Origin of the sequence: Ralstonia flaminis, assembly GCF_958415495.1 — a bacterium.
Classification (GTDB): domain Bacteria; phylum Pseudomonadota; class Gammaproteobacteria; order Burkholderiales; family Burkholderiaceae; genus Ralstonia; species Ralstonia flaminis.
Genome location: NZ_CATZLL010000006.1, coordinates 280944 through 337043, shown reverse-complemented (window position 1 = coordinate 337043; position 56100 = coordinate 280944). Strand labels below are relative to the sequence as shown.

At 63.9% G+C, this 56100-nt stretch carries 57 protein-coding genes and 1 other RNA gene (2 of these 58 running past the window's edge); 30 read left to right on the top strand and 28 right to left on the bottom strand.

Features of this window, described 5'->3' with window-relative positions:
• The 8 genes from glyS to R2N11_RS12235 form a co-directional block, all read left to right on the top strand.
• Positions 1–336 carry the 3' end of a glycine--tRNA ligase subunit beta gene (gene glyS / locus R2N11_RS12270; protein WP_316681236.1) on the top strand. Its footprint begins 1758 nt before the window's first position, so 336 of the gene's 2094 nt are visible here — the last part of the coding sequence; its start codon lies beyond the left edge, outside the window; its stop codon occupies positions 334–336.
• Positions 337–355: 19 nt separating this feature from the next.
• On the top strand, positions 356–934 hold the full coding sequence (gmhB, locus tag R2N11_RS12265) for a D-glycero-beta-D-manno-heptose 1,7-bisphosphate 7-phosphatase (RefSeq protein ID WP_199032667.1): 579 nt from the start codon (positions 356–358) through the stop codon (positions 932–934).
• Between the two features lie 10 nt (positions 935–944).
• Positions 945–1697: a lysophospholipid acyltransferase family protein gene (locus R2N11_RS12260; RefSeq protein WP_199032666.1), complete on the top strand. Its 753-nt coding sequence runs from the start codon at positions 945–947 to the stop codon at positions 1695–1697.
• A complete protein-coding gene (locus R2N11_RS12255; RefSeq protein WP_199032665.1) occupies positions 1694–2575 on the top strand; it encodes a M48 family metallopeptidase in 882 nt (293 codons plus the stop codon). The genes R2N11_RS12260 and R2N11_RS12255 overlap by 4 nt, the downstream gene beginning before the upstream one ends.
• Before the next feature lie 54 nt (positions 2576–2629).
• Positions 2630–3373, top strand: a complete 744-nt coding sequence (locus R2N11_RS12250) for a hypothetical protein (protein WP_199032664.1) — start codon at positions 2630–2632, stop codon at positions 3371–3373.
• Between the two features lie 91 nt (positions 3374–3464).
• Positions 3465–4604 (top strand): MGDG synthase family glycosyltransferase, encoded by a 1140-nt coding sequence (locus R2N11_RS12245; protein WP_316681235.1) that lies wholly within the window; start codon positions 3465–3467, stop codon positions 4602–4604.
• On the top strand, positions 4601–5092 hold the full coding sequence (locus tag R2N11_RS12240; protein WP_199032942.1) for a hypothetical protein: 492 nt from the start codon (positions 4601–4603) through the stop codon (positions 5090–5092). The genes R2N11_RS12245 and R2N11_RS12240 overlap by 4 nt, the downstream gene beginning before the upstream one ends.
• Positions 5093–5105: 13 nt before the next feature.
• A complete protein-coding gene (locus R2N11_RS12235) occupies positions 5106–5702 on the top strand; it encodes a dual specificity protein phosphatase family protein (RefSeq protein WP_316681234.1) in 597 nt (198 codons plus the stop codon).
• Between the two features lie 13 nt (positions 5703–5715).
• On the opposite strand, the gene R2N11_RS12230 is transcribed toward R2N11_RS12235, so the two are convergent.
• Positions 5716–6606: an NmrA/HSCARG family protein gene (locus tag R2N11_RS12230; RefSeq protein WP_316681233.1), complete on the bottom strand. Its 891-nt coding sequence runs from the start codon at positions 6604–6606 to the stop codon at positions 5716–5718.
• Positions 6607–6713: 107 nt separating this feature from the next.
• Here R2N11_RS12230 and R2N11_RS12225 point away from each other — a divergent pair, with 107 nt between their 5' ends.
• The 3 genes from R2N11_RS12225 (at position 6714) to R2N11_RS12215 (ending at position 8992) form a co-directional block, all read left to right on the top strand.
• The gene (locus R2N11_RS12225; protein ID WP_316681232.1) at positions 6714–7616 is read left to right on the top strand and encodes a LysR family transcriptional regulator; all 903 of its coding nucleotides are present in this window, start codon (positions 6714–6716) and stop codon (positions 7614–7616) included.
• Positions 7617–7695: 79 nt separating this feature from the next.
• A complete protein-coding gene (gloA, locus tag R2N11_RS12220; RefSeq protein ID WP_316681231.1) occupies positions 7696–8103 on the top strand; it encodes a lactoylglutathione lyase in 408 nt (135 codons plus the stop codon).
• Positions 8087–8992, top strand: coding sequence for a DMT family transporter (locus R2N11_RS12215; protein ID WP_316681230.1), 906 nt, complete (start codon positions 8087–8089; stop codon positions 8990–8992). The genes gloA and R2N11_RS12215 overlap by 17 nt, the downstream gene beginning before the upstream one ends.
• Here the strand turns inward: R2N11_RS12215 and rsmA are convergent.
• The 4 genes from rsmA to R2N11_RS12195 all read right to left on the bottom strand — a co-directional run bounded on the left by rsmA (position 8979) and on the right by R2N11_RS12195 (position 14935).
• Positions 8979–9824: a 16S rRNA (adenine(1518)-N(6)/adenine(1519)-N(6))-dimethyltransferase RsmA gene (gene rsmA / locus R2N11_RS12210; RefSeq protein ID WP_316681229.1), complete on the bottom strand. Its 846-nt coding sequence runs from the start codon at positions 9822–9824 to the stop codon at positions 8979–8981. The genes R2N11_RS12215 and rsmA overlap by 14 nt on opposite strands.
• A gap of 35 nt (positions 9825–9859) precedes the next feature.
• Positions 9860–10885 (bottom strand): 4-hydroxythreonine-4-phosphate dehydrogenase PdxA, encoded by a 1026-nt coding sequence (gene pdxA / locus R2N11_RS12205; RefSeq protein ID WP_316681228.1) that lies wholly within the window; start codon positions 10883–10885, stop codon positions 9860–9862.
• Positions 10886–10983: 98 nt separating this feature from the next.
• Positions 10984–12474: a peptidylprolyl isomerase gene (locus R2N11_RS12200; protein WP_199033234.1), complete on the bottom strand. Its 1491-nt coding sequence runs from the start codon at positions 12472–12474 to the stop codon at positions 10984–10986.
• A 7-nt stretch (positions 12475–12481) separates the two neighbouring features.
• Entirely contained in the window at positions 12482–14935 is a 2454-nt protein-coding gene (locus R2N11_RS12195) for an LPS-assembly protein LptD (RefSeq protein WP_316681227.1), read from the bottom strand.
• 175 nt (positions 14936–15110) lie between these two features.
• Here R2N11_RS12195 and R2N11_RS12190 point away from each other — a divergent pair, with 175 nt between their 5' ends.
• From R2N11_RS12190 to murU, 4 genes are read left to right on the top strand one after another with little or no spacing between them, the layout of a single operon-like run.
• Positions 15111–16184, top strand: a complete 1074-nt coding sequence (locus tag R2N11_RS12190; RefSeq protein ID WP_199029255.1) for an aminoglycoside phosphotransferase family protein — start codon at positions 15111–15113, stop codon at positions 16182–16184.
• A 6-nt stretch (positions 16185–16190) separates the two neighbouring features.
• Entirely contained in the window at positions 16191–16928 is a 738-nt protein-coding gene (locus tag R2N11_RS12185; protein WP_199029257.1) for an AzlC family ABC transporter permease, read from the top strand.
• Complete coding sequence (locus R2N11_RS12180; RefSeq protein ID WP_316681226.1) at positions 16925–17251, top strand: AzlD domain-containing protein; 327 nt, start codon at positions 16925–16927, stop codon at positions 17249–17251. The genes R2N11_RS12185 and R2N11_RS12180 overlap by 4 nt, the downstream gene beginning before the upstream one ends.
• 8 nt (positions 17252–17259) lie before the next feature.
• Positions 17260–17967 (top strand): N-acetylmuramate alpha-1-phosphate uridylyltransferase MurU, encoded by a 708-nt coding sequence (gene murU / locus R2N11_RS12175; protein WP_316681259.1) that lies wholly within the window; start codon positions 17260–17262, stop codon positions 17965–17967.
• Here murU and R2N11_RS12170 read toward each other — a convergent pair whose 3' ends face one another.
• The gene (locus tag R2N11_RS12170; protein WP_316681225.1) at positions 17968–20028 is read right to left on the bottom strand and encodes a putative bifunctional diguanylate cyclase/phosphodiesterase; all 2061 of its coding nucleotides are present in this window, start codon (positions 20026–20028) and stop codon (positions 17968–17970) included.
• Positions 20029–20247: 219 nt separating this feature from the next.
• Between R2N11_RS12170 and R2N11_RS12165 the strand changes: the two genes are divergently transcribed.
• From R2N11_RS12165 to R2N11_RS12115, 11 genes are all read left to right on the top strand, one after another.
• Positions 20248–21624, top strand: coding sequence for an aminopeptidase P N-terminal domain-containing protein (locus R2N11_RS12165; protein ID WP_316681224.1), 1377 nt, complete (start codon positions 20248–20250; stop codon positions 21622–21624).
• Complete coding sequence (locus R2N11_RS12160) at positions 21621–22847, top strand: UbiH/UbiF/VisC/COQ6 family ubiquinone biosynthesis hydroxylase (protein WP_199029265.1); 1227 nt, start codon at positions 21621–21623, stop codon at positions 22845–22847. The genes R2N11_RS12165 and R2N11_RS12160 overlap by 4 nt, the downstream gene beginning before the upstream one ends.
• Before the next feature lie 3 nt (positions 22848–22850).
• The gene (locus R2N11_RS12155) at positions 22851–24116 is read left to right on the top strand and encodes an NAD(P)/FAD-dependent oxidoreductase (RefSeq protein ID WP_316681223.1); all 1266 of its coding nucleotides are present in this window, start codon (positions 22851–22853) and stop codon (positions 24114–24116) included.
• Positions 24117–24312: 196 nt separating this feature from the next.
• Positions 24313–25383 carry a tRNA dihydrouridine synthase DusB gene (gene dusB / locus R2N11_RS12150; RefSeq protein ID WP_316681222.1) on the top strand — a complete coding sequence of 357 codons (1071 nt, stop codon included), beginning with the start codon at positions 24313–24315 and terminating at the stop codon, positions 25381–25383.
• On the top strand, positions 25380–25613 hold the full coding sequence (locus R2N11_RS12145) for a Fis family transcriptional regulator (protein ID WP_021196530.1): 234 nt from the start codon (positions 25380–25382) through the stop codon (positions 25611–25613). Before dusB ends, R2N11_RS12145 begins: the two co-directional genes overlap by 4 nt.
• A gap of 87 nt (positions 25614–25700) precedes the next feature.
• Entirely contained in the window at positions 25701–27275 is a 1575-nt protein-coding gene (gene purH, locus R2N11_RS12140; RefSeq protein ID WP_316681221.1) for a bifunctional phosphoribosylaminoimidazolecarboxamide formyltransferase/IMP cyclohydrolase, read from the top strand.
• A 195-nt stretch (positions 27276–27470) separates the two neighbouring features.
• Positions 27471–28016, top strand: coding sequence for a crossover junction endodeoxyribonuclease RuvC (ruvC, locus tag R2N11_RS12135; RefSeq protein ID WP_316681220.1), 546 nt, complete (start codon positions 27471–27473; stop codon positions 28014–28016).
• Between the two features lie 79 nt (positions 28017–28095).
• Positions 28096–29244 carry a glycerophosphodiester phosphodiesterase gene (locus R2N11_RS12130; protein WP_316681219.1) on the top strand — a complete coding sequence of 383 codons (1149 nt, stop codon included), beginning with the start codon at positions 28096–28098 and terminating at the stop codon, positions 29242–29244.
• 61 nt (positions 29245–29305) lie between these two features.
• Positions 29306–29887 (top strand): Holliday junction branch migration protein RuvA, encoded by a 582-nt coding sequence (ruvA, locus tag R2N11_RS12125; RefSeq protein ID WP_316681218.1) that lies wholly within the window; start codon positions 29306–29308, stop codon positions 29885–29887.
• A gap of 53 nt (positions 29888–29940) precedes the next feature.
• Complete coding sequence (gene ruvB / locus R2N11_RS12120) at positions 29941–31002, top strand: Holliday junction branch migration DNA helicase RuvB (RefSeq protein ID WP_316681258.1); 1062 nt, start codon at positions 29941–29943, stop codon at positions 31000–31002.
• Between the two features lie 20 nt (positions 31003–31022).
• Positions 31023–31733, top strand: a complete 711-nt coding sequence (locus tag R2N11_RS12115; RefSeq protein ID WP_199029277.1) for a queuosine precursor transporter — start codon at positions 31023–31025, stop codon at positions 31731–31733.
• A 339-nt stretch (positions 31734–32072) separates the two neighbouring features.
• Here the strand turns inward: R2N11_RS12115 and R2N11_RS12110 are convergent, their stop codons facing one another.
• The 3 genes from R2N11_RS12110 to tyrS are packed head-to-tail and all read right to left on the bottom strand — an operon-like array spanning position 32073 to position 34582.
• Positions 32073–32753: a histidine phosphatase family protein gene (locus R2N11_RS12110; protein ID WP_316681217.1), complete on the bottom strand. Its 681-nt coding sequence runs from the start codon at positions 32751–32753 to the stop codon at positions 32073–32075.
• 27 nt (positions 32754–32780) lie between these two features.
• Positions 32781–33314, bottom strand: a complete 534-nt coding sequence (dtd, locus tag R2N11_RS12105) for a D-aminoacyl-tRNA deacylase (RefSeq protein ID WP_199029281.1) — start codon at positions 33312–33314, stop codon at positions 32781–32783.
• On the bottom strand, positions 33311–34582 hold the full coding sequence (gene tyrS / locus R2N11_RS12100) for a tyrosine--tRNA ligase (protein WP_316681216.1): 1272 nt from the start codon (positions 34580–34582) through the stop codon (positions 33311–33313). The genes dtd and tyrS overlap by 4 nt, the downstream gene beginning before the upstream one ends.
• Positions 34583–34791: 209 nt before the next feature.
• Between tyrS and R2N11_RS12095 the strand changes: the two genes are divergently transcribed.
• Positions 34792–35952 (top strand): anhydro-N-acetylmuramic acid kinase, encoded by a 1161-nt coding sequence (locus tag R2N11_RS12095; protein ID WP_316681215.1) that lies wholly within the window; start codon positions 34792–34794, stop codon positions 35950–35952.
• A 67-nt stretch (positions 35953–36019) separates the two neighbouring features.
• Here R2N11_RS12095 and erpA read toward each other — a convergent pair whose 3' ends face one another.
• The 5 genes from erpA to rplM form a co-directional block, all read right to left on the bottom strand.
• The gene (gene erpA, locus R2N11_RS12090) at positions 36020–36394 is read right to left on the bottom strand and encodes an iron-sulfur cluster insertion protein ErpA (protein WP_021196519.1); all 375 of its coding nucleotides are present in this window, start codon (positions 36392–36394) and stop codon (positions 36020–36022) included.
• Positions 36395–36532: 138 nt separating this feature from the next.
• Positions 36533–36937 (bottom strand): bactofilin family protein, encoded by a 405-nt coding sequence (locus tag R2N11_RS12085; protein WP_021196518.1) that lies wholly within the window; start codon positions 36935–36937, stop codon positions 36533–36535.
• A gap of 41 nt (positions 36938–36978) precedes the next feature.
• Positions 36979–37749 carry a DUF6776 family protein gene (locus R2N11_RS12080; RefSeq protein WP_316681214.1) on the bottom strand — a complete coding sequence of 257 codons (771 nt, stop codon included), beginning with the start codon at positions 37747–37749 and terminating at the stop codon, positions 36979–36981.
• Between the two features lie 230 nt (positions 37750–37979).
• Positions 37980–38372 (bottom strand): 30S ribosomal protein S9, encoded by a 393-nt coding sequence (rpsI, locus tag R2N11_RS12075; protein ID WP_021196516.1) that lies wholly within the window; start codon positions 38370–38372, stop codon positions 37980–37982.
• Between the two features lie 12 nt (positions 38373–38384).
• Positions 38385–38813: a 50S ribosomal protein L13 gene (rplM, locus tag R2N11_RS12070; RefSeq protein WP_199029289.1), complete on the bottom strand. Its 429-nt coding sequence runs from the start codon at positions 38811–38813 to the stop codon at positions 38385–38387.
• 686 nt (positions 38814–39499) lie between these two features.
• Between rplM and R2N11_RS12065 the strand changes: the two genes are divergently transcribed.
• Positions 39500–39925 carry an OsmC family protein gene (locus R2N11_RS12065; protein WP_199029291.1) on the top strand — a complete coding sequence of 142 codons (426 nt, stop codon included), beginning with the start codon at positions 39500–39502 and terminating at the stop codon, positions 39923–39925.
• Positions 39926–39951: 26 nt separating this feature from the next.
• On the opposite strand, the gene rnpB is transcribed toward R2N11_RS12065, so the two are convergent.
• The 4 genes from rnpB to R2N11_RS12045 form a co-directional block, all read right to left on the bottom strand.
• Positions 39952–40293, bottom strand: an RNA gene (gene rnpB, locus R2N11_RS12060) — RNase P RNA component class A.
• A gap of 19 nt (positions 40294–40312) precedes the next feature.
• The gene (locus R2N11_RS12055) at positions 40313–41116 is read right to left on the bottom strand and encodes a DUF3025 domain-containing protein (RefSeq protein ID WP_430715440.1); all 804 of its coding nucleotides are present in this window, start codon (positions 41114–41116) and stop codon (positions 40313–40315) included.
• Between the two features lie 16 nt (positions 41117–41132).
• Complete coding sequence (pyrC, locus tag R2N11_RS12050; protein ID WP_021196513.1) at positions 41133–42167, bottom strand: dihydroorotase; 1035 nt, start codon at positions 42165–42167, stop codon at positions 41133–41135.
• A gap of 68 nt (positions 42168–42235) precedes the next feature.
• Positions 42236–43327 (bottom strand): tartrate dehydrogenase, encoded by a 1092-nt coding sequence (locus R2N11_RS12045; protein ID WP_199029295.1) that lies wholly within the window; start codon positions 43325–43327, stop codon positions 42236–42238.
• A 183-nt stretch (positions 43328–43510) separates the two neighbouring features.
• Here R2N11_RS12045 and R2N11_RS12040 point away from each other — a divergent pair, with 183 nt between their 5' ends.
• Positions 43511–44341 carry a class II glutamine amidotransferase gene (locus R2N11_RS12040; RefSeq protein WP_199029297.1) on the top strand — a complete coding sequence of 277 codons (831 nt, stop codon included), beginning with the start codon at positions 43511–43513 and terminating at the stop codon, positions 44339–44341.
• Positions 44342–44531: 190 nt separating this feature from the next.
• Here the strand turns inward: R2N11_RS12040 and R2N11_RS12035 are convergent, their stop codons facing one another.
• The 10 genes from R2N11_RS12035 to R2N11_RS11990 all read right to left on the bottom strand — a co-directional run bounded on the left by R2N11_RS12035 (position 44532) and on the right by R2N11_RS11990 (position 54917).
• On the bottom strand, positions 44532–45266 hold the full coding sequence (locus tag R2N11_RS12035; RefSeq protein ID WP_199029299.1) for an amino acid ABC transporter ATP-binding protein: 735 nt from the start codon (positions 45264–45266) through the stop codon (positions 44532–44534).
• Positions 45263–45946 carry a glutamate/aspartate ABC transporter permease GltK gene (gene gltK, locus R2N11_RS12030; RefSeq protein WP_199029301.1) on the bottom strand — a complete coding sequence of 228 codons (684 nt, stop codon included), beginning with the start codon at positions 45944–45946 and terminating at the stop codon, positions 45263–45265. Before gltK ends, R2N11_RS12035 begins: the two co-directional genes overlap by 4 nt.
• Before the next feature lie 18 nt (positions 45947–45964).
• A complete protein-coding gene (locus R2N11_RS12025; protein WP_199029303.1) occupies positions 45965–46693 on the bottom strand; it encodes an amino acid ABC transporter permease in 729 nt (242 codons plus the stop codon).
• A 99-nt stretch (positions 46694–46792) separates the two neighbouring features.
• Positions 46793–47689, bottom strand: a complete 897-nt coding sequence (locus R2N11_RS12020; protein WP_199029305.1) for a glutamate/aspartate ABC transporter substrate-binding protein — start codon at positions 47687–47689, stop codon at positions 46793–46795.
• 524 nt (positions 47690–48213) lie between these two features.
• Positions 48214–49515, bottom strand: a complete 1302-nt coding sequence (locus R2N11_RS12015) for a Glu/Leu/Phe/Val family dehydrogenase (RefSeq protein ID WP_316681213.1) — start codon at positions 49513–49515, stop codon at positions 48214–48216.
• Between the two features lie 163 nt (positions 49516–49678).
• Complete coding sequence (locus R2N11_RS12010; RefSeq protein WP_316681212.1) at positions 49679–50623, bottom strand: LysR substrate-binding domain-containing protein; 945 nt, start codon at positions 50621–50623, stop codon at positions 49679–49681.
• A 120-nt stretch (positions 50624–50743) separates the two neighbouring features.
• Positions 50744–52198: an amidohydrolase family protein gene (locus R2N11_RS12005; protein WP_316681211.1), complete on the bottom strand. Its 1455-nt coding sequence runs from the start codon at positions 52196–52198 to the stop codon at positions 50744–50746.
• The gene (locus R2N11_RS12000; protein ID WP_199029311.1) at positions 52195–52989 is read right to left on the bottom strand and encodes an ABC transporter permease; all 795 of its coding nucleotides are present in this window, start codon (positions 52987–52989) and stop codon (positions 52195–52197) included. Before R2N11_RS12000 ends, R2N11_RS12005 begins: the two co-directional genes overlap by 4 nt.
• Positions 52990–53003: 14 nt before the next feature.
• On the bottom strand, positions 53004–53804 hold the full coding sequence (locus R2N11_RS11995) for an ABC transporter ATP-binding protein (protein WP_199029335.1): 801 nt from the start codon (positions 53802–53804) through the stop codon (positions 53004–53006).
• A 129-nt stretch (positions 53805–53933) separates the two neighbouring features.
• A complete protein-coding gene (locus R2N11_RS11990) occupies positions 53934–54917 on the bottom strand; it encodes an ABC transporter substrate-binding protein (protein WP_316681210.1) in 984 nt (327 codons plus the stop codon).
• A 609-nt stretch (positions 54918–55526) separates the two neighbouring features.
• Here R2N11_RS11990 and R2N11_RS11985 point away from each other — a divergent pair.
• Positions 55527–56100, top strand: partial view of an isopenicillin N synthase family dioxygenase gene (locus R2N11_RS11985; protein ID WP_316681209.1) — the 5' portion only. It continues 434 nt past the right edge of the window; the window shows 574 of its 1008 coding nt (coding positions 1–574); the start codon lies at positions 55527–55529; its stop codon lies beyond the right edge, outside the window.

Genomic DNA, 56100 nt, shown 5'->3' with positions numbered 1-56100 from the left:
CTGGCCGCTGCCAACAAGCGCATCACCAACATCCTGAAAAAGACGGATGTGGCCATCGGTGCGGTGCAGCCGCTGTTGCTCAAGGAAGACGCCGAGCGCGCGCTGCATCAGGCCGTGGCCTTGTCCGAACCGCATGTGCACGACGCCTTTGCACGCGGCGACTTCACCACGGCACTGAAAACGCTGGCCGGCCTGCGCGAAGCGGTCGACACGTTCTTCGACGGCGTCATGGTGATGGCCGACGACACCGCGCTGCGCGACAACCGTCTCGCGCTGCTGGGCGAACTGCACGGCCTGATGAACCGCGTGGCGGACATCTCCAAGCTGGCCGCTTGAGCATTGTTCGGAGCCTGACATGCCTCACGTCCCCAAGCTGGTGGTTCTCGACCGCGATGGTGTCATCAACCTCGACAGCGACCAGTTCATCAAGTCGCCCGACGAGTGGATCCCCATTGACGGCAGCCTGGAGGCGATTGCCGAGCTGAACCAGGCTGGCTATCAGGTGGTGGTGGCGACAAACCAGTCGGGCATCGGGCGTGGTCTCTTTGAGGCGGCCGCGCTCAATGCCATGCACGAGAAGATGTACAAGGCGCTGGCCTCATTCGGTGGCCGTGTCGATGCCGTCTTCTTCTGCCCGCACACTGCCGCGGACGCCTGCGAATGCCGCAAGCCCAAGGCCGGCATGCTCCGCGAGATCGCGCGCCGCTTTGACGTGGACCTGACCGGCGTGCCGGTGGTTGGCGATTCGCTGCGCGATCTGCAGGCTGGCGTGGAAGTCGGTGCCCTGCCGCACCTCGTGCTGACCGGCAAAGGCACCAAGACGCGTGATGCCGGCAATCTGCCGCCTGGCACCCAGATCCACAACGACCTGCGCGCGTTTGCACGCGCACTGCTGTCGCCGCCCGCCCAGGGTACGCCTTCGCGTGCCCCTTGAATTCCCATCCATGAACTTTATCCGCTCGCTGCTGCTCCTGATTTTCCTGGTCGTCTGGACACCGATCTACGCGGTGGCCTGCTTCATCGTGTTTCCGTTCCTCAACCCACATCGCCGCTTCTGGATGGTGACGGGCTGGACCAAGTCCGTGATCTGGACGGCGCGCTTCGTGGTCGGCATCCGCTGGAAATACGAGGGCTGGGAACATATTGAAGAGGCCGTCGCCACCAACAAGCAGGTGGTCCTGCTCTCCAAGCATCAGTCGGCCTGGGAGACCATGGCGTTCGTTGCGACCATGCCGCGCCCGCTGTGCTTCGTGTTCAAGCGCGAACTGCTGTTCGTGCCGTTCTTCGGCTGGACGCTGGGCTTGCTGAAGATGGTGCACATCAACCGCAAGGACGGCGCCAACGCGTTCGCCTCGGTGGCGCGCCAGGGCAAGGAGCGCTTGGCCGATGGCGCGTGGGTCATCATGTTTCCGGAAGGCACGCGCACGCGCTCGGGCGATCCGAAGCCGCGCTACAAGAGCGGCGGTGCACGCTTTGCCGTCGATACCGGCGCTTGGGTCATCCCCATCGCCCACAATTCCGGGCGCGTGTGGCCGCGCAACTCATTCCTGAAGTATCCGGGTCTGATCACGCTGTCGGTCGGCCCTGCCATCCCGACTGCCGGCAAGACCAGCGACGAACTCAACCGCGAAGTCGAAGCGTGGATCGAAACAGAAATGCGTAGAATCGACGCCGATAGCTACCGCGAGCGTGCATGAAACTGCTGCGACCACCGACTTCGCCTACCACCGCCGACAGCGTTCAGCTCGAACTGCCGCTGCTCGCGCCTGAAGCCCCGTCGCTCTCGCACTCGCAGCCGGACGCCACCCTCCTCGCTCCCCCCGCAGTCGATCCCACCACCGTACAGCTCGGCCCCAACCAGCGCCGCCTGACCCTGGGCGAGCGTGCGCTGGTGTACAACCTCAAGCGTTCGTCGCGGCGCACCATCGGCTTTGTCATCGATGACCGTGGTTTGTCGATCACCGCGCCGCGCTGGGTCACGCTCGGCGAGATCGAACACGCCATCAGCGAAAAGCAGAAGTGGATCTTCGCCAAGCTGGCGGAATGGCGCACCAGCGCCGCGCGCCGCATGCTGCCGCCGATGGAATGGCAGGATGGCGCAACGTTGCCCTTCCTCGGCAAATCGATCACGCTCAAGCTGGAGTCGCCCATCGGCGCGCTGATGTTCGATGCCGATGCATGCATGCTGCATCTGGGGCTACCGCCTTCGGCGACCGAGCAGCAGATCAAGGATCGAGTACAAGGCTGGCTGCAGACGCAGGCGCGGCGCGTGTTCGGTGAGCGACTTGAGGTGTATGCGGAGCGCCTGGGCGTGCGGCATAGCGCGTACGCGCTGTCATCGGCTGCCACGCGCTGGGGCAGTTGCACGGCTGACGGCAAGATCCGCCTGAACTGGCGCCTCGTGCATTTCCCGATGAGTCTGATCGACTACGTGGTCGCGCATGAGCTTGCGCACCTCAAGGAGATGAACCACAGCCCGCGCTTCTGGGACACGGTGGAATCGATCTTCCCTGAGTTTCGCGAAGCGCGCGAGCAACTGCGTTCGCATCCGCCGGAATATCTGCCGGCGTTCTAAGGGCGCAGTCCTCTCGCCCTCCACAAACGGCGCGAACACGCAGCGCCGCCATCCATGATCTTTGCCCCCACTCTTTCCCTGCTGGGCTTCCTGCTGCTTGTCGTGCTGCCGCTGGTGGGTGTGGTGGGTACGGTCTTGATGATCGGTATCGTCATGGTCAGGCCGGCGAAGAAACGCCCTCCTCTGTCCAGAAAAGCGCGAACGCGGCTGCGGGCGTTGGTGGCTGTGCTTGCCGTGCTGGATCTATGGGCGGGTTATCTGTACTACGAATCCGTCGGCATCTCGCGCGACATCGCAGCAAAGGATGCGAACCGGGTCGCGCGGCAAAACTTCAATCTCGATCGCGACTTTCAGTATGGCGAACTGGTGATTCCGGCGGGCAGCCAGATCAACCGCTACGATCCGTTTGACAACGGCGAGAAGGATTTGCCCCTGGCATTGCGCGGCCTGCGCGCCGTTCGCTTTCCCCATCCGGTGCGGGTGGCGGGCGTCAATACTGAGGCGATGGATGTGTCCGGGAACGCAAAGCTCGTGTTGGCCGAAGACCAGGCCATCGGTCCGCTGTTCGCCTACAACCTGAAAGGGAAACTGTCACGCGAGGGCCAGCCGGCGTCCGTCGCTTGCAAACGCGGACAAGTTGCCCGCTTCGACGTCCCCTCAATCCCTTACGACATCGAGGCCGAATTCGCCAAGCCGGAACCGGATGGCCCTGAAGCACGGTTCAAGCCGAGCCAGTGGCAATTCCTGGGCTGCACGGACGACGCTTCGATCGACCTGCCGCCCATCGCGCCGCGCTGACACGTCTGTTTGCGTCATTCCACAGGGTGCCAAGGTTGGTGGAGAATACGCCACCCGGCAACCCGATGACGCCGGAACTCCTACGCCAACCATGAAGAAGATTCTGCTCCTGAGTGTCAGTGCCGGTGCCGGCCACATGCGCGCCGCTGAAGCCATTCGCGCCTTTGCCGATGCGCACCCCGCGGGCATCGAAGCCACGCACCTCGATGTGATGGACTTCGTGTCAGCCGGCTTTCGCAAGCTCTACACCGATTTCTACATCAAGCTGGTCAGCAACCAGCCGGCGCTGTGGGGCTATCTGTACCAGAAGACCGATGAGACAGCGCCCAGCGCGTTCTCCCAGAAGATCCGCCGCGCGGTCGAGCGGCTGAACAGCCGCCCGTTGCTGGCCGAGATCAAGCGACAGCGCCCCGACGCCATCATCTGCACGCACTTCCTGCCAGCGGAGCTGCTCTCCCGAGAACTGCGCAAAGAGCGCCTGGACGTGCCGGTCTGGGTGCAGGTGACGGACTTCGATCTGCACAGCATGTGGATCGTGCCGAACATGCGCGGTTACTTCGCGGCCAATGAAGAGATTGCGTGGCGCATGCGCGAGCGCGGGCTGGCGGCCGATGCCGTGCACGTGAGCGGCATTCCCGTGATGCCGGCGTTCGGCAAGCCGCTTGACCGCTCTGCATGTGCGGCAGAGTTCGGTATCGATCCGAAGCGCAAAACCTTCCTGATGATGTCGGGAGGCGCCGGCCTGGGCGGCCTCGATGCCCTGGCCGAGCGGCTGCTGGCGATGGAAGGTGACTTCCAGCTGATCGCGCTGGCGGGCAAGAACCAGACGATGCTGGAAGCGCTGCAACGTGTTGCCCAGCGCCATCCGGGGCGCCTGTTCCCGCAGGGCTTCACGCATCAGGTGGAGCGCCTGATGGCCTGCGCCGACCTGGTCATCACCAAGCCGGGCGGCCTGACCACCTCCGAATGCCTGGCCATGCAGTTGCCGATGATCGTCAACTCGCCCATCCCCGGCCAGGAAGAGCGCAATGCCGACTTCCTGCTGGAGCAAGGCGTCGCACTCAAGGCCATCGACGATGCCGCGCTTGAATTCCGCATTCAAGCGTTGCTCAAGGAGCCGGATCGACTGACGGCGATGCGGCACAAGATTGCGCCCCTGGGTCGTCCAAACGCGGGGCAGTTCGTGCTCGACCGGGTGCTGGACCTCACCGCACAAGCCCGCGCCGCATGAACGCCACCGACTTCATTCCACAACGCCGCACGCTGGCGTTGGTGGCCTGGGTGGTGCTGCTTGGCTTCTTCTTTGCGAACGTCGAGATCCAGATCGAAGGCAGCGCCGGCTGGGCCGCCAATCTGCCCACGTGGCGCATCGAAAAGCACTGGCTGCTCGATCTCTTCTGGGGCGGCCGCCCGATGACGGGCTACCACGCATGGGTGTTTCCGTTCGTGGCCCTGTTCTTCCACCTGCCGGTGGTCTTCAACGGCCAGTGGTCGTGGCGCATCGAGGCACGCATCATCGCCTGCATCATGGTCTTCTGGCTGGTGGAGGACTTCCTCTGGTTCGTGCTGAACCCCGCTTACGGCATCGCGAAGTTCACGCCTGCCAATGTGCCTTGGCATATCCACTGGGCGGCCTTTGCCCCAACCGACTACTGGACCATGAGCGCCGCGGCTGTCGTACTGTTCTTCCTCTCACGCACGCGCATCGTCGCGCGCTGACTTGCCCACCACCATGCGAATTCTCGCCCTTGCGGCCGCCGCGCTCCTGCTGACCAGCCACCTTCAACCGGCCCACGCAGACACCACGTCGCCCATCCAATCGTCGGCCAGCCGCCCGCTCCAGTGGGCGCAAAGCGTAGCGGACGCGCCGGTGAACAACCTGCACCGCATCACACTGTCGCTCTACCGCAGCGCGCAGCTTTCAAAGGGCGATGTCGCGCAGTTGCAGAAGCTCGGCATCAAGAAGGTCATCAGCTTCCGCGCCTTCCACTCAGACAGCGAGATCCTGGCGGGCAGCGGCATCACCATGCAACGCATTCCGATCAACACGTGGAACATCCGCGACGAAGACATGGTCACCGCGCTCAAGGCCCTGCACGAAGTCGAACGCGACGGCCCGGTGCTGATCCACTGCCAGCATGGTGCGGACCGCACGGGGCTGGTGTCGGCGCTGTATCGCGTGGTGTACCAGGGCTGGACGAAGGAGCAGGCACTGGATGAACTGCAGCACGGCGGATACGGCTTCCACTCGATCTGGCAGAACATCACGCGCTATCTGCAGCGCGTCGACATCCAGCGGCTGCGCCAGCAGGTCGACGCGCAGGGCTAGGCCTCTCGCCACATCAAGCCATGCTTGGCACGCGCGTGGCTGCGGCCAGCTCGCCAATGTATTGCGCCAGCGAGCGCGGCGGCCGACCGAGAATGGCGCGCAACGTCAGGCTATTGCCGCGCAGTCCGTGCTGCGCATAGTGTTTCTGGACATTCCCCAGCATCTGCAGCTGATGTGCGTCGAGCACCTGCGCTGCACGCGCGGACCATTGCTCAAATGAAATCTCCACCGCCTTGATCTCACGGCCCAGCGCATCGCTGATGAGCCGGGCGATTTCACCGCGCGTTGGCGCCTCGTCGCTGCACAGATCGAACGTGCCGTAGGCGAGGCGATCCGACGTCAGCGCAATGGCAGCCACTTCCGCCACGTCGCGATAGTCGACCCGCACCACGCGCGTCTGCGCCGGCAGCGGTTCGGCAAGGCGCCCCTGCGCGACGATGCCGTCCCAGCCGCGCGCCAAGTTCTGAAAGAAATTGGCCGGATGCAGGATCGTATAGGCCATGCCAGATGCGTACAGCGCGCTTTCCACCGGCACCTTGACGACATGATTCTCCAACGATGTGTCGGTCGGCTGGATCACCGACGAGAACACGAAACGCCGCACGCCTGCACGTTTCGCCACATCGATCATGTTCAGGCCCATCTGCGTTTCTTCCGCCGCAAAGGCCGGACCGATGTAGAACACGCCATCCACGCCCGCCACCGCCCGCTCCAGCGAAGCGACGTCGCGTAAGTCACCGATGGCGATCTCGGTGGCGCCACGCTGGCGTGCCTGCGCCGCGCCCCGCTCGTCCCGCACCAGACCGCGCACGCGCACGCCGCGCGCCACCAGTTCCGGCACGACCAGGCCAGCAAATTTCCCGGCCGCCCCTACCACCAATACCGTCTGCACCGACTTCGACATCACGCGCTCCTTGTTTAGCGAGAGAGATGCGTGCATCGTAGATTGCGTCATATCCTGAGAGAATATGGTTATTGACGAATACATCCTCCCGATAATCAGGAGAATTCATGGATCGCGCTGACGACATTGCCGTCTTCATCGCTGTGGTGGAGGCCGGCAGCCTGACCGCTGCTGCACGCCAGCTCGGGCGCTCGCTACAAGCGGTCAGCCGCGCGTTGGCATTGCTGGAGCAGAGCATCGGCATCGCGCTGATCCGGCGTACCACACGCCGTTGCAGCCCGACCGAGGCCGGTATGACGTTCTACCGTCGGGTGAAGCCCGCGTTTGCTGAAATCCACGAGGCCTGGGCCGAAGCCGCCGAACTGCGCGACGAACCGTCTGGCGTGCTGCGCATCAGCGCGCCGGTACTGTTCGCACCAACCTACATCGTGCCCATCGTCGCGAAATTCATGGCGCGCCATCCTCGCGTGGAAGTCGACCTGGCGCTCACGGACGCCTTTGCCGATCTGATTGGGCGAGATCTGGACCTGGCGGTGCGCATCGGTGACCTGCCTGACTCGGACCTGAAGGCGCGGCGCCTGGGCGTGTTGCGGCGTGTGGTGTTTGGCACACCCGACTACTTCGCTCGACACGGTTATCCACAGCACCCGTCAGACCTTGCACAGCACGCATGCGTGGTACGGCCCGTCCCCGGACAAGAGAGCACCTGGCCGTTCCTGATCGACGGCAAGCTGCACCGTGTGAAGGTGGGTGGACGCTTTCGCGCAGATGCCAGCACTTCCGCCATCGAGGGTGTGGCGCAGGGGCTGGGCATCGGCTTCGGGCCGCTATGGCAAGTGCGTCACCTGCTGGATGCGGGGCGCATCGAGATCGTGCTGGTGCCGTTCGAGCCGCCGCCAACGCCCGTCCAACTCGTCTGGCACCCGACACGCACACCGCTGGCACGCACGCGCCTGTTTGCTGATTTTCTGGTCGATGCGCTGAAGGATCAATTTGGCCTGACAGCTTGAGAGCTTTCCGGCCATCAGCGCGTTTGCCCAGGGCGCCCTAAAATAACGCCTCTTTGCAGTTCTCCAGGTAGGAACCCCCATGCGAATGCTCCACACCATGCTGCGCGTCGGCGACATGCAGCGCTCGATCGACTTCTACACCAAGGTGCTCGGCATGCAACTGCTGCGCACCAGCGACAACCCGGAGTACAAGTACTCGCTGGCCTTCGTCGGCTACGGCCCGGAAGCCGGCAACACCGTCATCGAACTGACCTACAACTACGGCGTGAGCGAATACGATCTCGGCTCCGCGTTCGGCCACCTCGCCATCGAAGTTGAGAACGCTGCGCAGGCCTGCGACCAGATCCGCAATGCAGGCGGCAAGGTCACGCGTGAGGCCGGCCCGGTCAAGGGCGGCAGCACCGTCATCGCGTTTGTGGAAGATCCGGACGGCTACAAGATCGAGCTGATCCAGGCACGCTCGATGCCCGATGGCAACCGCCACTGACGCGGTCCGCCGCCCATTGGACAGCACCGCCATCGGCCTGATGGTGGTGTTGTGCATGTGCTGGGGCTTCCAGCAGGTGGCCATCAAGGTCGCAACGCACGACGTCGGCCCGGTCATGCAGGCCGGCGTGCGTTCGACCATCGCCTCGGTGCTGGTGCTGGCGTTTGCGCTGTGGCGCGGCACATGCCTGTCGGTGCGCGATGGCACACTGCCCGGCGGGCTGATGGCGGGCCTCCTGTTCGGCGCCGAGTTCCTGTGCATCTTCATCGGCCTGGGCTACACCACAGCCTCGCGCATGGCGGTGTTTCTGTACACTGCGCCGATCTTTACCGCGCTCGGGCTACATTTCTTCGTGGCGGGCGAACACCTGCGGCCGCGCCAGTGGATCGGCATCGGGATTGCATTTGCCGGGATCGTGCTCGCGTTTGCCGACGGCATGCTGCACCCAGCAGCCGGCCCATCGACGTCGTTTGGCGATGCGTTGGGTGTGGTGGCGGGCGCGCTATGGGGAGCAACGACCATCGTCGTGCGCGCGAGCAAGCTGTCGAATGCGCCGGCGGCAAAGACGCTGCTGTACCAGTTGGCCGTCTCCGCGGTATTGCTGATGGTGATGGCCGCGGGCACCGGCCAAGCCTTCACGGCCAACCTGACGCCAACCGCGCTGGCCAGCCTTGCCTATCAGTCCGTGCTGATTGCGTTTTTCAGCTACCTGACGTGGTTCTGGTTGCTGCGCCGCTACCTGGCGTCGCGGTTATCGGTGTTCTCGTTCCTGACGCCGCTGTTTGGTGTGGCCTTTGGTGTACTGCTGCTGCACGAGCCGGTCGGCCTGCGCTTTGCGCTGGCCGCGGCGCTGGTGCTCTCGGGCATCCTGCTCGTCAATCTTCGGTAAGGTCTGTCGCGCTGCTGGCGATGCGGTTGGCCGGCAGCGCGTTCGCCACCGCCACAAAGTCCGCTATCGGCACTTCTTCTGCGCGACGACCCAGGTCGAAGCCCAGTGCCTCAAAATCGATCACGTCACGCAGCGCGCCCAGCGTGTTGCGCAGCACCTTGCGCCGCTGCGAAAACGCCATCGTCACCACCGTACCGAGCGCACGCATATCCACCGGCGCGTAGGGCGATTTGTCCGCCGGCCACGGAATCATCCGCACCACGGCGGAATCCACTTTCGGCGGCGGGTTGAACGAGCCCGGCGGCACATCCAGCACCGGCTCCATGTAGTACCGCACCTGCAACATCACCGACAGCCGGCTGAACGCCTTGCTGCCCGGTTCGGCCACCATGCGGTCGACCACCTCTTTCTGCAGCATGAAGTGCTGATCGCGCACGCGGTCGGCAAACGTAGCCAGGTGAAACAGCAGCGGGCTAGAGATGTTGTACGGCAGGTTGCCGACAATGCGCAGCGGCCGGTCAGCCTCATGCAACGCACCAAAGTCGAAAGCCAGCGCGTCGCCCGCATGCACGATCAGCCGATCACCAAAGCGCCGCTGCAGGCGCGCCACGAGGTCACGGTCCAACTCGACCACTTGCAATGTACGCACACGCTCCATGAGCGGCACGGTGAGCGCGCCCAGGCCGGGGCCAATTTCGACAAGCACGTCGTCGGGCTTCGGATCAATGGCCGCAACGATGGCGTGGATCACGCCGTCATCGACCAGGAAGTTCTGGCCAAAGCGCTTGCGGGCCTGATGCCCCTGGTGAACGCCGGTCGTGGATCGTGCCATCGCGAAACTCGAAATCAAAAAGGTGAAAGCGGAAATCAGGAACGTGCTGCCCGAGAGGCATGCCGAGCCATGGCGATGGCGGTGTCGATCGCCTCGAGCATGCTGCCGAACTCGGCGCGGCCCGTGCCGGCCAGTGTCAATGCGGTGCCGTGGTCAACCGACGTGCGCACGAACGGCAAGCCCAGTGTGATGTTCACACCGTGGCCAAAGGTGCCGTACTTGAGCGGCGCCAAACCCTGGTCGTGATACATCGCCAGCACGCAATCGGCATCGGCCAGCAGGCGCGGCTGGAACAGCGTGTCGGCCGGATACGGGCCACGGGCATGGATGCCACGATCCAGCGCGCGGGCAATGGCAGGCTCGATCACCTCGATTTCTTCGCGGCCGAGGTGGCCGGACTCGCCGGCATGCGGGTTCAACCCGGTCACGAGAATGCGCGGTGCGCTCAGCCCGAAGCGGGCGCGCAGGTCACGCTGCACGATGTCCAGCGTCTCGTCGAGCACGGCAGGCGTGATGGCATCCGGCACCTCGCGCAACGGCAGATGCGTGGTCGCCAGGGCCACGCGCAGCATCGCGTTGTTGTGCGCGGGCTGCGGACCGGCCAGCATCATCACCACACGCGGTGTGTGGCTGCGTTCGGCCAGGTATTCGGTATGGCCGGTGAAGGGCACACCGGCATCGTTGATGGTGCTCTTCTGCACCGGCGCCGTGACCATCGCGTCGTAGCGTGCACCATCCGCCGTGTCGTGCAGGCAGCCGTCGATGGCAGCGTCAAGCAGATCGAGCACGTAGCGCCCATTGGCCGCGTCAAGCACGCCCGCGCGCACCGGTGCGCCGAGCGGGCGCTCCACGATGGTCAGCGCCGTGGACGCCACGCGCCAGAAGTCGCCCTGGCCAATGGCATCGGCACGGGCTTGCAGCAACGCGGCATCACCGATCACGTGCCACTGCACATCGGCATAGCGCGACGATGTCTGCCGCGCCAGATGCAGCAGCGCTGCCACGGTAATGTCGGGACCGATGCCGGCGGGCTCGCCAGTCGTGATTGCAATGTTCAGCATGCGACGCTTGTCAGAAGCAGTGTCGAAGTCAGTCTAGAAATGCCACGGCCGCCCGCAGGCGGCCGTGAGCGATGCGGTTACCCCGCAGCGTAACAGGCTTATTGCTGTTGGCGATTCACGCGGTATTCCACGTGTGCGCCATCGCGCAACTCGCGCAGCCAATCCTCATACGCCGCTTGGACCTTCTGCTCGCGGATCACCGAGCGCGCATAGTCACGCTGACGGTCCACCGGCACTTCGGCTTCGCGGCGGCCTTCCACCTGGATCAGGTGCACGCCAAACTGGCTCTGCACCGGCTGCGAGACCTCACCCGGCTTGAGCAGGTTCATCGCCTGTTCGAACTCCGGCACCAGTTGACCCGGCGACACCCAGCCCAGCTCACCACCTGCGCTGGCCGAACCATCCTGCGAGAATCGGCGTGCCGCATCGGCAAAGTCATAGCCGTGGACGATACGGTCACGCAAGCCAGCCAGTTGGCGACGTGCGTCGTCGGCCGACATGGTCGCACCGGTCTTGATCAGGATGTGGCGGACCTGCGTCTGCTGCACCTTGGTGGCAATGGCGGTGGTCGGGGCACGCTTCTCCACCAGCTTGATCACGTGGTAACCCGCCGGGCTTTCGATCACCTGGCTCGCCACCTGGCCGGCTTTCAGGTCGACCACGGCGTTGGCGAACACCGCCGGCAAGCGACCGATCGGGCGCAGGCCCAATTCGCCGCCCTGGGCTGCATCTTGCGCACCTGAATTTTCACGCGCCAGCTTGGCGAAATCGGCACCGCCCTGCGCTTGCTTGAGCAGGCTTTCGGCCTTGCTGCGCGCAGCGGCCTTCTGGTCAGCCGTGGCATCTTCGGCCACCGGCACGAGAATCTGCGAGACGTTGTATTCCTGCTCGCCAGCGGCGGTGGCACCGCCACCTTGCTGCGCCAGATAGTTGTCGATCTCACCGTCGTAGACCTGCACCTTGGAATCCACCTCGCGCTCGCGCAGGCGGGCCAGCAGAATCTCCTGGCGGAGGTCATCGCGGTACTTGTCGTACGCCATGCCCGACTCCGTCAGCTTGCTCTTGAGCTGCGGTACCGACAGGTTGTTGCGCTGGGCCACGCTTTCCACGGCACGGTCCACATCGGCATCGGACACGCGGATACCGCTTTCCTTGGCGGTTTGCGCCTGCACGCGCTCCAAAATCAGCTGCTCAAGCACCTCGCCCAGCAGATCGGCACGCGGAGGCAATTGACGATTCTGCGCGCGGAATGTGCGCTCAACCAGATCAGCACGATTGAGCAGTTCGCGACGGGTGATGACGTCGGTGTTGACCACAGCCACCACCTCGTCGACAAGCTGGCTGCGCGGCGTGCCGGCAACGGTCGGCCCGGGCAGCGTGCCCTGCAGCAGCGGCTGGCTGGGCGACGAATCAGGCTTGGAGAAGATGCCCTTCAACGGTGCGCCCTTTTGCTGCGGCTGCTGCGCATAAACAGCAGGCACCAGCACGGCACCCACGGCCAGCGCAACCAGCGCCTTTGTCATTGCGCCCAGGCGGCGGGCAGGTGCCACACCCGTGGCAAGGCGGTCAGCGTTCGATTGGAAAGCCATCATGTCGTTATTCATATTGATCCAGCACGGACGGCGTAATCGGCTGCGCGGTCACCGGCTGATAGCCGGGCACGTTCAGACGAATCACGTCGATCGGATTGTTCCCCACCTTCGACAGGCCCTTGAACTCGATCTGGGCAAAGATGTGTGTCGTATAGCCCGAGACCGCGTTGCTGTAACGCTGCACGGCCAAGCGGCCAACCCAGCAATCGGCCACGTATTCGAGACCAAGCAGCATATCCGATGGCTTGCGCGCATCCATGTCGTAACCGATGCGGCCCAGACCATACAGGCGTCGCGTGATCGGCCACTGCGCCGAGATATCCGCCTGTTCCAGCGGCAACTGGCCGGTGTTGACATCGGCGCGGTAGTAGCGGTAGCCGAGGTTGATCACCTTGTTAGCTTCCGGCTTCCAGCTGAACGCCACGGTCGAACGCATGATGCGGTCGATGTCCTGATTGTACTGAAGGTTCGTATCGAAAAAGATGCCGCGGAACATCTGGATCGTGGTCGCGCCCAGCAAGTCCGAGTAGCGGCGCACTGCGGTGGGGGCAGCACCTGCCAACGTCACACGTTGGCCCTCGAAGTCGATACGCTGCGCGATCGTGGCACGCAGCCGTTCGATACCCGACTCTGCCTCGACAAAGCGCGTGGTCACGCCCGCCGTCAGCTTATTGTTGTCCGCAATGCGGTCATAACCGGTGTACGGGTTCTCGGTGAAGATCTGGCCGAGGTTGAAGTCCGACTGGCCGGTATCAAACAGCGGGATCTGCGACTGATCGCGGTACGGCGTGTACACGTAGAACAGGCGCGGCTCCAAGGTCTGGATATAGCTCACGCCGAACAGCTTGGAGACCAGCGTCGCATCCCGCTCGAAGGTCATGCCGGAATCGAGTGAGAACGTCGGCAGCGTACGGTTGATCTGCGTATCCTGCGTGTCGCCTGCCGGACGATCCAGGCGATACGACGTAGCGTTCAAGATGAACTTGGGCGTGACATACCAGCCTGGGCGGACGATCGGATAACTGATCGTCGGCTGCATGAACAAGCGCTCGCCCTGCACAGTATCGGGTGTCGGGATCGAGAACCGCGTGTAGTTGGTCTGAAAGTTGACGTCGAACCCGCCGAGGTCGTATCGGTTGTACGTCAGGCTCAACTCCGGCACGCGTTCGTATGGCGGCGACAGCGGTGTGGTGGCTGTCGACAAGGTCTGGAACTTCTGTACGCGCGCCAAAGCGACCCAGTCACCGATCGAATACGTGACGCCGCCTTCCTGAATGTACTGCCGCTGCGTTGCGGTGACGATGCTGCGACCAAGGTCGTCCGGATAGGTGTTGTCGGAGACCTTGTTGTAGTTGATATAGGCGCTCAGACCGGGAGCCAAACGCTGCGTATGCACTGCCGAAATCGACCAGCGGTTGCGCCCCGCCTCACGGTCATCCGGCAGGAATTCACCACGTAGAACACCGCTGTACGACGGATCAAGATAGCGATACTCCGCCCCCAGTTGCAAACCGCGCTGGCTCAGCAGACGCGGGTACAGCGTCAGATCGCGGTTGGGCGCGATGTTGAAGTAGTACGGCAGCGTGATGTCGGCCCCGCTGCGGCTGTTGTAGCCGAACACCGGTGCGAGGAAACCACTGCGCCGGTCGTCGTTGAGCGGGAAATCCATCACAGGCGCCGCAAACACAGGCACACCGAAGAAGTGCAGGACGCCATTGCGGCCGGTGCCAACCTGGCGATCGCTGTCGATGTCGATGCGGCTTGCGCTGAAGTACCAGTCGACGTTGTCTGGCGAACACGTGGTGTACGTGCCGTGCGTGATGCGGGTGTTGTCCTTGTCGATGAAATCGATGCGATCTGCGTTGCCGCGACCGCCCGTCGTGTGGAACTCATACGACGGTGTGCTCATGGTGCCTTCGTTGGCGGTCACCTTGAGCTTGGCGTCCGGTCCGGTGACCAGCGTACCGCCCTTGAACAGCCGCACATTGCCGGTGGCGGTGGCGACGTCGGTATCCTGGTTGTAGTCGAGCGTGTCGCCCTTCACCACCGTGCCGTTGCGGCGCAACTCACCGTGGCCGCGCAGATGCACGTCTTCATTGGTGCGGCCGTCCATCTTGTCGGCCGCGGTGAACGTGGGGACGGTGTTGTCCTGACGCTGGACCGGCTCGGCCATCTTGGGCACCAGCGGGCTGCCGCCGGGCGTTGCCGGGCCTGAGATGGCCAGCGCCGTCACGGAAGACTCAGACGACGTTGCCACAGGCGCCGATTGCGCGGCGTCCTGGCTCTGCGCTGCGGACGTCGCCGCCCAGACCCCAGCCACGGCGAACACCAGCGGCCGCAGTGCCAGCGCGCTGCGCCGGTTTGCGGCCCCGCGTTCAGCCCTGTCGGCGCCCCGCTCGTCGGGCTTGGCAACAGCAGTGCGCTGCCGGGTCTTCCTGGCTCGGTTCGGTTCGGTCATGCAAGTCGGAAACTGGGCACGCGCCGGGCAAGTGGGCGCCGGGCGCGCAGGCACATCATCGGTCGGTGTTTTGCCGCTCCGGGCCGGCCAGACGGGGCTGGCGCTCGCTCGCGACGAAACTCGGTCGGGTATTATACGGGGCTTCTTTCCTGCCTCATTCCAGCATTCCCTCAGCATGGCTTCGACCCCTGGCGCCGCCACCGGCGCAACCGACGCGCGTCTCGACCAACTGCGCGACTGGCTCAGCACTTTGCCCGCTGCCCACGGGCTGCACATCGATACGCTGCGCCCTGCCTCGGCCGATGCCAGCTTCCGTCGTTACTTCCGAGTAGATGGCGCAGTCAATAGCCAACCTGGCACCCTCATCTTGATGGATGCCCCTCCACCGCAGGAAGACTGCCGCCCGTTCGTCCACGTGGCCGGCCTGCTGAACGGCGCCGGCGTGCACGCGCCGCAGGTGCTGGAACAGGACATCGCCCACGGCTTCCTGCTACTGACCGACCTCGGCCCGCAAACCTATCTGCAATCGCTGCGCGAGCGCAATTTCGATCTCACCTACGCCAATACGCTGTTTCGCCCGGCGATCCACACCCTGGTGCGCTGGCAATCGGCCTCGCGCGAAGGCGAACTGCCGCCGTACGACGAAGCGCTGCTGCGCCGCGAGCTGTCGTTGTTCCCCGACTGGTACATCGACCGCCACCTGCAGCGCCCGCTCGACGCGGCCCAGCGTGAATCGCTCGACAAGGTCTTCAAGCTGCTGGTCGACAGTGCCCTGGCCCAACCGCGCGTGTACGTGCACCGTGATTACATGCCGCGCAACCTGATGATCAACGCGGCCGACCCGTCGCGGCCGGGTGTGCTGGACTTCCAGGACGCGGTCTATGGCCCGATCACGTACGACGCTGCCTCGCTGCTGCGCGATGCCTTCCTGTCGTGGGAAGAAGAAGAGGAGCTCGACTGGGCCGTGCGCTACTGGGAAGCCGCCCGCAAAGCCGGCCTGCCGGTGGATGAGGACTTCGGCGAGTTCTACCGTGCACTCGAATGGATGGGCGCGCAGCGTCACCTGAAGGTGGCCGGCATCTTCGCGCGCCTGTGCTACCGCGATGGCAAGACCGGCTACGTGGAAGACACCCCCCGCTTCATCGCCTACCTGCGCCGCGTGTGCGGCCGCTACAACGCGCTGGCCCCGCTCGCCCGTCTGCTCGATCAGCTCGAAGATCGCGCCCAGCAGATCGGCTACACGTTCTGATTGCCAATGGCCTCTCCACGCGCTGCTGAATTCCGCGCCGGCGTTCTCGCACTCGCCCCGATGCTGCTGGGCGTGGTGCCGTTCGGCCTGATCTACGGCGTGCTGGCCACGTCTGCCGGCATGCCCGCGTGGCTTGCAGTGGCGATGAGCGCCATCGTGTTCGGGGGCGCCTCGCAGATGATCCTGGTGCAGCTATGGGCCGGCGGCGCGCCGGCGCTGGTCATTGCGGCGACCGTGTCGATGGTGAATCTGCGGCATGCGCTGTACTCGGCCAGCATTGCCCCCGCGCTGGCGCATCTGCCGCGCCGCTGGAAATGGCTGATCGCCTATCTGCTGACAGACGAGGCTTTCGCCGCCATGAACCGCCGCGTCGTCAATGCACGTTCCAACGCAAACTCGGGTACGGAAGAGACAACCTACCGCCACTGGTACTTTCTTGGCGCCGGTGTGGCGCTGTGGACGAGCTGGCAGGCATCGACCATCGTCGGCGTGATGCTCGGTGCGCAGGTGCCGACCACCTGGCCGCTCGATTTCTTCCTGCCGCTCACGTTCATCGCCATCGTGGTGCCGTCGCTGCGCACGCGCGCCCAACTGGCCGCTGCGCTCACCGGGGCTGCACTGGCAGTGGCATGGACGGGCTGGCCGCACAAGCTGGGGCTGATGGGCGCAGCGTGCGTCGGCATTGCCATCGGCGCAATTGTCGAGCGATTGCTCACCCGACCGAAGACGGAGGCCGCAGCATGAAGGCACTCATCCTCTTCGGCGTGCTGCTGATTTCCGGCGCTGCCACCTACCTGATCCGCCTGTCGTTCATCGCGCTGGAAGGGCGCATGAACCTGCCGATGTGGTTCCGCAGCGCCCTGCCGTACGTGCCAGCCGCCATGCTGACCGCGCTGATCGCACCTGACCTGCTGATGCGCGACGGCGCGCTGGCGGTGTCGGTCGACAACCCGCGCCTGATCGCCGGCATCGTCGCCATCGTCATCGCACGCCTCACCAAGAGCGCGATGTGGACCATCGTCGGCGGCATGGCTGTGCTGCTGATTCTCTTGAAGGTGATGGCTTGAGTTCCACGATAAAGGCCATGATTTTTGCGGCGGGCCGCGGTGATCGCATGCGGCCGCTGACCGACCACACGCCCAAGCCCCTGCTGAAGGTTGGCGGCAAACCGTTGATCGTCTGGCAGATCGAGCGTCTGGCGGCAGCGGGTGTGCGCGACATCGTCATCAACCATGCCTGGCTGGGTGCGCAGATTGAAGCCGCGCTCGGCGACGGCAGCGCCTGGGGCGTACGCCTTACCTATTCGCCGGAGAGCGAAGCGCTGGAGACTGCAGGCGGTGTCGCCCAGGCCATGCCGTTGCTGCATGCCGGTGACGGCCACAGCGTGTTCATCGCCATCAGCGGCGACGTGTTCTGCGACTACGACTACGCCGCGCTGCGCGAGCGCGCGAGCGCCATGGCTGCGCAGCATGCGCCGGGCATGCACCTCGTGATGGTGCCGAACCCGCCCTACCATCTGCGTGGGGACTTTGCCCTGGCTGATGATGGCGTGCTGCACGCCGACGGCACGCAACGGCTCACGTTCGGCAACATCGGCCTGTACGACACACGCCTGTTTGCAGGCATCGCGCCCGGCACGCGCCTGGCGATGACACCGCTATACCACCAGGCCATTGCAGAAGGCCGCGCCACCGGCGAACGCTTCGATGGCCGCTGGGAAAACGTCGGCACCCCAGCCCAACTGGCTGCGCTGGACGCCGAACTGCGGTCGCAGACAGCCTAGTCAGCCCGACGCCGACGCGCTTAATGATTCGGCCGTCATCGGGCGGCCCAGCAGATAGCCCTGCAGCGAATCACACCCAAGCCGCGTGAGAAACGCCTGCTGCTCGGCCGTCTCTACCCCCTCGGCGACGATACGCAGGTTCAGCGTCTGGCCCAGCGCCACGATGGCCGACACGATGGCCGCGTCCTCCGTGTCGTGCGCCAGGTCGCGCACAAAGCCGCGGTCGATCTTCAGCTCGCTGGCCGGCAAGCGCTTGAGGTACAGCAGGCTGGAATACCCGGTGCCGAAATCGTCGATGGAGATGCGCACGCCCATGGCGTCGAGCTGCTGCAGGATGCGCAGGCTGGCATCAGCATCGCGCATGGCGGTCGACTCGGTAATCTCCAGCATCAAGCAGTGCGGTTCGAGCGCGTGGCGCGCCAGCGCATCTCGCACCGTGTCGATGAGCGCCGCGTGGGCAAACTGCAGCGCAGAGAGATTGACGGCGACACTCCACGTGGTATGCCCTTCGCTGCGCCACTGCGCCATCTGGCGGCAGGCTTCGTTCAGCACCCAGGCGCCGAGCGGCACGATCAGGCCGGTCTTTTCGGCCAGCGGGATGAAGTCATTGGCCGGCAACAATCCGCGCACCGAATGCTGCCAGCGCACCAACGCCTCCACGCCAGCAATGGGGCCGTCGGGTGCATGAAACTTCGGCTGGTAGTGCAGCACGAGCTCGTTGCGTTCGATCGCCAGGCGCAGGTCCTGCACAAGCTGCAATTGCTTGTGCACGTTGGCGTTCATCGACGGCTCAAAAAAGCAGTAGGCGTTCCGGCCCAGGCCCTTGGCGTGGTACATGGCCGCATCGGCATTGGTGAGCAGATCATGCTGGTTGCCGCCGTCACCAGGGTACATGGCGATGCCGATGCTGGTCGACACACGTAGCTCATGCCCGCCCGCCATGAAGGGCTCGCGTACCACATCCAGCAGTGCATCTGCCAGCGACCCGGCGTCTTGCGGATCATCCACATAGGCGAGCACGACAAACTCGTCACCGCCCACGCGTGCCACGGTGTCCTGCTGGCGCACACGCGTAACGACGCGCTGTGCCACATCAATCAGCAGCAGATCCCCAACGTGGTGGCCGTAGACATCGTTGATGGCCTTGAATCCATCCAGATCCATGAACATCAGCGCAAAGCGGCGCTTCTCGCGATCGGCCGTGCGGATCGCCTGGTTCAGGCGGTCTTCCAGCAGCATGCGGTTGGAAAGCTTGGTCAAATTGTCATGCAGCGCCAGATAGGCCAGTTCCTGGTTGGCCTGGGCAAGCGAAGTGGCCAGCACGGCGGTACGCGCTTCCATGCGCATGTCCAGCACGGAAGTGGTCAGCGCAATGGCCAGCACTGCCAGCGTCACGATGATGATGACCAACGCCAGCCACTCGGCGCTCACCCCGGTGTGGGCTGCACCGCATACGCTGGCGTAGGGGAATGCGGCGGCGGCCATGCCGGTGTAGTGCATGCCGACAATGGCGACGCCCATCACCACCGCTGCGCCAGCACGCAATGCCCGCACCCGATGCGATTGGCGACGCAGGCGGAACGCGATCCACAGCGCCGCGCCCGATGCCAGCACGGCAATCACCACCGACAGTGCAAATGTGGCTGGGTCGTAATGGATGCCCGGCATCATGCGCAACGCCGCCATACCGGTGTAGTGCATGCCGGCCACGCCGGCGCCCATCAGCAGCGCGCCGCCAACCAGGCGCCGCCACGGCAGCTCGCTCCGGCTGACCAGCCACAGCGCAAACGCTGACGCCGCAATCGCAATGGCAAGCGAGGCCAGCGTGATCCACACGTCATAGCCAAGGGGAATCGGCAAGCTGAACGCCAGCATGCCGATGAAGTGCATTGCCCATACACCCACCCCCATGGCTGACGCCCCACCTATCAGCCACCAGAATGCCGCGCGGCCCTGTGCGGTTACCACGCGTCCGGCCATATCCAGCGCCGTATAAGACGCCAGGATGGCCACGAGGAGGGAAAGGAGGACAAGCAGGGGGTTGTAGCTGCTGACGAGCATCAGTTCTCCTGGGCAGGCCGATGCAATACGGCCGTTCCATAGCGGGCAGACGTCGCAACCGGGGGGTGCAACTCACAGACGTCTATCGACCATGCTGGCCCCAGACTTTAGAGGACGGCCCCGCACGTCACAATTTTCTTTGCAATTGAGGTGGCACCGGATGGCACAACAAGGGCGGCGTTACAATCGACGCATCCTTTTGCTGCCGGAATCCACGTCATGTCCGCCACTGAACTCGCCTTCCTCCAGACCTATCGCCAGCGCCGCGAGCGCGTCGCGCAGTGGCTGCGCGCGGCGGGTGGCGGTGTGGCCATCGTGCCGACCGCGCCGGAAGCCATGCGCAACCGCGACAGCGATTACCCCTATCGGCACGACAGCTATTTCTACTACCTGACCGGCTTCACGGAGCCCGAAGCGGTGCTCGCCATCATCGCACCGGCTGGTGAGGGCCCCACGCGCAGCGTGCTGCTCTGCCGCCCCAAGCATGAAGAGCGCGAGATCTGGGACGGTTTCCGCTTCGGCCCCGAAGCGGCCAAGGAAGCCTTCGGCCTGGACGCCGCGCATTCGGTCGAAGACATCGACGCAACCGTGCCGGGGCTACTCGCCAACGCCGCAGCCGTGGCCTACCCGCTGGCCGAAAGCGGCACGTTCGACCGCCGCATGCGCCGCTGGCTCGACGCCGTGCGCATGCAAGGCCGCGCAGGCGTGTCGTCGCCGCATCAGGCGCTCGACGTGCGCGCCATTCTGGATGAACTGCGCCTGTTCAAGGACCCGGGTGAACTCGACATCATGCGCCGCGCCGGGCGCATCTCAGCCGGGGCACACGTGCGCGCCATGCAAGCCTCGCGCGCCGGCCTGCGTGAATACCACCTCGAAGCCGAGCTGCTCTATGAATTCCGCCGCCACGGCGCACAGAGCGTCGCCTACAACTCCATCGTCGCCACCGGCCCGAACGCGTGCGTGCTGCACTACCGCGCTGGCAATGCGGAACTGCGCGACGGCGATCTCTGCCTGATCGACGCTGGCTGCGAGTTGGACGGCTACGCGTCGGACATCACGCGCACTTTCCCCGTCAACGGCCGCTTCACCGGCCCGCAGCGCGAACTGTATGAACTCGTGGTCGCCGCACAGGAAGCCGCCATTGCCGAGACGCGCCCCGGCGTGCCGTACAACGTGCCGCACGACGCCGCCACGCGCGTGCTGGCGCAGGGCATGCTCGATACCGGTCTGTTGGATGCAAACCAAGTCGGCACCCTCGACGACGTGCTCGCCGGCGGCCAGTACCGCCAGTTCTACATGCACCGTACCGGCCACTGGCTCGGCATGGATGTGCATGACGTAGGCGAATACCGTACGCCTGGCGCCGCACCTGCGCAGGGTGAACGCCCGTGGCGACCGCTGGAGCCGGGCATGGTGCTGACCGTCGAGCCCGGCATCTACGTGCGCCCCGCCGCGGGTGTGCCCGAGCAGTACTGGCACATCGGCATCCGCATCGAAGACGATGCCATCGTCACGCCCAACGGCTGCGAGATCATCACGCGCGACGTACCAGTGGCCGCGGATGAAATCGAAGCGGTGATGCGAGGCCAGCAATGACGGACGCATCCGCGACCGCGCCGGACTTCGATGTTGCCATCGTCGGCGCCGGGCCGGTGGGGCTGGCGCTGGCCAACTGGCTGCTGCGCGATACCGACTGGCGCATCGCCCTGTTCGATGCGCGCGACGCCGAAGCGGCGGCGCGTGACCCGCGCGCGCTGGCACTGTCGCACGGCTCACGCGTGCTGCTGCAGGAAATTGGCGGCTGGCCAGCACGCGCCACGCCCATTACGCATATCCATGTCTCGCAGCGCGGCCACTTTGGGCAAGCCCATATCCGCCGCGAAGACTACGACGTCCCCGCGCTTGGTCACGTCGTGCAATACGGCGACCTGAGCACCGCGCTCAACACCGCGTTGGCCACGCAGATGCAGCGTTACCCGAACCGCCTCACACGCTATGACCACACGCCGGTCGAGCGCGTAGAGCAACTGCCGCGCGCCGACGGCACCATCGCTCCGGCACGTGTGCGGGCATTGCGCGAAGGGCGCCATCCACTTGCCATCGAAACCGAAGTCGTCGTGCAAGCCGAAGGCGGCCTGTTTGACGATGCGCGCAAGCAGGCCGGCGGACTCTCGCACGCACGCCGGCGCGACTACGGCCAGACCGCCATCGTCGCGCATGTCCGCTGCTCGGCGCCGCTGGAAGGCTGGGCCTGGGAACGCTTCACCAACGAGGGCCCGCTCGCGCTACTACCGCAGGACGACGCCCAGGGCCCGGGCTACGCGCTGGTCTGGTGCTGCTCGCCCGACGAGGCGCGCCGCCGCGCCGGTTTGCCGGAAGACACCTTCCTCACAGAATTGAGCACCGCCTTTGGCGACCGCATGGGCCACTTCACACAGGTCGGCCCGCGCCACACCTTCGCGCTCGGCCTGCATGCCCAGCGCATCCCCGTCGACCGCCGCGTCGCCGCCATCGGCAACGCCGCGCAGACCATTCACCCGGTCGCCGGCCAGGGCTTCAACCTAGGGCTGCGCGATGCGTTCGAGATGGCACGTGCGCTGCGCGATGGGGCAACGCCCGCCGCACTGGCGCGCTTTGCCCGCGAACGCGCATTCGACCGCGCCGTGACCATCGGCCTGACCGATCTGCTGCCGCGCGCGTTTGCGGTGCCGGGCCGGCCGTTTGGCCACCTGCGCGGCGCGGCGCTCACGCTGCTGGAATGCCTGCCGCCGCTCAAGCACGGGCTGGCACGGCAGATGATGTTCGGGCAGCGGGGCTAGCGCGTGAACCCACCCCGTGCCGGAGATCGCCCACACGCAACCGTGGTGGGCGCCGGCATTGTCGGTACTGCATGCGCGTTGCAGCTGCAGCGCGACGGCTACCAAGTCACCTTGCTGGATCAGGCCGGCGTGGGCGAAGGTTGCTCATTCGGCAACGCAGGTTGCCTGAGCGTGGCCTCGGTTGTGCCGATGGCGCTGCCGGGCATGCTCAAGCAGGTACCGAAATGGCTGGCCGACCCGATGGGGCCGCTGACCGTACGCTGGCCATACCTGCCACGCGCACTGCCCTGGCTATTGCAATGGGTACGCGCGGGCAACGAGGCACAAGCCCGCGCGACAGCAGCGCCACTGGCGAACCTCTTTGGCGCGACCTTTCCCGGCTATCGCGGCCTGCTCGACGCCGCGCAATATGACGGGCTGATCCGCCAGTCGGGCCATCTGTATGTATGGCGCACGCTGGCGCGTTCGTCGGGCGACCGGCTGGCGCAGTCGATTCGCGACACGACGGGCGTGCGCTCGCAAGCGCTGAGCGCAGGCGAGACCCGCGAACTGGAACCCTCGCTGGCGCCCGACATTCAATCGGGCCTGCTGCTGCCCGACAACGGCTTCACGTGCAATCCGGAACGGCTGGTCAAAACGCTGGCGGCCAACTTTGTGGCGGCGGGCGGCACGGTCCTGCGGCGCAAAGTGCTGGATTTCGAGTTTGGCGAGCATGGCCCCACGCGGCTGTACACGGATTGCGGCACGCTGTCCGTTTCCACGCTCATCCTCTGTGCGGGAGCCTGGTCGATGCGGCTGGGCGCCAGGCTCACGCGCATTCGTGTCCCGCTGGATACCGAGCGCGGCTATCACACTACGCTGTCTGCGCCCACCGTACAGCCCTCGCGACCGATCATGGATTGCGAACGCAAGTTCATCGCCACGCCCGTGGAAGGCGGCCTGCGGATTGCGGGCACAGTGGAGATCGGCGGGCTGGATGCCCCGCCCGACTACCGGCGCGCCAACATCCTGAAGCGACAGGGCCAGCAGCTCTTCCCCGGCCTCGCGTTTGCCGAGGACAGCGCCTGGATGGGCCATCGGCCATCCCTGCCGGACAGCCTGCCCTTGATTGATCGCTCGGAGCGATACCGCAACGTTTTCTTCGCCTTTGGCCACGGCCATCTCGGCATGACTGGTGCCCCCGGCACGGCACGGCTGATCGCCGATCTGGTGGCCGGACGCGCCCCGTTCATCGACGCTGGCCCCTATAGCCTGCAGCGGTTCCGGTAACGATTGCCACGACAGCGACGCCCGTGCCAACCGGACCGCCGCATAGTTTGTGCACAACATTTAGGCAATTCGGCCGTTTGGCGGTAAAATCCCGACCTCGCATTTTCACCCCCGTCGCTCCGCCCAACGTGTCCACCGACCCGGGCGGAAGGGGCTGTTTTTTCGTTTCTCCATCCCTAGCCACGCATCGCGCACCGTGCAGATCGGACCGCATACCCTCCGCAACAACCTGTTCGTCGCCCCCATGGCGGGTGTGACGGACCGCCCGTTCCGCCAGCTCTGCAAGCGGCTTGGCGCGGGCTATGCGGTGTCCGAGATGGTCGCGTCCAACGCGCAGCTCTGGAAAAGCGAAAAAACCATGCGGCGCGCCAACCACACGGGCGAAGTCGAACCGATCTCCGTGCAGATTGCTGGCGCCGAACCGATGATGATGGCCGAAGCCGCGCGCTACAACGTCGACCGCGGCGCGCAGATCATCGACATCAACATGGGCTGCCCGGCCAAGAAGGTGTGCAATGTGGCCGCCGGCTCCGCCCTGCTGCAGAACGAGCCGCTGGTCCAGCGCATCGTCGAGGCGGTGGTCGGTGCCGTGGGAGACCGCGTGCCGGTCACGCTCAAGATCCGCACCGGCTGGGACCGCGAACACCGCAACGCGCTCAGCGTGGCGCGCATCGCGCAAGATGCCGGCATCAGCATGCTGACCGTGCACGGCCGCACCCGTGCGGACCTGTACCACGGCGATGCGGAGTACGACACCATCGCCGCGGTCAAGGCATCGGTGCGGATTCCGGTGGTGGCCAACGGCGATATCACCACGCCGGCCAAGGCCAAGCACGTGCTGGCGGTGACCGGCGCCGATGCCATCATGATCGGCCGCGCGGCGCAGGGGCGCCCGTGGCTGTTCCGCGAGATCGAACACTTCCTGCAATCCGGCACGCTGCTGCCGGCGCCGGAGGTGGAAGAAATTCGCGGCATCATGAACACGCACCTGGAAGAGCACTACGCGTTCTACGGCGAATACACCGGCGTGCGCACCGCACGCAAGCACATCGCCTGGTACACGCGCGGGTTGGCGGGGGCCAACCTGTTCCGCCACCGCATGAACACGATCGAAGACACTGCGGCACAGCTTGCTGCCGTCAACGCGTTCTTCGACGAACAGCGCGCGCTGTCCGACCGTCTGGTCTACGAAGACCAGCACACCGCCGACAGCGAGCGCCCCACGACGGGCAACAACGACAACAACAAGGAACCGCTTGCCGCATGAGCCGCAACCCGATCGAACGCTGCATCCGCGACAGCCTGGATACGTACTACCGCGACCTGGATGGCGAAAACCCGTCCAACGTCTACGACATGGTGCTGCAGGCCATTGAACGGCCGCTGTTGGAAACCGTGATGGAATGGGCCTCCAACAACCAGTCGCAGGCCGCCGATTACCTCGGCATCAACCGCAACACGCTGCGCAAAAAGTTGCAACAGCACGGGTTGCTGTGACCTGGCTGAGATAGCGTTCAGGCTTCGAACCGATTTCCTTTCTGACGGCATCGCAAGGTGCCACTTTCGCCCAACGGCGTTCCCACCATGATCCAGCAAGCCCTGCTTTCCGTTTCCGACAAGACCGGCATCGTCGACTTTGCCCGCGCCCTGCACGCGCGCGGCGTCAAGCTCCTCTCCACCGGCGGCACCGCCAAGCTGCTGGCCGAATCGGGCCTGCCCGTGACGGAAGTGGCGGACTACACCGGCTTTCCGGAAATGCTCGATGGCCGCGTCAAGACGCTGCACCCGAAGGTGCACGGCGGCATCCTGGCCCGCCGCGACCTGCCCGAGCACATGGCCGCGCTGGCTGAACACAGCATCCCGACCATCGACCTGCTGGTGGTGAACCTGTACCCGTTCCAGCAGACGGTGGCCAAGGACGAATGCACGCTGGCTGACGCCATCGAGAACATCGACATCGGCGGCCCGACCATGCTGCGTTCCGCTGCCAAGAACCACCGCGACGTGACCGTCATCGTTGACCCGGCCGACTACGCCACCGTACTGGCCGAGATGCAGGCCAACAACAACACGGTCGGTTACGAAACCAACTTCATGCTGGCCAAGAAGGTGTTCGCGCACACCGCACAGTACGACGGCGCCATCACCAACTACCTGACCAGCCTGGGCGCCGACAAGTCGCACAGCACGCGCAGCGCCTATCCGCAAACGCTGAACCTGGCTTTCGACAAGGTGCAGGAAATGCGCTACGGCGAGAACCCGCACCAGTCGGCCGCCTTCTACCGTGACCTCAAGGCCACGGACGGCGCGCTGGCTGCGTACAAGCAACTGCAGGGCAAAGAGCTGTCGTACAACAACATCGCCGACGCCGATGCCGCGTGGGAATGCGTGAAGTCGTTCGACCCGGCCAAGGGCGCCGCGTGCGTGATCATCAAGCACGCCAACCCGTGCGGTGTGGCCATCGGTGGCACCGCGCAAGAAGCGTACGAAAAGGCCTTCAAGACGGATTCGACCTCGGCCTTCGGCGGCATCATCGCCTTCAACGTGCCGCTGGACGAAGCAGCCGCGCAAATCGTTGCCAAGCAGTTTGTGGAAGTGCTGATCGCCCCGGGCTTCTCGGAAGGCGCGCGTGCCGTGTTCGCGGCCAAGCAGAACGTGCGCGTGCTGGAGATCCCGCTCGGCAAGGGCGTGAACGCGTACGACTTCAAGCGCGTTGGCGGCGGTCTGCTGGTGCAGAGCCCGGACGCCAAGAACGTGCAGCCGAGCGAGCTGCGCGTGGTGACCAAGCGCCACCCGACCCCGAAGGAAATGGACGACCTGATGTTCGCCTGGCGCGTCGCCAAGTTCGTCAAGTCGAACGCCATCGTGTTCTGCGGCGGCGGCATGACGCTGGGCGTGGGCGCCGGCCAGATGAGCCGTGTGGACTCCGCCCGCATCGCCAGCATCAAGGCGCAGAACGCAGGCCTCACGCTGGCCGGTTCGGCCGTGGCGTCGGATGCGTTCTTCCCGTTCCGTGATGGTCTGGACGTGGTGGTCGATGCCGGCGCCTCGTGCGTGATCCAGCCGGGCGGCTCGGTGCGCGACGATGAAGTGATCGCCGCTGCCGACGAGCGCAACGTGGCGATGATCTTTACGGGCACGCGTCACTTCCGCCACTAAGAAACGCGCTTAAACCGATTCTGGCGGCCCAGCGCCGCCTTGCCGTACCGATATGTACTGTCTGCGGCGGCGCTGAACCACCAGAACCGCTTCGCTTCGGTTTAAGCACGTTTCTCTCAAGAATGACCGATCAACGGGGCAAGGCGTAAACTGGCGCCTTGCCCCGTTTTTCTTTGGCTCCTCACTCACGCTTGCATGCGCATCCTCGGCATCGACCCCGGCCTTCGCACAACCGGCTTTGGCGTACTTGAACGGCACGGCCATATGCTCGTCTACGTGGCCTCGGGCACGATCAAGAGCAACGGCAATGCCGACCTGCCCAGCCGGCTGAAGACGCTGTACGACGGCGTATCGGAACTGGTGAGCACGTACCGGCCCGACTGCGCGTCCATCGAGAAGGTGTTCGTCAACGTCAACCCGCAGTCGACGCTGTTGCTGGGCCAGGCACGCGGCGCGGTGATCTGCGGGTTGATGAGCGGCAACCTGCCGGTGTTCGAATACACCGCGCTGCAACTCAAGCAGGCCGTGGTCGGCTACGGCCGCGCCAACAAAGACCAGGTGCAGGAGATGGTCGTGCGCCTGCTCAACCTCGAAGGCAAACCCGGCTCGGATGCCTCCGACGCACTCGGCGTGGCGATCTGCCACGCACACGGCGGCGAGACCCTTGCCGCCATGGCCGGGCTGGCGCCGCAGCTTGCGCAAAAGGGCCTGCGCGTACGGCGCGGCCGTCTGGTCGGCTGACAGGATTCTCAAAGCCTGCGGGTAGCTCCCTCGCGGCCCCGCGACTACCATGCGGTGAGTCCGTTTCCGGGAGCCCCCGATGCTGCGTCGCCTTACCCTGTTGAGCCCGCTTGCCCTGACTGCAGTCGTTGCGTTGTCCGCCTGCCGGATGGAATACAACCACGGTGGCAACAATGGCGGTGGCGGTGGCGACACCACGCCCATCACCACCATTCAGGTCATCGGCCACCGGGGCGCCTCCGCACTGCGGCCCGAACACACACTGGCGTCGTACCAGAAGGCCATCGACGATGGCGCCGACGTCATCGAACCGGATCTCGTCTCGACCAAGGACGGCGTGCTGGTGGCGCGGCATGAGAACGAGATCTCCGGCACCACCAACGTGGCCGACGTCGCTGCGTTTGCTGGCCGCAAGACTACCAAGACGATCGACGGCCAGAGCGTGACCGGCTGGTTCACGGAAGACTTCACGCTCAGCGAATTGAAGACGCTACGCGCGCGGGAACGCATTCCCAGCATCCGCCCGAGCAACACAACCTACAACGACCAGTTCGCCATCCCCACGCTCGACGAGATCGTTGCGCTGGCGAGGGACCAATCCACCAGGCTTGGCCGCAACATCGCCATCTATCCGGAAACCAAGCACCCGACGTACTTCCAGTCGATCGGCCTGCCGCTGGAAGACAAGCTGATCGACGGCCTGCGCCGCGATGCCTTCACGGCCAGCCGCACCACGGTCTATATCCAGTCGCTCGAAGTCGCCAACCTCAAGGCCATCCGCAACAGGATCGGCGGCAGCCAGCCCAACTGGCGGCTCGTGCAACTGATGGGCACATCCGGCCGACAACCCTACGACTTTGTCGTCGCCAAGGACAGCCGCAGCTTCGGCGACATGATGACCCGCCAAGGCATGCGCGACATTGCCGCGTATGCCAACGGCGTGGGCCCGGACAAGAGCAGCATCATGGGGCTGGATGCCAACGGCAAGCTGACCGCCCCGACCGACCTGATCCGCAACGCGCACAACGCTGGTCTGGTCGTTCACCCGTACACCTTCCGGCCAGAGAACACCTTCCTGCCGCCATCCTTGCGCAGTGGTGCGGACAACACGCGCAACGTGAACGGCTCGATCCAGGAAATCCAGGCCTTCCTGCGTGCAGGGGTCGATGGCTTCTTCACCGACGATCCGGCCATCGGGCGACAGGCCGTATCGACATTCAAGCGCTAAGGCATTTGCGCGACCCGGCATCGGCTACACTGCGTCCCGTTTTGGAGGAGGAACCCCACCCATGATCGGACGCATTGCCGGGACGCTGATCGAAAAGAACCCGCCGCACCTGCTGGTCGATTGCCACGGCGTCGGCTATGAGATCGACGTGCCGATGAGCACGTTCTACAACCTGCCCGCCACCGGCGAGAAGGTCGTGCTGCTCGTCCAGCAGATCGTGCGCGAGGATGCGCACCTGCTCTATGGTTTCGGCACCGCCGCCGAACGCGAGACCTTCCGCCAGCTCATCAAGATCTCGGGCATCGGTGCGCGGATTGCACTGGCGGTGCTATCAGGCATGTCGGTGGCTGAACTTGCACAAGCCGTGACGCTGCAGGAGGCCGGGCGGCTGACACGCATCCCGGGCATCGGCAAGAAGACCGCTGAGCGCCTGCTGCTCGAACTCAAGGGCAAGCTTGGCGCGGACCTGGGTACGGTTACAGGCGGCCCCGCCGTGTCGGACGATGCGGTGGACGTGCTCAACGCCCTGCTGGCGCTGGGGTATTCCGACAAGGAAGCCGCGCTGGCCATCAAGCAAGTGCCGGCCGGCACGGGCGTGTCCGAAGGCATCAAGCTGGCGCTCAAAGCCCTCTCAAAAGGCTGAAGCCCGGGCGGTAGCGAGGCGGTAGAATGGCCCGTCCGCGCCGCCCTCCCGTCATGATCGAAACCGACAAGCTCGCCGCCAAGGCTGTTTCTGCTGAACGCCTGATTTCCGCCACGCCCGCCTCCCCCAACGAGGAGGCCTTCGAGCGCGCGTTGCGCCCCAAACTGCTCGACGAATACGTCGGCCAGGAAAAGGTGCGCGGCCAGCTCGACATCTTCATGACGGCGGCCAAGAACCGCAGCGAGGCGCTCGACCACGTGCTGCTGTTCGGCCCGCCGGGCCTGGGCAAGACAACGCTGGCGCACATCATTGCGCGCGAGATGGGCGTCAACCTGCGCCAGACCTCCGGCCCCGTGCTGGAGCGCCCAGGCGACCTGGCCGCGCTGCTCACCAACCTCGAAGCCAACGACGTCCTCTTCATTGACGAGATCCACCGACTCTCGCCCGTGGTGGAGGAAATCCTGTACCCGGCGCTGGAGGACTACCAGATCGACATCATGATCGGCGAGGGCCCGGCGGCGCGCTCGGTCAAGCTCGATCTGCAGCCGTTCACGCTGGTGGGTGCCACCACGCGTGCCGGCATGCTGACCAACCCGCTGCGCGACCGCTTCGGCATCGTCGCGCGGCTGGAGTTCTATACGCCCGCCGAGCTGGCGAAGATCGTCACGCGCTCGTCGGGCCTGCTGAACGCGCACATCGTGGACGAAGGTGCGCTGGAGATCGCCAAGCGCTCACGCGGCACGCCCCGTATCGCCAACCGCCTGCTGCGCCGCGTGCGCGACTACGCCGAGGTGAAGGCCGATGGCGTGATCACCCGTGAGGTGGCCGACGCCGCGCTGGCGATGCTCGATGTGGATGCGGTCGGCTTTGACCTGATGGACCGCAAGCTGCTCGAAGCGATCCTGCACAAGTTCAACGGCGGGCCTGTTGGCATCGACAACCTAGCCGCCGCCATTGGCGAAGAGCGCGACACGATTGAAGACGTGCTCGAGCCCTACCTGATCCAGCAGGGCTACCTGCAGCGCACGCCGCGTGGGCGCATGGCCACCGCCTCGGCGTACCAGCACTTTGGGCTGGGCGCCCCCAAGGGCGACCTCTGGGACGGCAACAACTAACAGCCTGCCTCATACCCGCCATGACCACCCCAAGTCCTCAGCGCAACTTCCGCTACTACGACTTCGTCATGGCCGCCTTCGTGACGGTGCTGCTGTGCTCGAACCTGATCGGCGCGGCCAAGGCGGCGCAAGTCACGCTGCCGATCATCGGGCCCGTCACGTTTGGCGCGGGCGTGCTGTTCTTCCCCATCTCGTACATCTTCGGCGACATCCTCACCGAGGTGTACGGCTACGGCCGCGACCGGCGCGTGGTGTGGGCCGGCTTTGCTGCGCTGATCTTCGCGTCGTTCATGGCACTGGTGGTACTGGCCTTGCCCGTGGCGCCGTTCATGGCCGACTACCAGAAGAGCCTGAATGACGTGTTCGGCAACACCCCGCGCATCGTCGCCGGGTCGCTCATCGCGTTCTGGTGCGGCAGCTTCACCAACAGCTACACGCTGGCGAAGATGAAGATCTGGAGCAACGGGAAATGGCTGTGGACGCGCATCGTGGGCTCCACGATGGCGGGTGAGGCGGTCGACTCTTCGCTGTTCTACGTGATCGCCTTCTACGGCATCTGGCCCCACGAGCAGGTACTGCGCGTGGCCATCGCGCAATACATCCTCAAGACCGGCTGGGAAATCGTGGCCATGCCGCTCACCTACCGCGTCGTCGCCTTCCTCAAGCGCGCCGAAAACGAGGACTACTACGACCGCGACACCAACTTCACACCGTTCCGGCTGAAGGTGTAGCGCGTCACACGCTCAAACCCACGCTTGCGGTTCAAAGCCCGAAAGCCCGGTATTCAGTGTTTTGAACGCACCGCGCCGGGTTCGGGACTCGGCGATCGAGGTTCTGAACTCGGATGTCTCGGGTTCCAGACGCCGTCGTTGAGGTTCAGAACCCCACATGCGGCGATCTAAACGCTACGCTCAAGGCTCTGAACGCGATGTTTGCGGTTCTGAACTCGGGTCGGTCGCGTTCCGGACGCCGCGTTCGGGGTTCTGCACTCCACCGTTGCGGTTCTGAACCCGATGTTTGAGGTCCCACACTCCACGCTCCGGGTTCTGAACCCAGCCGGCAGCGCAGCGCTAGGGCACGCGGCGGTCGACTTCGTCGAGCACCAGCAAATCCAGGTGCACGACATCCCCCCACTGCAGCACGGTCAGTTGATGACCATCGGATGAGAGCCGGTTGATGCTGGCGTTGCGCAACTCGTGCTGGCGCGGCTCGGTGAGTGTCATGGCGTTGGCGTGACGGTAGAGACAATCCAGCACGCCGCCGTGGCTGACCAGCGCGATGCGCTCGCCGGGGTGGCGGCGAATCAGGCGCAGGGCGGTTTCCACGGCACGCTCGTGGAAACCAGTAAGCGTCTCGCCACCGGGGGGCGCAAAGTCAGGCACACGTTCTTGCCAGGCAGCAAACTCGGCGGGATGTTTTTCGGCGACCTCGGCGTAGGTCAGGCCTTCGAACTCACCGTAGCACCGCTCACGCAAGCCGGCGTCATCGCGCACGGTCACACCAACTTCATCCGCCAGCGCCTGCGCGGTCTGCTTAGCACGCGAGAGATCGCTCGCATACACGGCATCAAACCGCTCGCGCGCAAGCGCGCGGCCCAGCTGCGTGGCCTGCTCCAGCCCCTGCGTGTTCAGCGGCACGTCGAGCTGGCCCTGCAGACGGCGCTCACGGTTCCAGTCGGTCTCGCCGTGGCGGACCAGCACGATGTGGGTGATCTGCGGCAACGGCATGGGGATGGCAGCGGCGCGTGGCATCACGGGTTCCAGAGCAAGTCAGAAAGGTCAGACAGATTGGGCGGCAGATTTGCCGGCTGATTTGGCAGCTTCAGGCTCGGCCTTCTTGCTGACAGGTGCGGCTTGCGGCGCCACCTGCAGCCAGAACGTGACCGGGCCATCGTTGACGAGCGACACCTGCATATCCGCGCCAAACTCGCCGGTGGCGACGATGGGATGCTGTGCCCGCGCCCGCGCCACGAAATGCTCATACAGGCGGCGGCCATCTTCTGGTGCTGCCGCCGGCGTAAAGCTCGGGCGCGTGCCGGACTTGGTATCGGCCGCCAGCGTGAACTGCGACACCACGAGCAAGCCGCCTGCCTGCCCGTTGCCATCCATGTTGCGCACCGGCAGGTTCATCTTGCCCTGTGCATCGGAGAACACGCGATAGTTCAGCAGCTTCTCCAGCAAGCGATCGGCTTCGGCGGCAGTGTCACCGCGTTCGGCACACACGAGCGCGAGCAGCCCCGGGCCGATCTCGCCGACCACGCGGCCGTCCACCCGCACCGCCGCCTGCGAGACGCGCTGGATCAGTCCAATCACGCCAGCACCACGCGCGCAAAACGACGCTTGCCGACCTGCACGACAAACGTGCCGGCTTCGATCTTCAAACCCTTGTCGCTGATGACGGTGCCGTCGATCTTCACGCCGCCCTGCTCGATGTTGCGGTTGGCTTCCGACGTGGACGGGCACAAGCCGGCCTGCTTGAGCAACTGGGCGATGCCCAGTGGCGCGCCCGACAGCTCGATCTGCGGAATGTCGTCCGGCACACCGCCGCGTGCGCGGTGGTTGAAGTCTTCCAATGCGCGCTCGGCATCGGCCTGGCTGTGAAAACGCGCGACGATCTCCTGCGCCAGCAGCACCTTGCAATCGCGCGGGTTGCGGCCCAGCGCGATCTCTTGCTTCATCAGGTCGATCTCGGCCAGCGGGCGGAACGACAGCAGCGTGTAGTACGTCCACATGAGGTCGTCGGAAATGCTCATCAGCTTGCCGAACATGTCGCTCGGCGCCTCGCTGATACCAACGTAATTGCCCTTGGACTTGGACATCTTCTCCACACCGTCCAGGCCGACCAGCAGCGGCATGGTCAAGATGCACTGCGGCTCCTGGCCGTATTCCTTCTGCAGCTCGCGGCCGACCAGCAGGTTGAATTTCTGATCGGTGCCGCCCAGTTCCAGGTCGGACTTGAGCGCGACCGAGTCGTAGCCCTGCATCAGCGGGTAGAGAAATTCGTGCACCGAGATGGGCACGCCGGCCTTATAGCGCTTGGTGAAGTCGTCGCGCTCCATCATGCGGGCCACGGTGTAGCGCGAAGCCAGCTGGATCATGCCGCGCGCGCCCAGCGGGTCGCACCATTCGCTGTTGTAGCGGATCTCGGTCTTGTTCGGGTCCAGCACCATGCTGGCCTGACGGTAGTAGGTCTGCGCGTTGGCTTCGATCTGCTCGCGCGTGAGCGGCGGGCGCGTCGCGTTGCGGCCGGACGGGTCACCGATCGTCGAGGTGAAATCGCCAATCAGGAAGATCACCTGATGGCCCAGGTCCTGCAGCTGGCGCATCTTGTTGAGCACCACCGTATGGCCGATGTGGATGTCCGGTGCGGTCGGGTCCAGGCCCAACTTGATACGCAGCGGCACGCCGGTGGCGGCGCTCTTGGCCAGCTTCTGCTCCCATTCGGCAGCAACCAGCAGTTCGTCGCAGCCGCGCAGCGACACTTCCATCGCGTGCGCCACCTCCGGTGTGATCGGATACTTCGGCGTGGCCGGCACGGCGTGTTCAGAAGCAGGAACGGTGGAGGCGTCAGATGCGGTCATGGCAAAAAGAAAGGTCACCGCGCCCACCGAGAAACTCAGCGGCGCGGACGAGAAACAACAATCGGGAAACCAGTGCGTGCGCGATGGCCGACATCCGTGCAGAAAGCGTCAGCCGCGCAATCCCGCGATTTTACCGTGATGCGCACTCCCGCCCAACGGATGCCTTCCGGCCGGCCTCCTCAGCCCCCCCGCCCCGTGCCCCCGCTGGTATGCTCACGCGCATGACAAGCGCCTCCCATTCCCACAGCGAGCTCTACATCGGCCTGATGTCCGGCACCAGCCTGGACGGCGTCGATGGTGTACTGGTTGATTTCTCCGGTGCCCACCCGGTACTGGTGGCCGATGCTTACGCGCCCTTCCCGCCGGAGTTGCGCCATGCATTCCTCAATCTGCAGCACGCCGGTCACGACGAGATTCATCGCGAAGCCCTGGCCGCCAACGCGCTCGCCAGCCTGTATGCAGAATGCGTCGAGCAACTGCTGAGGAAGAGCGGTTGTATCCGCCGTGAAATCCGCGCCATTGGCGCACACGGCCAGACCATCCGCCATCAGCCGGGCGCGCACGATGGCCTTGGTTACACGCGCCAGACACAGCATGCAGCTGTGTTGGCCGAGCACACCGGCATCGATGTCATTGCCGATTTCCGCAGCCGTGATGTGGCTGCCGGTGGCCAGGGTGCACCGCTGGTGCCCGCCGTCCACCGGGCGCTGTTTGGCCTGCAAGATGCATGGCGCGTGGTCTGCAACATCGGCGGCATCGCCAACCTGACGGTGCTGCCGCCGCAGGCATCGGACGCACGCGACACGGTGCTCGGCTTCGATTGCGGCCCCGGCAACGCCCTGCTTGATCACTGGGTCCACACGCACCATGGGCACACCTTTGACCGTGACGGCGCCTGGGCTCGCACCGGCCATGTCGATGACGCCCTGCTCGCCCGACTACGCGCCGAGCCTTTCTTCGACCTGCCACCGCCCAAGAGCACCGGCCGCGATCTGTTCAACCCTGCCTGGCTGAAATACCGCGCGGGTGATGCGCTAGACCGCCTGCGTCCCCAAGTCGTGCAAGCGACCCTGCTGGCACTGACCACCGACACCATTGCCGATGCGGTTCGCCGCTATGCGCCCCAGGCGAACTCCCTCGTGATCTGTGGTGGTGGCGCGCGCAACAGCGCCTTGATGGATCGGCTTGCTGCGCAGTTGCCTGGCGTCGACGTTGCACCTAGCGACCAGTTCGGCGTACCCGCCAATCAGGTGGAAGCGCTCGCCTTCGCCTGGCTGGCCCGTCAGTGCGTGCGCCGCGAGCCGGGCAATCTGCATCACGCTACCGGCGCGTCGGGGCCGCGCGTGCTCGGCACGATCTATCCTGCCTGAAACGTCACCAGACTCACGGGCAAAAAAAAAGCGCACCGAAGTGCGCTTTTTTTGCGGCGATACCGCGTCAGACCGAGAACGACGAGCCACAACCGCAAGTGGTCGAAGCATTCGGATTCTTGATGACGAATTGCGCGCCGTTGATGTCTTCCTTGTAGTCGATCTCGGCGCCCACCAGGTACTGGTAGCTCATCGAGTCAATCAGGAGCGTCACGCCATTCTTAACCATGGCCGTGTCATCTTCGTTGGTGTCTTCGTCAAAGGTGAAGCCGTACTGGAAGCCCGAGCACCCGCCGCCCTGCACGAATACGCGCAGCTTCAGCTCCGGGTTGCCTTCTTCTTCGATCAGTTGCTTGACCTTGTCCGCAGCGCTGTCGGTAAAGACCAGCGGAGCCGGAACCTCGTTCACATCGGGCGTGGCTGCCTGCGCGACTGCGTTCATGAAAATCTCCTGTGGGAACGTCTCAAAACTTGCCTCTATTTTAAGCGCAAGCTGCAAATCGTGCCGAAGCCCCGGGTTTCAAGAGGATATTGTGCGGTGCGCCAGCAACGGCAGGACAGCCAACACCACACCAAGTGATCAGTCCTGGTTGGACGCAAGCTTGAGATTGGGCAGCAGCTTCACATCGCCGGGCGCCGAGTGCGCCAGCGTGCCCATGACAACGGCACCCTGATGCATCTCCAGCGCCGCATATTGCACATTGCCTTCGATGCGCGCCTTGGGCTGCAACTCCAGCAGTTCCGCCACATGCACCGGACCGACCACCGTGCCGTTCAGAATCAGGTGACCGACATGCACCTCGCCCTCGATGCGCGCGGTATCCGTGATGACCAGCATGCTGGGCTTGTCCGGATCACCGTAGACGTTGCCTTTGATCTGGCCGTCGATCCGCAAGCCACCCGAAAAGCGCAGATCCCCCTCCAGCTTGGTGTGGGCGCCCAGCAGCGTTTCAATTGCCAGCCCCTTCTTCTTGCCAAACAGCATCGTCGACTCCTCTTTGTACGGATCCGACAGGCCCCCGCCCGTCAGATGGAAAAACTCTGGCTCGCCTTGATCTTGCCGTTCTGCAACACCTTCACCATGACCGACTTCACCGTGGTGCCTGGCGGGACATCCACCCAGCCTTCCAAGCGCTGGTAGTGCGTGAGCTTGACGCGCGTGGCCGCTGTGGATGCAGGGGCCGAAGCCGCCGTAGCGGCCGCCGCACCAGGGAAATCGATCGTAGCAGGTTTGCCTGCCTGCACCACATTCAGCGTGAGCGCCAGTTGCCCCTCGAATTCAGAGACCGGTGCGAACGCCTTGCCGCCGCCCTGCATCAGCAAAACGCGGAAATGCATGCGCGTCGGCTGCGCTTCATCCGGGGCGATCCGGAAGCTGCGCACGTAGATGCCGGCGGAATTGGTGGGGGCGGGCAGCAGGCTGTCGAAGAAGGCCAGATCCTCCTTCAACTGTGCGTTCTCGGCTTCCAGCGCCTTGAGCTGCTCGGCCATTTGCGTCTGCGCGCCCTCGGCCATGCCGACGCGCGACTCCGCAGTGCCCGCAGCCGCGGCAAGCTTGTCCCGCTCGGCCTGCACCGCTGTCAGCTTGGCAGTCAGCTCACGATTCATGGCGCGCAGGTCGCTGTCATGCGGGCCGGTCAGGCGGTGACCTTCTTCGAAAGCCCAGAGCGCCGCTGCGGCAGCCAAACCGATCACCACCGCAATCAGCAGCACCGTTACCGGCCACGGCAGGCGCGAGCGCACCGTGACGTTCGGGGCGAGCACGGAAGCGCGACGCAGCAGGCGACGCGCCTTCATGCGGCCGCCCCTCGATTCGCGCTGCGAATCAGAATCGGCTTAGAGCAAATTGCGGATTGCATCATACGGACCAAACGCAAACGAAACGTGAATTGTAGTCTCGGCGACATGTCGGAGCTGTTGCAAAGGGTAAGCGAGGCGTCTGACAGATCACACCGTTTGAGTGGAGCGCTCAAAACAAAAAACCACACCCGAGGGTGTGGTTTTTTGCTGAAGCAGTGAGAAGCGGATTAACGCTTCGAGAACTGCTTGGCGCGGCGGGCCTTGCGCAGACCGACCTTCTTACGCTCGACTTCACGTGCATCGCGCGTCACCAGACCTGCCTTCGACAGGGTCGGCTTGAGCGTTGCATCGTAGTCGATCAGGGCGCGGGTGATGCCGTGACGCACGGCACCGGCTTGGCCGGTTTCACCGCCGCCGACCACGTTGACCTTGATGTCGAACGTAGCTGCGTGGTTGGTCAGTTCCAGCGGTTGACGCACGATCATCAGCGAGGTTTCACGAGCGAAGTACTCGTTGATGGCCTTGCCGTTGACGATGATGTCGCCCTTGCCGGACTTGATGAAGACACGTGCCACAGCGCTCTTGCGGCGGCCGGTACCATAGTTCCAATTACCGATCATGGATGTGGCCCCTTAGATTTCCAGCGCTTTCGGCTGTTGAGCTTCGTGCGGATGCGAGCCTTCGGCGTAAACCTTCAGCTTCTTGATCATCGCGTAGCCCAGCGGACCCTTCGGCAGCATGCCCTTCACAGCCTTTTCCAGGGCACGGCCCGGGAAACGCTGCTGCATTTTGCCAAACGTCGTTTCGTAGATACCGCCCGGGTAACCCGAGTGGCGATAGTACTTCTTGTCGGTCGTCTTGGCGCCCGTCACGCGCAGCTTGGCTGCGTTGATGACGATGATGAAATCGCCCGTGTCGACGTGCGGAGTGAATTCAGGCTTGTGCTTGCCGCGCAGTCGGTGTGCCACTTCGCTGGCGACACGCCCGAGGACCTTGTCCGTCGCGTCAATCACGAACCAATCGCGCTTCACCTCATGGGGCTTTGCGGAAAAGGTCTTCATGATTTTTCCAAAATTTTGAGTCAGTGCCCGAGTGGACCCGTATCGTGCGTAACAACTCATGAACGGATCGTCTTGCGGACGCCTGCGCAACCTTATGCAAGGTCATCGCCGGCCCGCCTTCCCGCTTGTCGGTGCGGGCTCTCCAAGTTTCTTTCCCGCGGGCAATCCGGAAAAGATTTCGATTGTACCTCGCAAGCAACCCTTGACACAAGGAAAAAGGCACGCTCCACCCACAGCGGACGAAAAAAAACCCAAGCCGTTGAGCTTGGGTTTGAATCCACCAAAGGAGGAGGGTGGAGGAGACACCTGCTGATCGTTGACTTGGTGGGTTGCACCGCATCAGCCGATCCAATGGGTGCAATTATACCCATTTCTGGGGCACCCGCAAGATAATTTGCACTACGAAATCGCATTTCGTAATGCAAAATGCACCATAAAGCGCACACAGAGAGATCGACCTATTTAAAATCAAATACTTAGGCAAAATCATCTGCACTGCGGGTGTTGCTCACTAGAAACTTTCCTCCAATTTCGGCCCAACTCAGGTGCATGAGCAACGGGTTGCACCTTTTCATGCGGGTGTTACTGTCAAGGGGAGATCACCCTAGGGTACCGACGCGGGTTCACCACGGTGGCTACAATGTGGTCTTTCGGCAGCACTCGCCGATACGGCACAAGGATTCGACATGGAATGCACAGTGAGCTGGACCGGCCCGGACGGCATGGCCTTTTTGGCGGAAACCGGCAGTGGTCACCTCGTCACAATGGATGGCGCGCCGGACGGCGGCGGCCGCAACCTGGCGCCGCGCCCGATGGAAATGGTGCTGCTGGGTACCGGCGGCTGCACCGCCTATGACGTGGTGCTGATCCTCAAGCGCGGCCGCCAGGACGTACAGGGCTGCAGCGTCAAGCTGCACGCCGACCGCGCCGAGACCGACCCGAAGATCTTCACGCGTATCCACTTCACCTTTACGGTGACGGGGCGCAACCTCAAGCGGGAAACTGTGGAGCGCGCAGTCCAGCTCTCGCACGAGAAGTACTGCTCGGCGTCGATCATGCTGGCCAAGACGGCCGAGATCACGCACTCGCTGGAACTGATCGAACTGGCCTGATTGATGGCCAATCCGGCTGAAGGGAAAAGCGAAGCGAACCGATAAGCCGGATTCTGTGCGCCGCGCGGCCGAAACCAGCGGCGTGACAACCATTCCTCTAGACCGGCTGTTGCCAGCCGGCTCAAGCTCCCTACCCGCAGACTCAGCGAGCCGCTTCATCGCCTGCTTACTTGGGATTGCTCCGGGTGGAGGTTACCGCGTTTCACCCTTCGCCCTGGCCGAAGCCTGGGCGAAGACTCGTCTCTGTGGCCCTATTCCGCACGTCACCGTGGATGGTCGTTAGCCATCACCCTGCTCTATGGAGTCCGGACTTTCCTCCCCTTCCACGCGCACGAGGCGGCGGAAGCAGCGGTTGTCTGGTCCGCTTCGCGAGGCGCGAGTCTAGCATCATTCAACGCTGACGGATTTGACTGTCGCCCGGCGGCCTGGGCGAAACACCGCCGCATCTGCGTAGAAACTGGCGTCTTCGTTGGCTTCGCACCAGCCGGGGATGCCCATGACCGGCAGCGGGCGAAAATCGCCTGGTTTCAACTCGGAGTTCAGCAGCATGTCCGCCAGCGCGGCATCGAGCGACGCCCAATCCTCCGGCAGGGTGGCCACATGCACCGGCCACGCATGTGCGGTGATCGACTTGTATGGCGTGACCAGCTTCTCCAACAGCGCGTGACCGAATGGCAACACCGCGCACGCGGTACCCCACGCTGCCCTGCCCTCCACGAACAGGCCACGCCAGTCGAAGCCGGTCAGGCTACGCTCGGGCGCATTGTCGGTATGCAGAAAGATGAGGGCGTTCTCGTCGAACAAGGTGGCGGCATCACGCACCGTACCGCGCGCGGCGCTGATGCCGTCCCGCGCAATCGCCCGCGCTTGTCGCGCGTTGAGCGCCGCCTTGGCGCGCGGCCAGTGCAGCCAGATCAGCGCGTTGAAAAAGTCGTGCAGGTTATCCCGCGTGGGCACACAGCCCGTGGCGGCGATGTGCGCCTCGTAGGCGGTGCCCGGTGGCAGCGCATCTTGCGGGATGAAGCGCAGCGCATGGCCAGCTGACGTCCGAATCGCTTGCGTAGCCAGGTGCGCGTTCAGTGCAGCACGCAGATCGGCGCCCTGTTCGACTGCATGTGCAATCGGGGCGCCGATGTGCGCGAGTGGCGCGAACGCGGGGTGCGTCCAATCAATCGCGCCCAAGCCTTCGATCACCAACGCAGACCGCTCAGACCGACTTCCAGCGCAGCATCTCGCCGCCGCGCAGCGGCACCAGCGTCTGCTCTCCGAACGGCACTTCAGCAGGGAGTTGCCATTGCGAACGCGTGAGCGTAAGCGTGCCGGCGTTGCGCGGCAGGCCGTAGAAGTCCGGACCATGCAGGCTGGCGAAACCTTCGAGCTTGTCGAGTGCGTTGGCGTCTTCAAATGCCTCGGCGTACAGCTCCATGGCGTGCAGCGCGGTGTAGCAGCCGGCGCAGCCGCAGGCGTGCTCCTTCACCCCCTTCGCGTGCGGTGCGCTGTCGGTACCGAGGAAGAAGCGCGGGTGGCCCGACGTAGCGGCTGCGACCAGCGCCAGGCGGTGCGTCTCTCGCTTGAGCACCGGCAGGCAGTAGTAATGCGGGCGAATGCCACCGACGAACAACGCGTTGCGGTTGTACAGCAGGTGGTGCGCGGTGATGGTCGCACCAACCGGGCCTTCCGCGTCGCGTACGTACTCGGCAGCCTGCTTGGTCGTGATGTGCTCGAACACGACCTTCAGTTCGGGGAAGTCACGGCGCAGCGGAAGCATCACGGTGTCGATGAAAACGGCTTCGCGGTCGAAGATGTCGACGGTGGGGTCGGTCACCTCGCCGTGCACCAGCAGCGGCATGCCGACTTCCTGCATCGCTTCGAGCGTCTTGGCGCAGCGGCGCAGGTCAGTCACGCCGGCATCGCTGTTGGTGGTGGCGCCGGCCGGGTAGAGCTTCACGCCGTGGATGAAGCCGCTGGCCTTCGCCTCGCGAATCACCTCGGGCGAGGTGTTGTCGGTCAGGTACAGCGTCATCAGCGGCTCGAACTGCGTGCCTGCGGGCAGCGCAGCGAGGATGCGGTCACGGTACGCACGTGCCTGCGCGGTGGTCGTCACCGGCGGCTTGAGGTTCGGCATGATGATCGCCCGGCCGAACTGGCGCGCGGTGTCCCCCACCACGTCGGCGAGCGCGTCGCCGTCGCGCAGGTGCAGGTGCCAGTCATCGGGGCGGACGATAGTGAGAGTGTCGGTCATGATGCGTAGGAGATCGGTCAGCGGAAAACGAAAGCGAAACTCAGAGAATAAATCAGTGCAACCGGGCCTTACGCCAGCGCCTCGGCAATCGCGCGGCCCAGATCAACGGTACTTGCCGTGCCTCCAATGTCGCGCGTGAGCGGCGCATGGCCTGGGCCGGCTACCAGCACGCGCTCGATGGCGGCCAGTACTGCTGCGCCCGCCTCGGGCTGGCCGAGGTGTTCGAGCATCATCGCTGCGCACCAGATCTGGCCGATTGGGTTGGCAATGCCTTGACCCGCGATGTCCGGCGCAGAACCGTGCACTGGCTCGAACAGGCTCGGATAGGTGCGGTCCGGGTTGATGTTGCCCGACGGGGCAATCGCAATGGTGCCGGTGCAGGCGGGCCCCAGGTCCGAGAGGATGTCGCCAAATAGGTTGCTGGCGACCACCACATCGAACATCTCCGGCTTCTGCACAAAGTGCGCGGTCAGGATGTCGATGTGAAACTTGTCGACGTTGACCTCCGGGTACTGCTTGGCCATCGCCTCCACGCGCTCGTCCCAGTACGGCATGGTGATGGAGATGCCGTTGGACTTGGTGGCCGACGTCAGGTGCTTTGCTGGGCGGCGCTGGGCCAGATCGAAGGCGAACTTGAGGATGCGGTCGACGCCGGTGCGGCTCATGACCGTTTCCTGGATGACGATCTCGCGCTCGGTGCCGCCGTACATGCGGCCGCCGACGCTGGAATATTCGCCTTCCGTGTTCTCGCGCACCACGTAAAAATCGATCTCACCGGGCGCGCGGGGCTGACCATTGCGATCGACCAGTGGGCTACGGATGCCGGGCATCAGGCGCACCGGACGCAGGTTCACATACTGGTCGAAGCCGCGCCGGAACTGCAGGAGAGAACCCCACAGCGAAATGTGGTCGGGCACCGTATCGGGCCAGCCGACTGCGCCGAAGAAGATGGCGTCATAGCCGCGCAAGGTGTCAAACCAGTCGTCGGGCAGCATCTTGCCGTGGCACGCGTAGTAGTCGCAGCTGGCAAAGTCGAAGTGATCGGTCTGCAACGCAAAGCCGAATTTGCGCGCCGCAGCATCCAGCACGCGCAGGCCCTCGGGGACGACTTCCTTGCCGATGCCGTCTCCGGGGATCACGGCAATGCGATATGAATTCATGGGAATGGGATCCGGTTGTGGCGGCAGTCGGGATGCTACGTTTGGTGGCGAATCTGTCTGCGTGCGGCGTAAGCGCAACGGCCGGCAGGCTCAGCGGGGTGCCATGAAGGTCAAGTCGCTTGGCACCCCTGTCGGCCGGCAGGATAATGGCTATTTTATTGCATCCGACTTTTCTTCCCCACCATGTGCCAGCTGCTAGGCATGAACTGCGCCGAACCGACCGATGTGACGTTCTCGTTCACCGGGTTCGCCGCGCGCGGTGGCGTGACTGACCACCATGCCGACGGTTTCGGCGTCGCGTTCTTCGAAGACAAGGCCTGCCGCCTCTTCATCGACAACCAGTCGGCCGGCACCTCGCCGGTTGCCGATCTGGTCAAGCGTTACCCGATCAAGTCCAAGAACGTCATCTCGCACATCCGCAAGGCCACGCAGGGGACAGTGCGGCTGGAGAACTGCCACCCGTTCATGCGCGAGCTGTGGGGGCGGCACTGGATCTTCGCCCACAACGGTGATCTGAAGAACTTCTCGCCGTTCCTCTCCGGCGTCTACCAGCCCGTGGGCGACACCGACAGCGAACTCGCCTTCTGCTTCATCATGCAGGCGCTGCGCAAGCGCTTTCCGGGTTCGCAGCCGCCGCTCAACGAGCTGTTCTACGCGCTGTCCGACATCACCAAGGAAATCACCCGCTACGGCGTGTTCAACTTCCTGCTGTGCAACGGGCAGGCGCAGTTCGCGCATTGCTCAACACGGCTGTATTACATCGTGCGGCAGTGGCCGTTCTCGACGGCGCACCTGATCGACGCCGACATGACAATCGACTTCGCCAAGTACACGACGCCCGCCGACCGCGTAGCCGTCATCGCCACGGCACCGCTGACCGACAACGAGGTCTGGACCCAGTTCGTGCCGGGCGAGCTGCTGATGTTCGAAAATGGCCAGGCCACCATGGCCACCAAGGTGCCGATTCCAGAGGCGGTGCAGATTGCCAACGCCGCCAACACGGCCTGCACCTGACACGACCGTCGCCCAACAAAAAGCCGCTCCCGAGAGAGCGGCTTTTTGTTTGCCTGGAACCTGGCGTTGGAACCTGTTCACGATCCGTAGCGAGCGGTCCGAGGTTGGTTCGAGAAGCGCAGCCGTACATGGGTACGGCGAGCATCGCAGGACCAAGATCGGGACGCGCAGTAGGATCGTGGACTGGTTCCTAGTGCGACAGGATCTTCGACAGGAACTGCTTGGCGCGGTCGGAACGTGCATCGATGTTGCCGAAGAACTCTTCCTTCTCGCAGTCTTCAACGATGCGGCCCTGGTCCATGAAGATCACGCGGTTGGCGACCTTGCGGGCGAAACCCATTTCGTGGGTCACGCACATCATGGTCATACCTTCCTTGGCCAGTTCCACCATCACGTCGAGCACTTCGTTGACCATTTCCGGGTCCAGCGCGGAGGTCGGCTCGTCGAACAGCATGCAGATCGGGTCCATCGACAGTGCACGGGCGATGGCCACACGCTGCTGCTGACCGCCCGACAGTTGGCCTGGGTACTTGGCAGCGTGCGCCTTCAGGCCCACGCGATCCAGGTACTTCAGGCCCTTGGCCATTGCCTCTTCCTTGGAGCGGCCCAGCACCTTTTGCTGCGCGATCGTCAGGTTTTCGGTAATCGACAGGTGCGGGAACAGTTCGAAGTTCTGGAACACCATGCCCACGCGCGAACGCAGCTTCGGCAGGTTCGTGCCGCGGGCGCCCACCGAGGTACCGTCGACGAAGATCTCGCCCTTCTGGAACGGCTCAAGCGCGTTGACGGTCTTGATGAGCGTGGACTTGCCCGAACCCGACGGGCCGCACACCACCACCACCTCGCTCTTCTTCACGCTGGTGGTGCAGTCGGTCAGCACCTGGAAGGCGCCATACCACTTGGAAACGTTCTTGATCTCGATCATTGGGTCACCTTCTTCTGAAGTCGCTTCACCAGCACGGAGGCGCCGAAGCAGATCACGAAATAGCACAAGCCGGCAAACAGCAGCAGTTCGACGATGCGGCCGTCGCGCTCACCAATGTTGTATGCCTGCGTAAAGAAGTCCGACAGCGCACTCACATACACCAGCGACGTATCTTGGAACAGGACGATGGCCTGCGTGAGCAGCAGCGGAATCATGTTGCGGAATGCCTGCGGCAGGATCACCAGGCGCATGGCCTGGCCGTACGTCATGCCCATCGCGTAGGCCGCGAACATCTGTCCGCGCGACACGCTCTGGATACCGGCGCGGATGATCTCCGAGTAGTACGCCGCCTCGAACAATGCGAAAGCAACCAGCGCGGACGTCATGCGCATGTCGGTGGCCGGCGACAGATTGAAGATCTTCTGCAGCACCTGCGGCACGATCAGGAAGAACCACAGCAGCACCATCACCAGGGGAATGGAACGGAAGAGGTTCACGTACGCCTGACCGAACCACTGCAGCGGCTTGACGCCGGACAGGCGCATCATTGCCAGCAGCGTGCCCCAGACGATGCCGACCAGGATGGCCGTGCCCGTGATCTCGAGCGAGAGGACCATCCCCTCGCCGAGCACGCGCATGTTGTCGGCGTTGATGGACGAGAAATCGAAGTGATAAGCCATGAAGTGTCGTCGCTCCGATTACTTGCCACCGATAAAGCCAGGCAGCCGGGAACGTGCTTCCACCCAGCGCATCAGGCCCATTACGGTCAGGTTGATCAGCATGTACATCAGCGTCACGGCGATGAACGATTCGTAGGGCTGCGCGGTGTAGTCCACCAGTTGCCGCCCTTGCGCCGCCAGCTCCAGCAGACCGATGGTCGACGCCACGGCCGAGTTCTTGAAGATGTTCAAGAACTCGGAAGTCAGCGGCGGCACGATGATGCGGAACGACATCGGCAGCATCACGTAGCGATACGTCTGTGCCAGTGTGAAGCCCATCGCCAGACCGGCGTTGCGTTGGCCGCGCGGCAGCGAGTTGATACCCGAGCGCACCTGTTCACACACACGTGCCGCGGTAAAGGTACCCAAGCACAGCATCGCGCACAGGAACATCGACGTGTTGGGGTTCATCTGCTTGATGTAATCGCCGCCCGGCACGAGTTCGGGCATGACGAAGTACCAGATGAACAATTGCACGATCAGCGGGATGTTGCGGAACAGCTCCACATACGCGGCGGCAAGACCCGACAACCACTTGTTCGGCACGGTGCGCAGCACGCCCAGCAAGGAGCCGATGACGAGCGCGATGATCCAGGAGGAGAGACCGAGCACGACGGTGGTCTTCAACCCCGCCAGCAGCCAGTCGAGATAGGTCTGATTCTGGGCGGCTTCCGTAAAGAAGACGCCCCAGTTCCAGTGGTAATTCATGATGGTTCCCTCAAAAAGAAACGGAAGGGAGAGGACCTGTTAACCGGCCTTTGCCTTCCGTTTCGATGATGCTTGAGTCAGGCCCGTTGAGGGAGCCGATCAGTCAAGAGCCTTGTCGTTCGGGTTCTTGATCAGCGCCTTCATGTCATCCGACAGCGGGAAGTCCATGTTCACGCCCTTCGGCGGAACCGGCTGCGTGAACCACTTCGTGTACAGCGCGTTGATCTCGCCCGACTTCATCAGACCGGCGATGGTCTTGTCGGCAATCGCCTTGAAGGGAGCGTCGTCCTTGCGCACCATGCAGCCGTAGGCCTCGCGCGATTGCGGCTTGGCCACGACAACCCAATCCGACGGGTTCTTGGCCTTGGCGCGCTCGCCGTACAGCAGTGCGTCGTCCATCATGAACGCGACAGCACGACCCGATTCCAGCGTCAGGAACGACTGACCGTGGTCCTTGGTGCTGATGATGTTCATGCCGAGCTGCTTGTCGTCGTTGTACTTGCGCAGCAGACGCTCCGACGTCGTACCGGCAGTGGTCACAACGTTCTTGCCCTTCAGGTCTGCCCAGTCCTTGATGCCCGAATCCTTCTTCACCATGATGCGGGTGCCGATGACGAAGATTGTGTCGGTAAACGAGGCTTGCTTCTGGCGCTCGAGGTTGTTCGTGGTCGAACCGCACTCAATGTCGATGGTGCCGTTCTGCAGCAGCGTGATGCGGTTCTGCGAGGTGATCGGAATTTCCTTGACCTGCAGATCCTTCAGCTTGAGCTGGTCTTTCACGGCCTCGACGATCTTCTGGTTGATGTCGTACGAATAGCCAATCGTACGGACGCCACCAACGTTGTAGCTGAACGGGATGGACGAATCGCGTACGCCCAGCGTGATGGTGCCGGTGTCCTTGATCTTCTTGAGCGTACCAGTCAGCTCTTGCGCGTGGGCAGCGCTGCTCAACACACCAACGGCTGCAAGCACGGTTGCCAGCTTCGCGAGGTTCATGAAAGTCTCCTTTTGACCATGAAAGAGAAAGACGGGACTGTACCAAAAAACATTTGGCGACAGTATTGGTGTTGCCACTAAATCGTTGAATCCAACGGGATTTTTTCCTCTGGCAAACGGCCTGCCGCAACAGTATTTTCCAAGCAACCGGACACCTTACATTGTGCTTTTCCGGAAATCCGGAAAAGCTGCGCAGCATCGGCTACGGAATCGCTCTGCTCAATCGGCACGCATGCACGATGGCTTGAGCGGATCACCGCCAACTACTCAAAGAAAAACCAAGGGGAAATAAAGCCCGCTCGATGTGCGCTCTCTGTCGCTTACACGAACCCGACTTGAGGATGGAAGGGCGACAGTGTTGCCGCCCTTCTCGTGGTGCGGTGCCCCGGAACGTTATGGCTCGTTCTATGAAGCACCGGCTTTCTTCAACCGTCGCGCATAGCTACCTGATCGGCAGCGACGCGATAGACCGGAGCAGCGCCCTGTTGGAGCACCGCGCCGGTATTTGACCGACGCGTCGCCGATCAGGGGTACAGACCGCGCTCTTGGCGGGCCTGCAGAATCCGCGTGCAGGCGATGATGAACGCCGCCGTACGCAGAGTGACCTTGTTGTCCTGCGAAACTTGCCAGACACCACGGAAGGCGTCTTGCATGATCCGTACCAGGCGCTGGTTGATCTCGTCTTCGGTCCAGAAGAAGCTCGAGAAATCCTGCACCCACTCGAAATAGCTGACCGTCACGCCACCGGCGTTGGCGATCACGTCCGGGCACACCAGGATGCCCTTGTCGCGCAGGATGTCGTCGGCCTCGGGCGTCGTGGGGCCGTTTGCACCTTCCACGACAATCTTTGCCTTGATATGGGGCGCGTTCTTGGCGGTGATCTGGCCTTCCAGTGCAGCCGGGATCAGGAATTCGCAATCCAGTGCCCAGAAATCGTCTTGCGAGACGGTCTCTGCAGCAAAGCCGGCCACGCTGCCGTTGTGGTCGACGTGCGTGATCAGCGCGTCGACATCCAGGCCGTTGCCGTTGAACACGATGCCCTTGTGATCCTGCACGGCGATGACCTTCGCGCCGGCGTCATGGAACAGCTTGGCGGCCACGCTACCCACGTTGCCGAAGCCCTGCACCACCACGCGCGAACCCTTGACGTCAATGCCGAGGTTGCGTGCGGCTTCGCTGCCAACCACGAACACACCGCGGCCGGTGGCTTCACGACGGCCCAGGCTACCGCCCAGTGCGATCGGCTTGCCGGTCACCACACCAGTGGCGGTGGAGCCTTCGTTCATGGAATACGTGTCCATCATCCACGCCATGATCTGCGCGTTGGTGTTCACGTCCGGTGCCGGGATGTCCTTGTTCGGACCGATGATGATGCCGATCTCGCTGGTGTAGCGACGGGTCAGGCGTTCCAGCTCACCGGAAGACAGCTTGCGCGGGTCGACACGAATGCCGCCCTTGGCGCCGCCGTACGGCACGTTCACAGCCGCGTTCTTCACCGACATCCATGCGGAGAGTGCCATCACTTCCGACAGCGTCACGTCCTGGTGGAAACGCACGCCACCCTTGCCCGGGCCGCGCGACGTGTTGTGCTGCACGCGATAACCCTCGAAGTGGGCAATGCTGCCGTCATCCATCTGGATGGGCACATCGACGATCAGGGCGCGCTTGGGGCGCTTGAGGGTTTCAACCCAGCGTGCCAGCGAGCCGAGGTAGGGGGTGACCCGGTCGACCTGCTGCAGATAGATGCCCCACGGGCCGAGGTTGTCGGCCGGCAGATAGGACGGGATGGCGTGCTGAAGTGTCGTCGGAGAAGCGACATTGGACATGGTGTCTTCCTTTTTTGGACCTCGGTAAGGCCCCTCGTTTGGGAATATGCGGTCCCACAAAATGCCCGCCAGCTTAGGGACCGCCCAGAACGAAATCCAATGCCGTTTTTACATCGGGTTATGCATCAGGCGCATAACCCTACGCACCAATGCGATACCTCATTCAGCCCGCGAGCGCACTCCACAGCGTGTCGATCAGTTCCCGTTTGCGCTTGGATTGCGGGTGGCGGCGATCATGCGCGCCGTTCTGCGGGTGCTCGCGGTACAGCCGGATCTCCATCTCGATCGACAGCGTGCCACCGCCCTTGCCTTCAGCGCGCACAAGCCGCCCGGCAGCGACATCGTCACGCACCGCGCTCTCCGGCAGGAAGGCAACGCCGTGGCCCGCCAGCGCCATCACCTTGAGCGCCTCGGCCATATCGGTCTCGTAGCACTTATCGAGCAGCGGTGCCACCGGCGAGTTCTCCAGCAGCACATCGACCATGCGGCCCAGGAAGGCATTCGGCGTGTAGCTGAGGTAGGGAATCGGCTTGCGCGCTGCAGGCACCAGCCGGTAGATCGGGCGGCCGTTTGCGTCCGGCTTCGAGAACGGCGACAGCCGCTCGGTGCCCAGTACCAGCATGTCGTAGCGCGTTGGGTCGAGCTGGATCATCTGGCGTGCATGGTGATAGACCATGACGAGATCGCAGCCGCCCTCCACCAGCGTCATCACCGCATCGTGCACGTTGAGCGCACGCAGGCGGCACTGCAGCTTGCCGACCTTCTCCTCCACTTGTGCCAGCCACCCTGGAAAGAACGTGAGCGACAGCGTGTGCGGCACAGCAAAGTCGATGGTCGACGCGCTGGCCGGACGCTGGCCCCGCATCAATGCACGCGTCTCACTCACCTGCGCGAGCATCGCCAGGGCCTGCTCGTAGAAGACCTCGCCCGCGGGCGTGAGGCGCGTGGGATAGCTTGATCGGTCGATCAATTCATTGCCCAGCCATGCTTCGAGCGACTGGATACGCCGGGAGAATGCTGGCTGCGTGACGTGCCGCAACTCCGCCGAGCGCGAAAAACTGCGTGTTTCCGCCAGGCTGATGAAGTCTTCCAGCCATTTGAGTTCCATCGCCTTGAATCCCCTTCCCCGCAGTGTCGATGGCGCCAGGGGCCGCCCGCGCACTGGCGGACGCACCCCGTTCGGGCGCCTGCTGGAAGGACATTTTAAGCGCTGCCGACACCGGCAGCCTCAGGCACGCATCCTTTCGGCGCGCTGTACAAGCTGTTCGACCGCCGCGCGGGCCTGTACCCCCAGCAATGCAAGATCAACACCGGGGATCGCATCCTCCTCCACAACAACACGCCCGCCCACCAGCAAAGCGCGCAGGCTCGGCCGTCCGCCACTGGCCACCGGTGCGATGGCCGGGTCATGCAGACCGAAGTAGCGAGGATCGTCGAGCCGATAGATTGCGAGGTCGGCGCTTTGGCCCTGCGCGACGGTGCCAACGCCTTCCAGCCCGAGCACGTTGGCGCCACCGGCTGTTCCCCAGCGCACGACGTCTTCGATACGAGCGGCATCCGCACCGCCTTCCGCACTGCCGCCCTCCGCTTGGGCGCGCGCCTGCTCGCCGCGACGCGCGCGCTGCATCAACCAAGCGGCATGGGCTTCGGAAATCATGTCGGCCGCCTCGTTGGAAGCGGCCCCATCCACACCGATCGACACAGGCACACCCGCTGCCTCCAGCGCTGGAATATTGGCAATGCCGCTGCCAAGCCGGCCGTTGCTTTGCGGGCAGTGCGCGATCCCGGTGCCGGTCTCGCCCAGCGCACGGATTTCCAAGGGCCCCAGTTTGACCAGATGGGCGAACCAGACATCCGGGCCGAGCCACTCATGCTCACCACAGAATGCCACCGGCGTGGTGTCGTGCAGCGCGAGGGCCACGTTCTGGTACTCCACCGTTTCCGACAGATGACTGTGCAGTCGAATACCAAGCCGACGCGCGGTGCGGGCGCATGTGCGCAACTCCTCGGGTGACATCGAATACAGCGGTGTCGTCGGCGCCATCACAACGCGGCGCATGGCATTGGGGCCAACCTGGTGGTAGCGCGCGACCAACCGCTCGCAGTCAGCCAAGTACGTGTCGAGCGGCTCCGGGCGCAGCGCTTGTGGCAAGGCACTCTCCAGACCACGCGTGCGCGTTGCGCCACCGCGGCACAGGACGAAACGCAAACCCAGTGCTTCAGCCTCTTCAAACAGGATGGCTGAGCTGTCGAACGGCATGCCTGGGTAGTAGAGATAGTTATGGTCGGCCACCGTTGCGCAGCCGCTACGCACCAGCTCGATCAAGCCGATGCGGGCAGCCAGACGAAAGGTCTCCTCGTCGAAGGCGGCGCGAAAGCGGTACGGCGTGGCACCCAGCCAGGGCGTGAGCGTCAGATTCAGTCCCTGTGGCTCGCCTTTCAGCAACGACTGGAACAGGTGATGATGCGTGTTGATCCACGCGGGATACACCACGCAATCGGTCGCATCCATGACACGCTCACCGGGCCGTGGCGGCAGACGGCCAATGGCTTCGATCATGCCGCCGGCGATGCGAATGTCCGGTCCGGCAATGCGCTCGGCGTGACCGGCGCGCATGTCCTGCCCCGTGAGGATGGCCGCCGCGTTGCGGATCAGGAGCGAGGGTTCAATGGCGGGTGTCATGCGACCTCGCTTTCATGCCAGTGCGACAGCACCATTCGCGACAGCGCAACCATGATCGCGAACAGCGCAATGCCGGTCAGCGTAATCAGAAAGAGCGCGGCAAACAGGCGCGGGATGTTCAATGAAAACCCCGCTTGCAGGATCTGGTAGGCCAGCCCCGCACCTGTACCACCGGTACCCGCCACAAACTCCGCGACCACGGCGCCGATCAGCGACAGCCCGCACGAAATGCGCAAACCGCCAAAGAAGTATGGCAATGCACTCGGAATGCGCAGTCGCACGAGCGTATCCCATCGGCTCGCCCGATTGATGCGAAACAGGTTGGCCAGCCCGGGGTTGACGCTGCGCAAACCGAGCACCGTGTTCGAGATGATCGGGAACACCGCGACCAGCGTTGCACAGATGACAAGTGCAAGCGTCGGCTCCTTGACCCAGATGATGATCAGCGGCGCGATGGCCACGACTGGCGTGACCTGCAGCAGAATCGCATACGGAAACAAGCTGGCTTCGATCAACCGGCTCTGCACGAACAGGAACGCCGCCGCCGTGCCACATGCCACCGCCAACGCGAATGCCAGCAGCGTGATCTGCAGCGTCACCCATAACGAACCGGCCAGCAGCGACCAGTCTTCGATCAGTGTCTTGCCGATTGCTACCGGAGAAGGCACGAGATAGGGCGGCACATCAAATGCCACGCAAACGGCCTGCCAGGCAAGCAGCAGCACAATACCCACCGCAAGCGGCGCGGCCACCCGCTGTACGGCGGGTCGGGACAATAGTGGAGGATGCATGATGAACTCCTGGGTCAATCGATGACAGGTGCGCCTGTGTTGGCCTGCGTAAGCAATGCCGACAACTGCGCGCAGTACTGCATGAACATCGGTGACACGCGAAACGCTTCATCGCGCACGGTCGGCCCTTCGATCGGCACATCGGCGATCACGCGGCCGGGGCGCGCCGCCATCACGATCACGCGGCTCGATAGATAAACCGCCTCGTAGATGCTGTGCGTAACGAACACCACCGTGAGCCCCCGCTCGGCCCACAACGCGCGCAAATCGGCATCGAGCTTGTTGCGAGTGAATTCATCAAGCGCGCCAAATGGCTCGTCCATCAGCAGCAGGTCCGGATGCGTAGCCAGGGCTCGCGCAATCGATACACGCATCTGCATGCCGCCTGACAGCTCGCGCGGATACACCTGCCCGAATTGACCGAGCCCAACCAGCGACAGCGCGCGCCGCACACGCTCATCGGCTTCCGGGCGCGGCATGCGGGCGAGGTCGAGAGGCAGACGGGCGTTCTCGACCACCTTGGCCCACGGCATCAGCGTGGCCTCCTGGAACACCATCGCCAGCGTGCGGCCCGGTGTGCCGACACCAGCGGCAAGTGTGGGCCCGCCCCACCAACGCACGTGACCGGCCGATGGTTGCTCCAACCCGGCAAACAGCTTGAGCAGCGTGCTCTTGCCGCAGCCGGATGGCCCGAGCAACGAAACGAACTCGCCCGGCTGGATGGCAAGCTTCACGCGCTCAAGAGCCACGGTACCGTTTGGATAGGTCTTCTCGACCTGGTTGGCAAACAGCGCCGGCGCATCGCTACTGCGCATGCCATCAAGCGGTGGTTGGCCGCCGCCAAGCGGTACGGGCGCACCCGTCCGGTTGCTACGAGAGACGAGCGACATGGGGACCCCCTTGGCCAAATCGTGGTTGCGCTTTGTTCGTGGCAGTGATGGCGTTCAAGGCATCACCTTCAGGTCTTTGACGAATTGCGTGGTGTAAGCCCGCTTCCAATCCACGTCGGCTTTCAGCAAGCCCGCACTCACCATGAAGTCGCGCGTTTGCTTCCAGCGTGCGTCGGTCATGACACCAATGCCCAGCGTGGCCGCATCGCCACCCGTAATCATGCGGAATTGCTTGAGCTTCTCCAGCCCATAGGCGAGCTGGTCATCGTGCATGTTGGGATTGTCGTGCTTGATGAGCGCATTGGCCGGCGCAGGGTCGGCCAGGTAACTCTTCCAGCCCTCCATCGACGCGCGCACGAAGCGGGCGACCAGGTCGGGCTTGTCCTTGACGGTTTTGTCCATCGCCACGATGGTGGTGCCGTACGGCGGGTAGCCGTCATCGGCAAACAGGAAGAAATGCGTCTTCACCCCGGCCTTGTCGGCGCTGAACAACTCAGACGACGCATAGGCTTGCTGCGCGGATTTCGGATCGGCAAGAAAGGGTTGCAGATTGAACGTGTAGACGCGCGACTGCGCTTCGTCCAGCTTGTACTTGCCCTTTAGCCACGGCCACCACGTCGTACGTCCGGAGGTGGAGACAAGGACGCTTCGCCCCCTGAGATCGGCCAGGCTCTTGACGTCCTCGTGGGTCATCATGCCCTGCGGGTCGGCTTGCATGGAAGCGCCCACCGTGGTGACGGGCACGCCCTGCTCAACGCTCTTGAGCACCTGCAGGTCATAACCCATGAGGAAATCTGCCTGCCCGCTGGTCAGGATCTGCATACCGTTGACCTGCGGCCCGCCCATGCGTATCTGCACGTCAAGCCCGTACTTTTTGTAGAGGCCGGTGGCAACGGCCTGATAGAAGCCGCCATGTTCGGCCTGGGCATACCAGGAGGTGAGAAAGACGACCTTATCCAGTGCAAACGCACTGGCAGAGCAGAAGAAGGTGGCGATGGCAGCCAGCCCGAAAAGGCGGCGAAGGAGGCGAGGTTTCATGGCGGGGCGCGGTTTGAGCTGTCGTTCAACACGCCTGCAGCTACGCCATCATGAGAGCCCATGCGGTTCGATGGAGGCCGGGCATTGCGTCATGAAGGCACGGCCATGCGCCGGACAACCGGACGCGCAGGCGCGGCTTTCAAGAGCAATTTCCGGCTGCTGCGTTGATCGTGCGAAGTGCCGGAGGGCACCTCTCACAGCAGTGAACGCTTCTACTCTCGCTTCGTGTTTTGCAACTTCCATACCATCCGCCACAGCGTCATGCAGATACGCATGCGCACGGTATCGACACGCCAGCGCTGTGCATGGCGTGCGCATCGAAGGTGCGCACGATCCCTCTATGGTGCATACGAAAGCAAGCCACGGCCTGCAGCTTGCGCCCTTGGGCGTTGGCCTGAACCTTGCGTAATTCCCTGCAAGAGTAGAAGCGTTCAGCAGCCGTGCGCAGCGTGCCGGCTGGCCGGGAATTGCTCTTGAAGTCGGAACAGGCCGAGCCGCAAGGGTTGGCCTGTGTACCATTTGGAACTTCAAGACACTGCCACCGCTTCTGCGCTTGGTCTTGTGGCTCCTGGTCCGACATTCATCGACCTTCTTTCGCATGGAGTCCACATGACCACGCTCGCCACCTCCTCCTACACGCTCACCGAGCTCGACAAAGAAGCCCGCATGGGCGGATTGGGTTCGGAAACCGATTCGCGTGAAATCCACCGCATCGACCTTTCCGATTTCGATGCGCGCCGCGCACAGATCACCAACGCGTTGTGGGTCGCCGCCACCGATGTCGGCTTCTTCCAGCTCGTCAATCATGGGATCGACCTGGCGCAGGTACATGGTGCATTCGAGATGGCACAACGCTTCTTCGCGCTGCCAGATGGCGTCAAGGCGCAGTACCCGCTGCAGCGTGCGCTGAATAGTGGTTGGGAAAGCCGCGCACAGGTGCGCCCATCCACTGGCACCCAGGATCAGAAAGAGTCTTACCAGATCACGCTACCGCACATGACCCCGCTATGGCTGAGCGAAGACGAGTTGCCTGGTTTCCGCGCGGCCATGCTGGCGTTCGAGGCGCAGTGTTGGCAACTGGGCATGCGCGTGCTGTCGTGCTTTGCCGACAAGCTCGGATTTGACGCGGATTTCTTTACGCGCGCACACGACCCATCGAGCCCGACCTATCAGAGCACATTGC

What these genes read in the sequence shown, in the direction of transcription:
- gmhB (WP_199032667.1), top strand. Translation starts at nt 356, where the DNA reads ATGCCTCACGTCCCCAAGCTGGTGGTTCTCGACCGCGATGGTGTCATC.
- R2N11_RS12260 (WP_199032666.1), top strand. Translation starts at nt 945, where the DNA reads ATGAACTTTATCCGCTCGCTGCTGCTCCTGATTTTCCTGGTCGTCTGG.
- R2N11_RS12255 (WP_199032665.1), top strand. Translation starts at nt 1,694, where the DNA reads ATGAAACTGCTGCGACCACCGACTTCGCCTACCACCGCCGACAGCGTT.
- R2N11_RS12250 (WP_199032664.1), top strand. Translation starts at nt 2,630, where the DNA reads ATGATCTTTGCCCCCACTCTTTCCCTGCTGGGCTTCCTGCTGCTTGTC.
- R2N11_RS12245 (WP_316681235.1), top strand. Translation starts at nt 3,465, where the DNA reads ATGAAGAAGATTCTGCTCCTGAGTGTCAGTGCCGGTGCCGGCCACATG.
- R2N11_RS12240 (WP_199032942.1), top strand. Translation starts at nt 4,601, where the DNA reads ATGAACGCCACCGACTTCATTCCACAACGCCGCACGCTGGCGTTGGTG.
- R2N11_RS12235 (WP_316681234.1), top strand. Translation starts at nt 5,106, where the DNA reads ATGCGAATTCTCGCCCTTGCGGCCGCCGCGCTCCTGCTGACCAGCCAC.
- R2N11_RS12230 (WP_316681233.1), bottom strand. Translation starts at nt 6,606, where the DNA reads ATGTCGAAGTCGGTGCAGACGGTATTGGTGGTAGGGGCGGCCGGGAAA.
- R2N11_RS12225 (WP_316681232.1), top strand. Translation starts at nt 6,714, where the DNA reads ATGGATCGCGCTGACGACATTGCCGTCTTCATCGCTGTGGTGGAGGCC.
- gloA (WP_316681231.1), top strand. Translation starts at nt 7,696, where the DNA reads ATGCGAATGCTCCACACCATGCTGCGCGTCGGCGACATGCAGCGCTCG.
- R2N11_RS12215 (WP_316681230.1), top strand. Translation starts at nt 8,087, where the DNA reads ATGGCAACCGCCACTGACGCGGTCCGCCGCCCATTGGACAGCACCGCC.
- rsmA (WP_316681229.1), bottom strand. Translation starts at nt 9,824, where the DNA reads ATGGCACGATCCACGACCGGCGTTCACCAGGGGCATCAGGCCCGCAAG.
- pdxA (WP_316681228.1), bottom strand. Translation starts at nt 10,885, where the DNA reads ATGCTGAACATTGCAATCACGACTGGCGAGCCCGCCGGCATCGGTCCC.
- R2N11_RS12200 (WP_199033234.1), bottom strand. Translation starts at nt 12,474, where the DNA reads ATGGCTTTCCAATCGAACGCTGACCGCCTTGCCACGGGTGTGGCACCT.
- R2N11_RS12195 (WP_316681227.1), bottom strand. Translation starts at nt 14,935, where the DNA reads ATGACCGAACCGAACCGAGCCAGGAAGACCCGGCAGCGCACTGCTGTT.
- R2N11_RS12190 (WP_199029255.1), top strand. Translation starts at nt 15,111, where the DNA reads ATGGCTTCGACCCCTGGCGCCGCCACCGGCGCAACCGACGCGCGTCTC.
- R2N11_RS12185 (WP_199029257.1), top strand. Translation starts at nt 16,191, where the DNA reads ATGGCCTCTCCACGCGCTGCTGAATTCCGCGCCGGCGTTCTCGCACTC.
- R2N11_RS12180 (WP_316681226.1), top strand. Translation starts at nt 16,925, where the DNA reads ATGAAGGCACTCATCCTCTTCGGCGTGCTGCTGATTTCCGGCGCTGCC.
- R2N11_RS12170 (WP_316681225.1), bottom strand. Translation starts at nt 20,028, where the DNA reads ATGCTCGTCAGCAGCTACAACCCCCTGCTTGTCCTCCTTTCCCTCCTC.
- R2N11_RS12165 (WP_316681224.1), top strand. Translation starts at nt 20,248, where the DNA reads ATGTCCGCCACTGAACTCGCCTTCCTCCAGACCTATCGCCAGCGCCGC.
- R2N11_RS12160 (WP_199029265.1), top strand. Translation starts at nt 21,621, where the DNA reads ATGACGGACGCATCCGCGACCGCGCCGGACTTCGATGTTGCCATCGTC.
- R2N11_RS12145 (WP_021196530.1), top strand. Translation starts at nt 25,380, where the DNA reads ATGAGCCGCAACCCGATCGAACGCTGCATCCGCGACAGCCTGGATACG.
- purH (WP_316681221.1), top strand. Translation starts at nt 25,701, where the DNA reads ATGATCCAGCAAGCCCTGCTTTCCGTTTCCGACAAGACCGGCATCGTC.
- ruvC (WP_316681220.1), top strand. Translation starts at nt 27,471, where the DNA reads ATGCGCATCCTCGGCATCGACCCCGGCCTTCGCACAACCGGCTTTGGC.
- R2N11_RS12130 (WP_316681219.1), top strand. Translation starts at nt 28,096, where the DNA reads ATGCTGCGTCGCCTTACCCTGTTGAGCCCGCTTGCCCTGACTGCAGTC.
- ruvA (WP_316681218.1), top strand. Translation starts at nt 29,306, where the DNA reads ATGATCGGACGCATTGCCGGGACGCTGATCGAAAAGAACCCGCCGCAC.
- ruvB (WP_316681258.1), top strand. Translation starts at nt 29,941, where the DNA reads ATGATCGAAACCGACAAGCTCGCCGCCAAGGCTGTTTCTGCTGAACGC.
- R2N11_RS12115 (WP_199029277.1), top strand. Translation starts at nt 31,023, where the DNA reads ATGACCACCCCAAGTCCTCAGCGCAACTTCCGCTACTACGACTTCGTC.
- R2N11_RS12110 (WP_316681217.1), bottom strand. Translation starts at nt 32,753, where the DNA reads ATGCCACGCGCCGCTGCCATCCCCATGCCGTTGCCGCAGATCACCCAC.
- tyrS (WP_316681216.1), bottom strand. Translation starts at nt 34,582, where the DNA reads ATGACCGCATCTGACGCCTCCACCGTTCCTGCTTCTGAACACGCCGTG.
- R2N11_RS12095 (WP_316681215.1), top strand. Translation starts at nt 34,792, where the DNA reads ATGCTCACGCGCATGACAAGCGCCTCCCATTCCCACAGCGAGCTCTAC.
- erpA (WP_021196519.1), bottom strand. Translation starts at nt 36,394, where the DNA reads ATGAACGCAGTCGCGCAGGCAGCCACGCCCGATGTGAACGAGGTTCCG.
- R2N11_RS12085 (WP_021196518.1), bottom strand. Translation starts at nt 36,937, where the DNA reads ATGCTGTTTGGCAAGAAGAAGGGGCTGGCAATTGAAACGCTGCTGGGC.
- R2N11_RS12080 (WP_316681214.1), bottom strand. Translation starts at nt 37,749, where the DNA reads ATGAAGGCGCGTCGCCTGCTGCGTCGCGCTTCCGTGCTCGCCCCGAAC.
- rpsI (WP_021196516.1), bottom strand. Translation starts at nt 38,372, where the DNA reads ATGATCGGTAATTGGAACTATGGTACCGGCCGCCGCAAGAGCGCTGTG.
- rplM (WP_199029289.1), bottom strand. Translation starts at nt 38,813, where the DNA reads ATGAAGACCTTTTCCGCAAAGCCCCATGAGGTGAAGCGCGATTGGTTC.
- R2N11_RS12065 (WP_199029291.1), top strand. Translation starts at nt 39,500, where the DNA reads ATGGAATGCACAGTGAGCTGGACCGGCCCGGACGGCATGGCCTTTTTG.
- pyrC (WP_021196513.1), bottom strand. Translation starts at nt 42,167, where the DNA reads ATGACCGACACTCTCACTATCGTCCGCCCCGATGACTGGCACCTGCAC.
- R2N11_RS12045 (WP_199029295.1), bottom strand. Translation starts at nt 43,327, where the DNA reads ATGAATTCATATCGCATTGCCGTGATCCCCGGAGACGGCATCGGCAAG.
- R2N11_RS12040 (WP_199029297.1), top strand. Translation starts at nt 43,511, where the DNA reads ATGTGCCAGCTGCTAGGCATGAACTGCGCCGAACCGACCGATGTGACG.
- R2N11_RS12035 (WP_199029299.1), bottom strand. Translation starts at nt 45,266, where the DNA reads ATGATCGAGATCAAGAACGTTTCCAAGTGGTATGGCGCCTTCCAGGTG.
- gltK (WP_199029301.1), bottom strand. Translation starts at nt 45,946, where the DNA reads ATGGCTTATCACTTCGATTTCTCGTCCATCAACGCCGACAACATGCGC.
- R2N11_RS12025 (WP_199029303.1), bottom strand. Translation starts at nt 46,693, where the DNA reads ATGAATTACCACTGGAACTGGGGCGTCTTCTTTACGGAAGCCGCCCAG.
- R2N11_RS12020 (WP_199029305.1), bottom strand. Translation starts at nt 47,689, where the DNA reads ATGAACCTCGCGAAGCTGGCAACCGTGCTTGCAGCCGTTGGTGTGTTG.
- R2N11_RS12015 (WP_316681213.1), bottom strand. Translation starts at nt 49,515, where the DNA reads ATGTCCAATGTCGCTTCTCCGACGACACTTCAGCACGCCATCCCGTCC.
- R2N11_RS12010 (WP_316681212.1), bottom strand. Translation starts at nt 50,623, where the DNA reads ATGGAACTCAAATGGCTGGAAGACTTCATCAGCCTGGCGGAAACACGC.
- R2N11_RS12005 (WP_316681211.1), bottom strand. Translation starts at nt 52,198, where the DNA reads ATGACACCCGCCATTGAACCCTCGCTCCTGATCCGCAACGCGGCGGCC.
- R2N11_RS12000 (WP_199029311.1), bottom strand. Translation starts at nt 52,989, where the DNA reads ATGCATCCTCCACTATTGTCCCGACCCGCCGTACAGCGGGTGGCCGCG.
- R2N11_RS11995 (WP_199029335.1), bottom strand. Translation starts at nt 53,804, where the DNA reads ATGCGCAGTAGCGATGCGCCGGCGCTGTTTGCCAACCAGGTCGAGAAG.
- R2N11_RS11990 (WP_316681210.1), bottom strand. Translation starts at nt 54,917, where the DNA reads ATGAAACCTCGCCTCCTTCGCCGCCTTTTCGGGCTGGCTGCCATCGCC.